Annotated in this window: 48 protein-coding genes (1 of these 48 running past the window's edge); 27 read left to right on the forward strand and 21 right to left on the reverse strand. The window is 69.7% G+C overall.

The genetic code is table 11. From position 1 onward, the window contains the following. From AC1DWC_RS17120 to AC1DWC_RS17135, 4 genes are all read left to right on the forward strand, one after another. Positions 1–1,341 (forward strand): Ig-like domain-containing protein (locus AC1DWC_RS17120; RefSeq protein WP_477909914.1); only part of this gene is annotated, 1,341 nt, incomplete at its 5' end. 82 nt (positions 1,342–1,423) lie between these two features. After that, entirely contained in the window at positions 1,424–1,567 is a 144-nt protein-coding gene (locus AC1DWC_RS17125) for a hypothetical protein (RefSeq protein WP_169888497.1), read from the forward strand. A gap of 160 nt (positions 1,568–1,727) precedes the next feature. Continuing rightward, positions 1,728–2,555 (forward strand): SDR family oxidoreductase, encoded by an 828-nt coding sequence (locus AC1DWC_RS17130; protein ID WP_477909988.1) that lies wholly within the window; start codon positions 1,728–1,730, stop codon positions 2,553–2,555. A 279-nt stretch (positions 2,556–2,834) separates the two neighbouring features. Then, positions 2,835–4,238 carry an Ig-like domain-containing protein gene (locus AC1DWC_RS17135; protein WP_477909916.1) on the forward strand — a complete coding sequence of 468 codons (1,404 nt, stop codon included), beginning with the start codon at positions 2,835–2,837 and terminating at the stop codon, positions 4,236–4,238. A 67-nt stretch (positions 4,239–4,305) separates the two neighbouring features. On the opposite strand, the gene AC1DWC_RS17140 is transcribed toward AC1DWC_RS17135, so the two are convergent. Beyond that, on the reverse strand, positions 4,306–4,989 hold the full coding sequence (locus AC1DWC_RS17140) for an ABC transporter ATP-binding protein (protein ID WP_072847053.1): 684 nt from the start codon (positions 4,987–4,989) through the stop codon (positions 4,306–4,308). 33 nt (positions 4,990–5,022) lie between these two features. Beyond that, positions 5,023–6,090 carry an ABC transporter permease gene (locus AC1DWC_RS17145; protein WP_477909918.1) on the reverse strand — a complete coding sequence of 356 codons (1,068 nt, stop codon included), beginning with the start codon at positions 6,088–6,090 and terminating at the stop codon, positions 5,023–5,025. A gap of 138 nt (positions 6,091–6,228) precedes the next feature. Between AC1DWC_RS17145 and AC1DWC_RS17150 the strand changes: the two genes are divergently transcribed. The 4 genes from AC1DWC_RS17150 (at position 6,229) to AC1DWC_RS17165 (ending at position 9,716) form a co-directional block, all read left to right on the forward strand. Further along, positions 6,229–7,440, forward strand: coding sequence for a sensor histidine kinase (locus AC1DWC_RS17150; protein WP_477909920.1), 1,212 nt, complete (start codon positions 6,229–6,231; stop codon positions 7,438–7,440). Then, positions 7,440–8,069, forward strand: a complete 630-nt coding sequence (locus tag AC1DWC_RS17155; protein WP_281244454.1) for a response regulator — start codon at positions 7,440–7,442, stop codon at positions 8,067–8,069. The genes AC1DWC_RS17150 and AC1DWC_RS17155 overlap by 1 nt, the downstream gene beginning before the upstream one ends. 63 nt (positions 8,070–8,132) lie before the next feature. Further along, complete coding sequence (arcA, locus tag AC1DWC_RS17160) at positions 8,133–9,350, forward strand: arginine deiminase (protein ID WP_477909922.1); 1,218 nt, start codon at positions 8,133–8,135, stop codon at positions 9,348–9,350. Positions 9,351–9,410: 60 nt separating this feature from the next. Beyond that, positions 9,411–9,716 carry a hypothetical protein gene (locus AC1DWC_RS17165; RefSeq protein ID WP_477909924.1) on the forward strand — a complete coding sequence of 102 codons (306 nt, stop codon included), beginning with the start codon at positions 9,411–9,413 and terminating at the stop codon, positions 9,714–9,716. A gap of 63 nt (positions 9,717–9,779) precedes the next feature. On the opposite strand, the gene arsC is transcribed toward AC1DWC_RS17165, so the two are convergent. The 3 genes from arsC to AC1DWC_RS17180 form a co-directional block, all read right to left on the reverse strand. Beyond that, positions 9,780–10,151: an arsenate reductase (glutaredoxin) gene (arsC, locus tag AC1DWC_RS17170; protein WP_072847049.1), complete on the reverse strand. Its 372-nt coding sequence runs from the start codon at positions 10,149–10,151 to the stop codon at positions 9,780–9,782. A gap of 36 nt (positions 10,152–10,187) precedes the next feature. Continuing rightward, positions 10,188–11,570, reverse strand: a complete 1,383-nt coding sequence (locus AC1DWC_RS17175) for a spinster family MFS transporter (RefSeq protein ID WP_477909926.1) — start codon at positions 11,568–11,570, stop codon at positions 10,188–10,190. Positions 11,571–11,662: 92 nt separating this feature from the next. Beyond that, on the reverse strand, positions 11,663–12,538 hold the full coding sequence (locus AC1DWC_RS17180; protein ID WP_477909990.1) for an SGNH/GDSL hydrolase family protein: 876 nt from the start codon (positions 12,536–12,538) through the stop codon (positions 11,663–11,665). A gap of 142 nt (positions 12,539–12,680) precedes the next feature. Between AC1DWC_RS17180 and AC1DWC_RS17185 the strand changes: the two genes are divergently transcribed. Next, entirely contained in the window at positions 12,681–13,958 is a 1,278-nt protein-coding gene (locus AC1DWC_RS17185) for a PucR family transcriptional regulator (RefSeq protein WP_477909928.1), read from the forward strand. Here the strand turns inward: AC1DWC_RS17185 and AC1DWC_RS17190 are convergent. Continuing rightward, positions 13,955–14,575, reverse strand: coding sequence for a TetR/AcrR family transcriptional regulator (locus AC1DWC_RS17190; protein ID WP_477909930.1), 621 nt, complete (start codon positions 14,573–14,575; stop codon positions 13,955–13,957). The genes AC1DWC_RS17185 and AC1DWC_RS17190 overlap by 4 nt on opposite strands. Positions 14,576–14,736: 161 nt before the next feature. On the opposite strand from AC1DWC_RS17190, the gene AC1DWC_RS17195 reads away from it, so the two are divergent. The 7 genes from AC1DWC_RS17195 (at position 14,737) to AC1DWC_RS17225 (ending at position 20,413) form a co-directional block, all read left to right on the forward strand. Continuing rightward, on the forward strand, positions 14,737–15,684 hold the full coding sequence (locus AC1DWC_RS17195) for a metal-dependent hydrolase (protein ID WP_477909932.1): 948 nt from the start codon (positions 14,737–14,739) through the stop codon (positions 15,682–15,684). Beyond that, on the forward strand, positions 15,684–16,844 hold the full coding sequence (locus AC1DWC_RS17200) for a hypothetical protein (RefSeq protein ID WP_477909934.1): 1,161 nt from the start codon (positions 15,684–15,686) through the stop codon (positions 16,842–16,844). The genes AC1DWC_RS17195 and AC1DWC_RS17200 overlap by 1 nt, the downstream gene beginning before the upstream one ends. 52 nt (positions 16,845–16,896) lie before the next feature. Then, positions 16,897–17,325 (forward strand): nuclear transport factor 2 family protein, encoded by a 429-nt coding sequence (locus AC1DWC_RS17205; RefSeq protein ID WP_477909936.1) that lies wholly within the window; start codon positions 16,897–16,899, stop codon positions 17,323–17,325. Positions 17,326–17,376: 51 nt separating this feature from the next. Beyond that, positions 17,377–17,736 carry a GntR family transcriptional regulator gene (locus AC1DWC_RS17210; protein ID WP_072847041.1) on the forward strand — a complete coding sequence of 120 codons (360 nt, stop codon included), beginning with the start codon at positions 17,377–17,379 and terminating at the stop codon, positions 17,734–17,736. Between the two features lie 48 nt (positions 17,737–17,784). Continuing rightward, positions 17,785–18,153, forward strand: coding sequence for a DUF2784 domain-containing protein (locus AC1DWC_RS17215; RefSeq protein ID WP_072847062.1), 369 nt, complete (start codon positions 17,785–17,787; stop codon positions 18,151–18,153). A gap of 103 nt (positions 18,154–18,256) precedes the next feature. Continuing rightward, a complete protein-coding gene (locus AC1DWC_RS17220) occupies positions 18,257–18,685 on the forward strand; it encodes a DoxX family protein (protein WP_477838211.1) in 429 nt (142 codons plus the stop codon). Between the two features lie 84 nt (positions 18,686–18,769). Continuing rightward, complete coding sequence (locus AC1DWC_RS17225) at positions 18,770–20,413, forward strand: BCCT family transporter (RefSeq protein WP_477909938.1); 1,644 nt, start codon at positions 18,770–18,772, stop codon at positions 20,411–20,413. 25 nt (positions 20,414–20,438) lie between these two features. On the opposite strand, the gene AC1DWC_RS17230 is transcribed toward AC1DWC_RS17225, so the two are convergent. Together AC1DWC_RS17230 and AC1DWC_RS17235 are read right to left on the reverse strand one after the other, a co-directional pair. After that, positions 20,439–21,419, reverse strand: coding sequence for a helix-turn-helix transcriptional regulator (locus AC1DWC_RS17230; protein ID WP_477909940.1), 981 nt, complete (start codon positions 21,417–21,419; stop codon positions 20,439–20,441). Positions 21,420–21,759: 340 nt separating this feature from the next. Beyond that, entirely contained in the window at positions 21,760–23,319 is a 1,560-nt protein-coding gene (locus tag AC1DWC_RS17235) for a dolichyl-phosphate-mannose--protein mannosyltransferase (RefSeq protein ID WP_477909942.1), read from the reverse strand. 23 nt (positions 23,320–23,342) lie between these two features. On the opposite strand from AC1DWC_RS17235, the gene rsmI reads away from it, so the two are divergent. Together rsmI and AC1DWC_RS17245 are read left to right on the forward strand one after the other, a co-directional pair. Further along, positions 23,343–24,173 carry a 16S rRNA (cytidine(1402)-2'-O)-methyltransferase gene (rsmI, locus tag AC1DWC_RS17240; RefSeq protein WP_477909944.1) on the forward strand — a complete coding sequence of 277 codons (831 nt, stop codon included), beginning with the start codon at positions 23,343–23,345 and terminating at the stop codon, positions 24,171–24,173. Positions 24,174–24,556: 383 nt separating this feature from the next. Then, on the forward strand, positions 24,557–28,615 hold the full coding sequence (locus AC1DWC_RS17245; protein WP_477909946.1) for an nSTAND1 domain-containing NTPase: 4,059 nt from the start codon (positions 24,557–24,559) through the stop codon (positions 28,613–28,615). Here AC1DWC_RS17245 and AC1DWC_RS17250 read toward each other — a convergent pair. From AC1DWC_RS17250 to AC1DWC_RS17270, 5 genes are all read right to left on the reverse strand, one after another. Further along, positions 28,612–29,850 carry an aminodeoxychorismate synthase component I gene (locus AC1DWC_RS17250; protein ID WP_477909948.1) on the reverse strand — a complete coding sequence of 413 codons (1,239 nt, stop codon included), beginning with the start codon at positions 29,848–29,850 and terminating at the stop codon, positions 28,612–28,614. The two genes, AC1DWC_RS17245 and AC1DWC_RS17250, sit on opposite strands and share 4 nt — an antisense overlap. A gap of 93 nt (positions 29,851–29,943) precedes the next feature. After that, entirely contained in the window at positions 29,944–31,170 is a 1,227-nt protein-coding gene (locus AC1DWC_RS17255; RefSeq protein WP_477909950.1) for a DUF2786 domain-containing protein, read from the reverse strand. A 54-nt stretch (positions 31,171–31,224) separates the two neighbouring features. Then, complete coding sequence (locus tag AC1DWC_RS17260; RefSeq protein ID WP_477909952.1) at positions 31,225–32,424, reverse strand: DUF2786 domain-containing protein; 1,200 nt, start codon at positions 32,422–32,424, stop codon at positions 31,225–31,227. Between the two features lie 31 nt (positions 32,425–32,455). Next, positions 32,456–34,021: a methionine--tRNA ligase gene (metG, locus tag AC1DWC_RS17265; protein ID WP_477909954.1), complete on the reverse strand. Its 1,566-nt coding sequence runs from the start codon at positions 34,019–34,021 to the stop codon at positions 32,456–32,458. A gap of 56 nt (positions 34,022–34,077) precedes the next feature. Continuing rightward, positions 34,078–34,923, reverse strand: a complete 846-nt coding sequence (locus tag AC1DWC_RS17270) for an SDR family oxidoreductase (RefSeq protein ID WP_477909992.1) — start codon at positions 34,921–34,923, stop codon at positions 34,078–34,080. A 166-nt stretch (positions 34,924–35,089) separates the two neighbouring features. On the opposite strand from AC1DWC_RS17270, the gene AC1DWC_RS17275 reads away from it, so the two are divergent. Both AC1DWC_RS17275 and AC1DWC_RS17280 read left to right on the forward strand, forming a co-directional pair. Continuing rightward, positions 35,090–35,917 (forward strand): TatD family hydrolase, encoded by an 828-nt coding sequence (locus AC1DWC_RS17275; protein ID WP_072847033.1) that lies wholly within the window; start codon positions 35,090–35,092, stop codon positions 35,915–35,917. A 36-nt stretch (positions 35,918–35,953) separates the two neighbouring features. After that, complete coding sequence (locus AC1DWC_RS17280) at positions 35,954–36,490, forward strand: DUF6578 domain-containing protein (RefSeq protein ID WP_477909956.1); 537 nt, start codon at positions 35,954–35,956, stop codon at positions 36,488–36,490. A gap of 17 nt (positions 36,491–36,507) precedes the next feature. Here the strand turns inward: AC1DWC_RS17280 and AC1DWC_RS17285 are convergent, their stop codons facing one another. Next, the gene (locus tag AC1DWC_RS17285; RefSeq protein ID WP_477909958.1) at positions 36,508–37,257 is read right to left on the reverse strand and encodes an amino acid ABC transporter ATP-binding protein; all 750 of its coding nucleotides are present in this window, start codon (positions 37,255–37,257) and stop codon (positions 36,508–36,510) included. After that, a complete protein-coding gene (locus tag AC1DWC_RS17290) occupies positions 37,254–38,711 on the reverse strand; it encodes an amino acid ABC transporter substrate-binding protein/permease (RefSeq protein WP_477909960.1) in 1,458 nt (485 codons plus the stop codon). The genes AC1DWC_RS17285 and AC1DWC_RS17290 overlap by 4 nt, the downstream gene beginning before the upstream one ends. A 219-nt stretch (positions 38,712–38,930) precedes the next feature. On the opposite strand from AC1DWC_RS17290, the gene AC1DWC_RS17295 reads away from it, so the two are divergent. The 4 genes from AC1DWC_RS17295 (at position 38,931) to AC1DWC_RS17310 (ending at position 42,778) form a co-directional block, all read left to right on the forward strand. Further along, positions 38,931–40,058 carry a transglycosylase family protein gene (locus AC1DWC_RS17295; protein WP_477909962.1) on the forward strand — a complete coding sequence of 376 codons (1,128 nt, stop codon included), beginning with the start codon at positions 38,931–38,933 and terminating at the stop codon, positions 40,056–40,058. 73 nt (positions 40,059–40,131) lie between these two features. Beyond that, the gene (gene rsmA, locus AC1DWC_RS17300) at positions 40,132–41,034 is read left to right on the forward strand and encodes a 16S rRNA (adenine(1518)-N(6)/adenine(1519)-N(6))-dimethyltransferase RsmA (RefSeq protein ID WP_477909964.1); all 903 of its coding nucleotides are present in this window, start codon (positions 40,132–40,134) and stop codon (positions 41,032–41,034) included. A gap of 532 nt (positions 41,035–41,566) precedes the next feature. Next, the gene (locus AC1DWC_RS17305) at positions 41,567–42,013 is read left to right on the forward strand and encodes a hypothetical protein (protein WP_477909966.1); all 447 of its coding nucleotides are present in this window, start codon (positions 41,567–41,569) and stop codon (positions 42,011–42,013) included. Between the two features lie 489 nt (positions 42,014–42,502). Further along, positions 42,503–42,778: a hypothetical protein gene (locus AC1DWC_RS17310; RefSeq protein ID WP_477838195.1), complete on the forward strand. Its 276-nt coding sequence runs from the start codon at positions 42,503–42,505 to the stop codon at positions 42,776–42,778. Positions 42,779–42,843: 65 nt separating this feature from the next. Here AC1DWC_RS17310 and AC1DWC_RS17315 read toward each other — a convergent pair whose 3' ends face one another. Then, complete coding sequence (locus tag AC1DWC_RS17315) at positions 42,844–42,978, reverse strand: hypothetical protein (RefSeq protein ID WP_477909994.1); 135 nt, start codon at positions 42,976–42,978, stop codon at positions 42,844–42,846. Between the two features lie 479 nt (positions 42,979–43,457). Here AC1DWC_RS17315 and AC1DWC_RS17320 point away from each other — a divergent pair, with 479 nt between their 5' ends. Further along, positions 43,458–43,748, forward strand: a complete 291-nt coding sequence (locus AC1DWC_RS17320; protein ID WP_477909968.1) for a hypothetical protein — start codon at positions 43,458–43,460, stop codon at positions 43,746–43,748. 1,049 nt (positions 43,749–44,797) lie between these two features. Here AC1DWC_RS17320 and AC1DWC_RS17325 read toward each other — a convergent pair. From AC1DWC_RS17325 to AC1DWC_RS17335, 3 genes are read right to left on the reverse strand one after another with little or no spacing between them, the layout of a single operon-like run. Beyond that, entirely contained in the window at positions 44,798–47,074 is a 2,277-nt protein-coding gene (locus AC1DWC_RS17325; RefSeq protein ID WP_477909970.1) for a heavy metal translocating P-type ATPase, read from the reverse strand. A gap of 1 nt (position 47,075) precedes the next feature. Beyond that, positions 47,076–47,972 carry a hypothetical protein gene (locus AC1DWC_RS17330; protein WP_477909972.1) on the reverse strand — a complete coding sequence of 299 codons (897 nt, stop codon included), beginning with the start codon at positions 47,970–47,972 and terminating at the stop codon, positions 47,076–47,078. An 8-nt stretch (positions 47,973–47,980) separates the two neighbouring features. Then, positions 47,981–48,190: a heavy-metal-associated domain-containing protein gene (locus tag AC1DWC_RS17335; protein WP_477909974.1), complete on the reverse strand. Its 210-nt coding sequence runs from the start codon at positions 48,188–48,190 to the stop codon at positions 47,981–47,983. A gap of 606 nt (positions 48,191–48,796) precedes the next feature. On the opposite strand from AC1DWC_RS17335, the gene AC1DWC_RS17340 reads away from it, so the two are divergent. Next, complete coding sequence (locus AC1DWC_RS17340) at positions 48,797–48,988, forward strand: hypothetical protein (RefSeq protein WP_477909976.1); 192 nt, start codon at positions 48,797–48,799, stop codon at positions 48,986–48,988. A 24-nt stretch (positions 48,989–49,012) separates the two neighbouring features. On the opposite strand, the gene AC1DWC_RS17345 is transcribed toward AC1DWC_RS17340, so the two are convergent. Beyond that, the gene (locus AC1DWC_RS17345; protein WP_477909978.1) at positions 49,013–50,044 is read right to left on the reverse strand and encodes a helix-turn-helix transcriptional regulator; all 1,032 of its coding nucleotides are present in this window, start codon (positions 50,042–50,044) and stop codon (positions 49,013–49,015) included. Between the two features lie 130 nt (positions 50,045–50,174). Beyond that, positions 50,175–55,664, reverse strand: a complete 5,490-nt coding sequence (locus AC1DWC_RS17350) for an ATP-binding protein (protein WP_477909980.1) — start codon at positions 55,662–55,664, stop codon at positions 50,175–50,177. 646 nt (positions 55,665–56,310) lie between these two features. Between AC1DWC_RS17350 and AC1DWC_RS17355 the strand changes: the two genes are divergently transcribed. Further along, a protein-coding gene (locus tag AC1DWC_RS17355) for a WS/DGAT/MGAT family O-acyltransferase (protein WP_477909982.1) crosses the window boundary here: on the forward strand, positions 56,311–57,671 show its 5' portion. It continues 31 nt past the right edge of the window; 1,361 of the gene's 1,392 nt are visible here — the first part of the coding sequence; the start codon lies at positions 56,311–56,313; its stop codon lies beyond the right edge, outside the window.

Raw genomic sequence — 57,671 nt, forward strand, 5'->3', positions numbered from 1 at the left:
GAGTTCTCGTACAAGGTCGGTGCGAACTGCGATCGTGACGTCGCGATGAACACGTGGACGGACTACTCCGGGTCGCTGGGTTCGGGTAGCTACCCGAACAAGGGCACGACCGTGACGGTGAGCAAGAACGTCACCACGACGGCGTTGGCGGCGGTGCCGGCGGGTGTGAAGGTGGGCCAGTCGGTTCCGCTGAGCGCGACGGTCACCGGTGGTGTCGACGGCAACATCGTCGAGTTCTACGACGGGACCACCAAGCTCGGTCAGGGTCCGCTTGCGGCCGGCAAGGCGACGTTCGCGTGGACGCCTGCCGCCGCCGGTGGTCACAGTCTGACGGCGAAATTCCTGGGCACGGCGAAGGCCAACGAGTCGGTCTCGGTGGCGCAGAACGTTCCGGTGGCCGCGGTGGACGTCGTCACGACGACGTCGGTGACCGGTCCGGCGACGGCGGTCGAGGGCGCGGACGTGACGTTGAACGTGCAGGTCTCCCCGGCCCCGAGCGGTGGCACGGTGCAGTTCAAGGACGGCGCGACCGATCTCGGTGGTCCGGTGGCTGTGGGCGTGGATGGCAAGGCCGGCATCAGCCAGGCGCTGGCTGTGGGCGACCACAGCATCACCGCCGTCTTCTCAGGTGCCGGTGAGTTCCTGACCTCCACCTCCGGCGCGCACTCCGTGACGGTGTCCCCGGCGGCCCCGGCCGACGTCGCAACCACCACGACCGTCTCCGGTGCGGCAACCGCCCAGACCGAGACCCCGGTTGCGCTGTCCGCCACTGTTTCCCCGACGCCGGCCGGTGGCACGGTGCAGTTCAAGGACGGCGACGCCAACATCGGTAGCCCGGTGGCGGTCGGTGCCGACGGCAAGGCAGCGACCACCGCGTCGTTCGCGACTGCCGGCGCGCACGAGATCACCGCGGTGTTCTCCGGCGCAACCGGATTCATCGCGTCCACCTCGGCGGCACACACCGTGACGGTGACCGCCCCGGCTCCGTCGGACGTCCAGACCGCGACCACCCTCACCGGTCCGGTCACGGCGTCGACGGGCGTCGCGGTGACGTACGAGGCGAAGGTCGCGCCGGCTCCGACCGGCGGCACCGTGCAGTTCTTCGACGGTGACACCGCCGTCGGCGACGCCGTGACCGTCGGCGCCGACGGCAAGGTGTCGCTCACGCACACCTTCGCAGTGGCGGGCACCAGCACCCTCAAGGCCGTGTACGGCGGCACGAACGGTTACGTCGGCTCCAGCTCCGACGTCGTGACCGTCACCGTGACCGGCGAAACCCCCGTGGACCCGGGCGCCGGTGGCGGCATGGGCTCCCTCGGCGGGCTGTTCGGTTCCTCCTAGCCGGTCGGGACCGGCAGCTCGGCACGACTTCCGCAGCGCCCCGTCCCGGTCTCGCGACCGGGGCGGGGCTATGGAGCACAGGATGAGTGACACCGAATTGCGCACGGCGATTCGCAAGTTGCGCGCACGTGCCGACGATGCCCGCAGCCGCGACGATGCCGAGGCGGCCAAGACCATCGAGAAGACGATCCACGAGTACCAGGACGAGATGTCGACCCGGCTGTAAGCCGGTGTGCCCAAGCCGATCCGGGTTGATTCGGTGGACCGGCCCTCGTCTCGAGGTGCCGCGAACCCCGGTCGTGTGAATCGAGGACCACCCCTGCCCGCGTGCGTAGACTCCGCTTGACCGATCAGCGCGACGGGCAGGGGATTCAAGGGTGAAGGACATGCAGGGCAAGAAGTGCCTGATCACCGGTGCGGGCAGCGGTATCGGCCGCGCCACCGCGCTGGCCTCGGCGCGCGAGGGCGCCGACCTGTACCTCACCGACATCAACGCCGAGGGACTCGCGGAGACCGTCGCGCTGGTCACCCGAGCGGGTGGGCGGGTTGTCGAGTCGCGGGATCTCGACGTGTCCGACTACGAAGCGGTCGCCGCCTGGGGCGAGGACATCCACGCCGCCCACGGCAGCATGGACGTGGTGATGAACGTGGCCGGCATCTCGGTCTGGGGCACCGTGGAGAACCTCGAACATCGGCACTGGAAGTCGATGGTCGACGTCAACCTGATGGGGCCGATCCACGTCATCGAGACCTTCGTGCCGCCGATGGTCCGAGCCGGCAGGGGCGGTCACCTGGTGAACGTCTCGTCCGCTGCGGGCCTGCTCGGCCTGCCCTGGCACGCCGCCTACAGTGCCAGCAAGTTCGGGCTGCGCGGGGTCTCGGAGGTGCTGCGCTACGACCTCAAGCGGCACCACATCGGCGTCAGCCTGGTGGTCCCGGGCGGGGTGAACACACCGTTGGTCGGCACCGTGCAGATCGCCGGCGTGGACCGCGACGATCCACGGGTGCGAAAGTTCGCGCACCGGTTCGAGAAGCGCGCCGTCTCGCCGGAGAAGGTGGCGGACTGCATTGTGCGGGGTATCAAGAAGCGCCGCTATCTGGTCTACACGTCCAACGACGTCCGCTTCGGTTACTGGTGGGCCCGCAAATTCGCGCCGCCCTACGAGCTCGTGATGCAGAAGGCCAACGACCAGTTCAGCAAATTCCTCGACTAGATCATTGCCTCTGACGGGGCCACGGGGCATCCGGCCCTTCTTTTGTGCTGTAACACAAGCGTCCATCTAGTTCGTCGAAACCCCGGTCGTGTCGGGGATCACCGTGGTCTACTACTGCTCGATTCGATGCACTTCCAGGCAGTTGCGGGTCGCCTCAGTTGCGGATCCTTCGGCTGCGGAGTGCACTCGGCCGCGCCGTGCGAGCGTGCGTCGGGATTCGACGACAACGTTGGGCCTCCCGTCTGTTGTGGGGTGCCCTCCATTACGGGGAGGAAGTTCATGTCGGGCAAGAATGTGCGTCGCGGGATGGCGACGGTAGGCGCGTTCGCCGTCGCCGCGGGGTTCGTGGTGACAGGAGGGACGGGCCTGGCGGGTGCGGCGCCGGAAACGATCAACCTCTCGGACGGCGGCTTCGGGTTCGCCCGGACGGTGAGCAACACCGCGCCGCTCGAGGGCGAGACGGTGACCGTGACGACCACGGTCACCGGCACCGGCATCGTCGACTGGCTCGAGGACTACCGCCCGACCTGCATGACCTACAAGACCGACTCCGTGAGGGTGGCCGGGTTGCCGGTTCCGGTCGCAAGCATCGGCCCCGGGCTGACCCGGGTGGCCGGCAGCTGGGACGCGGCCACGTCGCCGACCTTCTCCTTCCAGTACCTGGTCGGTGCCAACTGCCCGCGTGAGGCGGTGCAGACCACCGGAATCAAGTACGGATCCGGTACCGCCACCGGTTCCTTGGACAAGGCGGGCCCGTCGATCAACGTGCCCAAGAACGTCACCACCACCGTGCTCAGCCCCGTTGCCCCGGGTAGGGCCGGTATCGCGACCAAGATGAACGTCCAGGTGCTCGGCGGCCGCGAAGGCGACCTCGTCAAGTTCTACTCGGCCACCACCGAGATCGGCTCCGTCGCGCTCGACGCGGCGGGCAAGGCCTCCTACAACTGGACCCCGGCCGCCACGCAGGCGGGCGAGCATCAGATCACCGCGACCTTCCCCGCGACCCCGTTCGCGGCCGAGTCGTCCTCGGCCGCGCAGACCGTCACGATCGAGCCGGGCAACCAGAGCACGGTCACGACGGTGAGTGTGCCGGCAGCGGCGCAGACCGGCTCCGAGGTGATCTTCGACGCGCAGGTCTCGCCGTTCCCGGGCGCCGGAACCGTCACGTTCAAGGTCGGTACCACTGAGCTGGGGACCGTCCCGGTCGGTGCCGACGGCAAGGCCAGCCTGATCCAGACCTTCACGGTGCCCGGCGACAAGTCGGTGACCGCGGTGTTCTCCGGTGCCCCCGGATACCTTGCGTCGACCTCGGCACCCCAGGTGATGCGGATGACCGAGCCGGGCGCCACGGACGTCGCCACCACGCTGACGCTGGCGGTGCCGGCGATCGCGCAGAAGGGACGGGTGGTCTTCCTGTCCGCGGACGTGTCCCCGAAGCCGGTCGGCGGCACGGTGCGGTTCTTCAGTGGCGTCGAGCCGCTCGGCAACGCGATCGGCCTCGCCGACGGCCGCGCCACCCAGACCTACACCTTCCTCGAGGAGGGCACCCGGGAGATTCACGCGGTGTACACCGGTGCGCCGGGCTACCTCGGTTCGGATGTGACCGGGACGATCAGCGTCACCGCCGACCCGGTCCCCGGTGGCGGCGGAGGCTCGCTCGGCGGGCTGTTCGGCTCCTCGTAAGGGTTCACCAGACAAACGGCGCCCCGTCCCGGTCCAAGTACCGGGGCGGGGCGCCGTCGTCGTGCTGTCAGGCGGTGACTTGTGCCCGGGTCAGCCTCCCGCTGTGCATCTCGTAGACGTCATCGACGAGATCCAGCTGGCCGAGGTCGTGGGTGACCATCACCACCGCGACGTCGCGTTCGCGGCTCAGGTTCGCCAGCAGGGCGACGATCTCGCGGCTGCGATCCTCGTCGAGCGCGGACGTCGGTTCGTCCACCAACAGCACTGACGGGTCGTTCATCAGGCTCCGGGCGATCGCGACTCGCTGGCGCTGGCCGCCGGAGAGCTGGTGCGGCCGACGGTCGAGCTCCTTCTCCAGTCCGAGCGAGGCCAGCAGGTCCCGGGCCCGGCTTCGCACGCTGCGAACCCGGCCCCCGCCGAGGTGCGTGATCAGCTGCAGCTGTTCGGTCGCGGTCAGCGACGCGAGCAGGTTGGACTGCTGGAAGACGAAACCGAGCTGTTCGCGCCGCACCGTCGTCCGCTCGGATCGGCTCAGGCCGGTGACGTCGACGCCGCCGATGTGGACGGTGCCGGACTCGGGAGTGATCAGCAGGCCGGCGACTGCGAGCAGGCTGGACTTGCCGGATCCCGACGGCCCGGTGACCGCGACGAGCTTGCTGCGGTCCACGGCGAAGTTCACGTGGTCGAGCGCGCACAGCCGGGTGTCGCCGTCGGGATAGGTGAGGAGGGCGTCGGTGAGGGTGATGCTCATCGTTGTTCCTTCAATTCTCGTAGTAGGCGGCGATTACCGGGCGGAGTTCAGCGCGGTCAGCGGGTCGACGGAGACGATCCGGGTCAGCGCGGCGGCGGCGCCGAGCATGCCGAGGCCGATCAGCGCGAAGAACGGCAGCAGGGTGCCGGACACGGTGAGCGTGAACGGGACTGCCTGCGACGCGATCGAGCCGAGGCCCACCGCGGCCAGCGAACCGAGCCCGGCGCCGAGCGTGAGGACGATCAGTGACTGGCCGAGGGCGTCTCGGAGCAGGTAGCCGGTGGACGCGCCGACGGCCTTGAGCACCGCCAGGTCCTGGCCGCGTTGGATGGTCCAGATGGTGAAGAAGGCGCCGACCACGAGGGCGCTGACGATCAGCAGCATGACCTGCATCAACAGCAGCGAACTGCGCTCGGAGGTGTAGGAGCCGATCGCGTTGAGGGCGCCCGACTGATCGGTGATCGAGGTGTCGGTGGCGGTCGCCGCGGCGGCGGCGTCGAATCCGCTGCCCGTGCGCATCGCGACCACGGTCCCCTCGCTGCCGCCGGCGGTGGGCAGCGACAGCCAGTCGGACCGCTCGACCCACACCACCGGCTGGTGGCTGTAGAGCGAGTCGTCGACGAGGGCCGTGACGGTGAACGGGCGACCGCCCATCTCGACCGTGCGCCCCACACTCCAGTCGTTCTCCTCGGCGAGGGTCCGGTCGACGGCGATGTGGCCGGCCGACAGCGGGACGGGCGCGGCGAACGAGCTGCCGTCCACGCCGAACGCGCTGGCGCTGACGTCACGGCCGTCGACGGTGATCCGGGTGGGCGCGATTCCGATCAGGGCGGCGGAGTCCACGCCCGGCGTGGCGGCGAGTTCCTGCTGCTGCCGCTCGGTTACCTGGGAGTCGCTGAAGGAGAGCGACTGCCCCTCCGCGGGCGCGCCGAAAGCGAACTGGTTCGCGCCGAGGTTCTTGATCGCCGCGATCGACTGGTTGCCCAGGCCCGCGGTGAGTCCGGAGAGCATCACCACCATCAGTGAAATCAGGAACAGCACCACGCTCATCAGCGCGAACCGGCCCTTGGCGAACACGAGGTCACGAATACTCAGGAACATGCTTCCAGCGTGCCGCGGCACCCCCTTCGGGGGCATCGCGCAAAGGGTGGGGTGAGCGAGTCAATCGAAAGTTGGAGATCGGCCGTCGTGGCCGGTCAGGGCCGGTCGGGGTGCTGGGGCGGTGTTAGCGTGGATGCAATGCAGCATTCGGACCTCCAGCCTGACAGTGGCCCCGCACCCGTCCTGCGTGTCATGTCGCTCGGGGCACACACGCTGTTCGTGGTGCTGCTCGGGGTCGGCGCAGTGCGGTGCCTCATCGACGACACCCGACCGGTGCCGACGGTGCTGCTCTCCGCCGTCGTGCTCGGCTGGTACCTGCTGGGAGTCTGGTTCGCCCGGCGGTCCGCGTCCGCCACCGGCGTCGACTGGTACGGCCCGTTCTGGTTCGGCGTGCTGGTGCTGGGTTGGCTCGGTCTCGCGGCGCTGAGCGTCAACTTCGTGTGGGTGGCGTTCCCGCTGTACTTCCTGTGTTTCCACGTCCTCTCGACGCGGGTCGCGGTGGCCGCGACGGTGGCGATCACCGCGGTCGCGATCGGCGGGTCGCTCTGGCACGGCGGCACCAACGTCGTCGCGACGTTCCTGGGGCCGATCTTCGGCGCGACCGCGGCCGCCGGGATGGCGGTCATCTACCAGCAGTTGCTCCGCGACGTCCGGCAGCGCCGCAGACTCTTCGACGAGCTCGCCCGCTCGCACACCGAGCTGCTCGACGCCCAGGACGAACTCGCCGCACTGCAACGGGAGGCCGGTGCCGTCGACGAGCGGGCCCGGCTGGCCCGCGACATCCACGACACACTCGCACAGGGATTCTCGTCCATCGTGTTGTTGGCCAGGGCCGGTGCACGCAGCGCCGAGCCGGCGCCGATCCTCGCGCAGATCGCGGAGACGGCGCAGGAGAACCTCGGCGAGGCGCGCCGCGTGGTCGCGGCGCTCACCCCGTCGGTGCTCGAGGAGGCCTCGCTCGAGTCGGCGCTGCGGCGCCTGCTCGCCCAGTTGTGCGAGCACACCGGGATCGTGGGCGAGCTGGTGGTGGACGGTGAGGCGGTCCCGCTGCCGATGGACTACGACGTCGCACTGCTTCGGGTCGCACAGAGCGCGCTGGCCAACGTGCGATTGCACTCGCGGGCCCGGCAGGTGCGGCTCACGCTGAGCTACACACCGGACGAGGTGCGCCTGGACGTGGTCGACGACGGCATCGGTTTCGACTCCGACGGCGAGTTCGCAGCGGCGTCGTTCGGCCTGCGGTCGATGCGCGAGCGGCTCGCCTCGTTCGGGGGCTCGCTCGTGGTCGAGGCGGCACCCGGCGACGGAACAGCCTTGGCCGCAACGCTTCCGATGGCAGGTGCCGAGTAGTGACGGACAGTTTGCGAATCCTGCTGGTCGACGACCATCCGGTGGTCCGGGCAGGACTGCGGGCGCTGCTCGCCTCGCACGACGGGCTGGACGTGGTCGCCGAGGCGTCGTCGGGGGAGGAGGCGCTCGAACTGGTCGCCACCGAGCGTCCCGATGTGGTGCTGATGGACCTGAGGCTCGGCGCAGGCATGGACGGTGCACAGGCAACCGAGGCGATCGCAGCCCGCCCGTCCCCGCCGCGGGTGGTGGTGCTGACCACCTACGACACCGACAGTGACATTCTGCGGGCGGTGGAGGCCGGGGCCGCCGGCTACCTGCTCAAGGACAGCGACCCGCAGGTGCTGGTGGACGCGGTGTGGGCGGCGTCCCGAGGTGAGACGGTGCTCAATCCCGATGTGGCGCAACGGCTGTACCGGCAGATTCGGTCACCGCGAGTGGACCTGAGTGCTCGGGAGAGTCAGATCGTGCAGCTGGTGGCGCAGGGCCTGTCGAACCGGGCCATCGCCAAGGAACTCTTCGTCACGGAGGCCACCGTGAAATCACACCTCGTGCACGCGTTCTCGAAGCTCGGGGTGGACAGCCGGACCGCAGCCGTGGCGGCCGCCCGGGAGCGCGGGCTGATCGTCTAGCGGGCGACGGATCCGGCCGCCGTAGCCCTCGCGGCCGCGGCCGAGGCGCACTACCGTCGAGCCATGACCAGCGAGCGCGGCACGGTGTTGGGGGCCAACTCCGAGGTGGGCACCTTGCGGACGGTGCTGCTGCACCGTCCCGGCGACGAGCTCAAGCGGTTGACCCCGCGCAACAACGACCAACTGCTCTTCGACGGACTGCCGTGGGTGGACCGGGCCCAGGACGAGCACGATGCCTTCGCCGCATTGCTGCGTTCGCGGGGCGTCGAGGTGCTGCTGCTCTCGGACCTGCTCACCGAGGCGTTGACCGCGAGCGGTGCGGCCCGCATGCAGGGCATCTCGGCCGCGGTCGACCCCCGTCGGCTCGGGCACTCGCTCGCTCAGGAACTGGCGTCGTACCTGCGCACCGTCGCGCCCGGCGCTCTGGCCAACCTCCTGACCGCGGGGATGACATTCGACGAACTGCCGATCGGGCCGGCCGGGTCGTCCCTGGTGCGGCGGATGCACCACGGTGGCGACTTCGTGATCGAACCGCTGCCGAACCTGCTCTTCACCCGGGACTCGTCGTTCTGGATCGGCGACCGGGTGGCGATCACGGCTCTCGCCCTGCCGGCACGCGCCCGGGAGGCCTCGCTCACCGACCTGATCTACGCGCACCATCCACGCTTCCTCGGGGTGCGGCGGGCCTACGAGTCGCACACCGCGCCGGTCGAGGGAGGCGACGTGCTGCTGCTCTCGCCGGGGGTGATCGCCGTCGGGGTGGGCGAGAGAACCACACCGGCGGGAGCGGAGGCGTTGGCGCGCAGCGTGTTCGAGGACGGACTCGCGCACACGGTGCTGGTGGTGCCGATCGAGCAACGCAGGGCGTCGATGCACCTGGACACCGTGTGCACGATGGTCGACGTGGATGCGGTGGTGATGTACCCCGCGATCCAGCACACCCTGACCGCCTTCACCATCCGACGCGAGGACGGCGGCGTGAGCATCCGCGGCGCCGAACCCTTCCTGGAAGCGACGGCCGAGGCGATGGGCATCGGCAAGCTGCGGGTGATAGACACCGGGCTCGACCACGTGACCGCCGAACGCGAGCAGTGGGACGACGGGAACAACACCCTCGCGCTCTCGCCCGGAGTGGTGGTCGCCTACGAGCGCAACGTCGAGACCAATGCCCGGCTCGAGGCGTCGGGCATCGAGGTCCTGCGGATCTCGGGGTCCGAACTCGGCTCCGGTCGCGGCGGACCCCGCTGCATGTCGTGCCCGGTCTCACGCGATCTGCTCTGAGCGTCAGACACCACTTACAACTCGACCGGGCCGACGACGCTCGGTGTGCCGTGCACGTGGATGCGGCTCTCGCTCACGGATGGGCAGCCCGTGGTGGTCGAGTGCGTGCAGACGAGCGGACCGTCGGTGGCCACGCTGCAGGACACCGACAGCACCTTCGCCACCTTCAACTGTGGCGTGTGGACGCCGCAGTCCGTGACCCCCGTCGAGTCCGAGGCCCCGATCGTGTCCGAGGTCCCGGCCGAGCCGGAGGTCGAAACCGGGGAAGAGGCCGCGTCGGGATCGCTCGACCTGGGCTCGGTTGACCTGGGTTCCGTGGGCTCCGCTTCGGGTGATTCCGGTTCGGCGGGATCGTCCGAGTCCTGATCTGGACGAGGCACGGCCCCGACGACGGGCGTCGACGGGGCCGTGCCTTGACGATCGAGGTGACTACAGGATGGTGGACACCTTGTCGGCCGGCCGGGCGAGCACCGTGCCCTTGTCGGTGACCACGATCGGGCGCTCGATCAGGATCGGGTTCTCGACCATGGCATCGAGCAGCTCGTCCTCGCTCGCCTGCGCCAACCCGAGCTCGGTGTAGACGGACTCCTTGCGTCGGATCGCCTCGCTGGGCTTGAGCCCGGCGTCGTCGAGCAGCTTGCGCAGGCCGTCGCGCGAGGGCGGCGTGTCGAGATACTTCACGATGGTCGGTTCGATGCCCGCGTCCTCGATCAGCTTGAGCACCGTGCGCGAGGTGCTGCAGCGCTGGTTGTGGTAGATCGTCGCGTGCGTGTTCGTGTCGGATGTCGCCATGTCAGCCATTGTGCTCCCGGCCCGCTCGACCGGCTGTCGGCGACCTCAGCGGCCCTCCAGCGTCCGGTGCATGCGGGTCGTGTCCGCTGCGACCGTCCGGGTGGCCAGGAAGATGAAGACGGCGGTGAGCGCCAACATGATCGGCACCAGGTACATGGCCGAGTTCAGTCCCACACCCGCGTACTGGGCCAGCGTTCCGGTACCCGCCGAGTCGAGCGCGCGCTCGGCGAACCAGTCGGAGATGGCGCCCACCACGACCGGTCCCGAGAAGCCGCCGAGCAGGTACATCGCCGCAAAGAACAAGGCGGTCGCGGTGGCGCGCAGCGGCGGGACCACCACGTCGTGGATCGTGGGATAGACGCTGATGTAGAAGGCGTACGCCAACAACCAGCCGGCGGCGAAGAAGGCGGTGAAGGCGACGACGCTCCCCCCGTTCTGCATCAGGGCGAGGGCGGTCAACGGAGCCGCCGCGGCGCAACTGAAGACCCCGATCCTGAGACGGGCATTCGGCGACCTGGTCGACGCGCGGTCCGCCAGTCTGGCGCCCGCCACCAGTCCGACGAGGCCGGTCAACCCGACGATGATTCCGGTGACCGCGGCGGCGGGTGTCAACTTCAGCTCGTACTGGCGCATGAGCAGCGGCACCACGAACGAGTTCACGGCGTACGCGGCGAAGTTGAAGGTCAGCCCCGCGAGGATCAGCCAGCGGAGCGTCGGGATCGACAGCAGCCGGCGGATCGGTCGCGTGACCGGGGCGGCGCCGGCGGGAGCCGCGCCGGTGGCGGAGACGTGTTCGGCGCCCCCGCGCTCGGGGTCCCGCATCCGGTACAGGACGACTGCGAGCACCACGCCGGGCACGGCCGCGACGAAGAACGGCGCCCGCCAGGAGCCGAAGGCCTCGGTGATCTTGCCGACGGTGAAGAACGCCAGCATGAGACCGAGCGGCAGCCCGAGCATGAAGATGCCGAGTGCGCGAGATCGCCGCTCCGCCGGGTACATGTCGCCGATCATCGAGTTCGCGGCCGGGGTGAAGCTCGCCTCGCCGATGCCCACGCCGAGCCGGGCCAGGATGAAGAGCAGGTAACTGCCCGCCGCGCCGGTCGCCGCGGTCAACCCGCTCCACATCAGTAGGCCCACGCCGATGATCTTCGGCCTGTTGCCGGTGTCCGCGAGCCGGCCGAGCGGTAGGCCCGCGATCGCGTAGACCAGGGTGAAGGCCGACATGACGAGGCCGAGTTGCAGATCGCTGAGGGAGAACTCGGCCTTGATGGGTTCGGCGACCACGGAGGGGATCGAGCGGTCGAAGAAGTTGACCAGGTTGGCCAGGAAGAGCGCGACCAGCGCTCCGCTGACGACATTGGTCGTGGTTGTCGACGGTGGCGACGCGGGCAGCGCCGACGCTGGTGCGGCGGATTCGTGCACGGACATGGGGCCTCGCAGATTCGGTGGGGACGGGTCGGAAACCTGTTCTGTTGCAGGCATTGCCGTGCGAGAACAAGCTTTGGTTCAGGAGCGGCGCGTCAGCGCAGTTGCTCGGCTACCTGTGCACCGATCGCCTGCATTCCGAACACCGTCGGGTGCAGCGGCACGGCAGGTTCGGTCGGGACGAGGCCGGTGTAGGCCGCCTGCCCGGGGGCTGCGCAGATGTCGTGGCCCGAGGTGGCCTGGGTGATGTCGACGAAGCGGATGCCACGTCGGGTGGCCTCCGCCTCCATCGCGGCGTTGGCGTCGGTCATCACGCTCTGCAGGTAGTCGGCGTCCTGCGACCAGATCGGTTGCTGTGCGGGGCATCCGCCCGGTCGCAGGTAGGTGCCGTAACCCACCACCGCGATCTCCGCGTATGGCGCCCGCTCGCGGACCTGGTCGAGCATCGCCCCCCAGGTCGGTGCCCAACCCTCGATCTGGTCCCGCTGCTGGTTGCGTCCGCCGGCGTTGAACTTGTCGCGGCAGGACGACCCGTTCGGTTGTGGCAGCGGGTTGGCGCAGCTGAGGGCGGTGGTGAAGAGGTTGAAGTCGTTGGCGCCGATGGTGACGGTGACGAGGTCGGTGTCCCGGCTCAATGCGTCGAGTTGCGGTGTAGCGGTGCCGGAGAAGGTGCGCTGCGGGGTGTTCGTGATGTTCGCGGTCCTCGCCGACGAGCAACTGACGTCGGTGAGGGTGGCGCCCAGCTCCGCGGCCACCACGGCGGGGTAGTTCAGGTGCGACCGCAGGCATCCGGGCGCGCTCATGTCCTGGTCGGGAAGCAGCGGGCCGGCCGCGGCGGAATCGCCGATCGCCACGTAGTCGATCCGGCCGGCATCGAGGGGGGCGGCGCCGGCGTTGCCCGCGGCTGCGGCCGCCAGCAGGCACAGGGTGGCGGCGGCAGTCGCCCCCGACCTGGTGGCGCGGCTGATCATCTGAGTCACCGAGGCTCCTTCTCTCGTGAGCCGCTCCGTTTCGGGTGCACCGTTTGTGCAGCCGAGAGTGGCCTGGATTACATATTGATCGGGAAACCGCAGGTGGTCGTTGTAGATTGCGACCAACATTCGGGGGGTTTTTGTGTCTGAGAGCAAACCGGACCGAGAGGGTCCCATTTCGATCGGCGGTCGGTCGCTGGCGGACCAGTTGGCGCAGCGGACTCACTCACTGGTTGCCGAGACCGTCAGAGTGGTCCGGACCGACGTCCCCTTCTACCGGTCACTGCCGGAGGAGGCGATCCGCAACGACGTCACCGCGATCGTCCGGCGGAACCTCGAGCTGTTCATCGCCATGCTCAGGACGGCGCGGGAGCCGACGCCCTCGGAAGTGGCGGACCTGCGGGTCTCGGCCGGGCACCGGGCTGAGGAGTTGGTGCCCCTGGTCGAGATCCTGCACGCGTACCACCTCGGCGTCCAGCAGTGGTGGGCGTCGATCGCGGGGCTGGCCGGTGGCGGCGACGGTCCGGCACTCGCGCGGGCGGGGCAGTTGCTGCACACCTACCTGCTCGCCGCGACGTCTGCGGTGGTGGCGGGGTACGGGTCGGACCATGCACTGCCGAGTGAGGACGACGGCGCCCGCCGGGCCCTCCTGATGGCGTTGTCCTCGGGCGCAGACCCGGCGGGGGCCGCCGACCGGGTCGGTCTCACACTCGCTCGGCTCTACTGGGTGGTGGCGCTGCACGTCGACCCGCACCCGGACGAGGCGGCCGCGGGGGTGGACACCGCGGTCGCCGAACGGCGCAAGGTGCGACGGCTCCAGCGCGAACTCGACAACGTCGGCCGCGACAAGGCGCTGTGTGCGGTGACCAGCAGCGGCGGAACGGTGCTCATCCCGATCGTCGATTCCGAACCGACCGAGGACAATTGGTCCGACAGCCCGCAGTACGTCGTGTTGCGCCGGAACCTGCTGGACCTGGAACGTGTGATCGGTGCCGCCGTCGTCACCGCGGTCTCCGCGGCCGTACCCACAAGGATCCCCGGTGCGCTCGTCGAGGCCCGGGAGGTGCTCGAGGTGGCGCGCCGTCACGGCCGCCGGACGGGCCTGTTCCGTCTCCAGGACGTGCCGGTCGAGTACCAGCTGAGCAGGCCGAGTGCGGCGCACGCGGTGCTGGCGGATCTGTTGTCCCCGCTGGGTTCCCACGAGTCGGTACTCCGCACGCTCGAGGCCTACGTCGACGCCGGCTACGACCGCGCCGCCGCCGCGACTGCGTTGCACGTGCACCCGAACACGGTCGTCTACCGGCTGCGCAAGCTGGCGACGCTGACCGGGCTGGATGTGAGCTCGCCCCGGGACCTGGTCCGGGTCACCGCGGCGCTCGCGGCCCGGCGGTGCGCCGGCTCCGAAACGCTGCAGGCCTAGTTGCTTGCCGATCGCCGCGTCTGGGCCATGATCGCCGTCCCCATCCAGCGGCGCAGATAGCCCCGCAGGTCCTCCTCGCCGCGGGGCGGGTTGCTGGGCGATATGAAGAACGACTGCATCGTCCGCAGGGCGTACTCGACGAGCTCGCGGAGCGAGTCCTCGTCGTACCCGTGCCCCTCCCAGTCGACGTCGAAGCGTCGGATCATCGTCATGCCGAAGGCGCGCGCCTCGTCGGATGTGAGCCCGTAGGTACCGACATTCGAATGCGAACCCGAGAGCATGATGCCCAGATGAGGGATGCGGTGTACCTCGTCCAGCGTGTAGATCACGCCCTCGGTCATCGCCTCCGCGGGGTCCTCGAGGCCGTGCACATGCTGCGCCAGCCGATCGAGGAATCCGTCGACGGATGCGATGGCCGCGGCCCGCATGAGGGCCTCTGCGCTGGGGAAGTAGCGGTACACCGTCTGGCGGATGACACCGAGCGACTCTGCGACGTCGGCAATGCTGATTGCCGAACCCGTTTTGCCGATCAGATCGACTGCGGCGGAGACGATTCGGCGCGACGCCTCGTCGTCATCGGCCGGCGGTCGCCCACCCCATCCACGTCTGCGTGCCACCGGGCGGACGGTACCAGGGCTGCGACGGCGGTCGGCGTGAGGTGCGGTGGATTCGGTGAAAGTCATCATACGCGGTCATGCATATTTGTATGATCGCGTCGAACGTGGCCTTCACCTGCCCTGGCGGGGCTCGCACGCATCGACGAATCGAGGAATCGCGCATGACGGATCTGAAACCCCGGAAGATGGACTTCGGGTTCGAGGACGAGGACGTCCCATTCCTGTGGAACCCGGACAACCCGGCCTGGTCGAGCATGTCCAACGCGGTCTCGTTCCTGGCGATCGGCTTCGAGAAGATGATCGTCAAGCTAATCCTGCAGGCCAAGCCGCTGATCACCGATCCGGAGGTCGCGGCGGAAGCAGTCGCGTTCATGCGTCAGGAGGGCCACCACTCCACCGCACACCGCCAGCACGTGAACGCGCTGATCCGGCGCTACCCCGGCCTGCAGAACACCCTCGACGCCGTGACCGGCGAGTTCGACCTGCTCACCGAGCGGACCTCGATCAACTACAGGCTGGCGTACACCGCCGACCTGGAGGCCACGTTCACTCCGGTGTTCAAGCTGATGCTCGACAACGAGGCCACCCTGTTCCGGCCCGGCGACGACCGGGTCGCGTCCCTGTTCATCTGGCACTTCGTCGAGGAGGTCGAGCACCGCAGTTCGGCGCTGATCATCTACAACTCCGTCGTCGGCAACGAGCTCTACCGAATGCGGATGGCTGCGTCGATCTTCGCGCACGTGATGAAGGCGATCCGAATTGCGTGCGCCGGCTTCAACCAGCACGTTCCGCTGTCCGAGCGGAAGGTCGATTCGATGTCGATGTTCGCCCGGCACCGGGCCAAGCAGAAGGTGCTCACCTCCTTCGCGCCGTACCTGACCAAGGGGCCGATGCCGCGTGCGTTCGACGGTCTGCCGATCGGTGAGCAGCTCACCGCCCTGTCCGGCGCCGTTCGCAGCCAGATGCCCGGGCACAAGCCCGCACACGAGAAACTGCCCGTCCTCGCCGACGAGTGGTTCACCCGCTACGACGCCGGCTACGACTGCACCCGCTGGTACACCGCGCAAACGCGGCTCGACGCCGAACCCGTCACGCAGGCGGCGAACTGATGTCGGACATGTGCACCCCCACCTTCGCGGATCTCGCCACGCGGCTCGGATTCTCTTGCGCGGAGGCCGGTGGGCTCGTCGAGGTGCGCAATCCGGCCGCGCTGGAGAACTGGACGCTGCCGGTGCTCGAGTGGATGATCGTGCTCGGGTCGGTGCTCGCGCTCGTGTACGCGATCGTGCGGCTGCGTCGGCACGGTGATCCGACGAACCTGGTGCTCTGGTTCGGTGCCACCGCGTTCCTGTTCGTCATCGAGCCGCCGATCTACTTCCCGGCCACCTTCCACACCGAGGAATACCTGGGCACGATGTTCGCGCACAACGTGTTCACCGTGGACTTCCTGTGGGGCCGACTCCCGCTCTACATCATCGCCATCTACCCACTGATGGCGACGCTGGCCTTCGAGATTGTCCGGATGCTCGGCGTGTTCCGGCGCTACGGGGTGTTCCTCGGCGCGGTGTGCGTCGGCTTCGTCCACCACGCGTTCTACGAGATCTTCGACCAGCTCGGGCCGCAGCTGCGCTGGTGGGAGTGGACGCTCGACAACAAGGTCAACCTGCCCTTCTTCGATTCGGTTCCGCTGCCGAGCGTCGTGGTGTTCGCGGCGCTGTGGCCGATGTCGTTGGCTCTGTGCGTCCAGTTCTTCGTCGGCCGGCACGTCGATGCGGGCCGGCGCTTCTCCGGGCTCGGGCTGGTGTGGCGCACCGTGGTGATCGGTCTCACCGCCTCGGTCGGGGTGTTCGTGCTCCCGCTCCCGGCGACCGTCTTCGGGATGGGCAGCGACACCGTCCGCGGGTTCCTGTACGCGGCCGAACTGGTCGCCATCACGGTCGTCGCGATCCCGCTCCTGGCCCGCCAGTGGTCGCGGTTGCGGCGTTCCGCCGCTGACGTCCCGCCGTACTCGAACGACTTCGTCCGGGTGTACGCCCTCGTGTACCTCGCGGTGATGGGCCTGCTGTGGGCGACCGCGCTGCCGGACTTCTTCGATGCGGTCGACGGTGTCACCGGCGACGGCGACCCGATCGGCAACCTCTGGTACACGCTGGCGTGTTTCGCCGCCGCAACACTCTGTGTGATCGCGACATTCACCGTGCCGCGCAGCACATCCGAGGACGGTGGCGTCCCGTCGGCCGGTGAACGTCCGGTGACCAGCACGGCGTAGTTCCTCGCGGTTTTCCGGCGGTCGGGGAGGGTGGTGCGCTTTCATTGCCTGCATGGACTTGCAGACCCTCTCCGACCGGATCGAGATCGTGGACCTGCTCACCCGCTACGCGCACGCGGTCGACACCAAGGACTGGGCGCTCTACCGGACGGTGTTCACCCCGGACGCGGCCATCGACTACTCCGAGACCGGCGGTCCGAGCGGAGGCGTGGAGGAGGTGGTGGCGCAGTTGACGACCATGCTCGACCTGTTCACCCGGACCCAGCACTTCGTCTCGAACATCGACGTCGAGTTCACCGCCGACGGTGCCCGGGTGCGGGCGATGTTCTTCAACCCGATGGTCGTCAAGCCGGGCAGGCAGTTCTTCTGCGGCGGTTGGTACAACCACGAGTTGGTGCGAACGCCGGACGGTTGGAGGAGCCGGGCCCTGGTCGAGGACGCCGCCTGGTTCGACGGGCTCGAGCAGGCGTTCGCCGAGTGAATCTCGGCGTTCGGCGAGCTGGACCGGGGCTTGCCCGGCTAGCCTCGCCGCATGCGTATCGTCATCGACCCGGACTCCGCGACGCCGCCGTACGAGCAGGTGAAGCTGAGGGTGCTCGCTCTGATCCGCCGAGGTGAACTGATCGCCGGCACCAAGCTGCCGACGGTGCGTGCGTTGGCAGAGGAGTTGGGGCTGGCGCCGAACACCGTCGCCAAGTCCTACAAGGAGCTCGAGGCGGTGGGCGCGATCGAGACCCGCGGTCGAGCCGGTTCCTTCGTTGCGTCCTCGGGCGACCCGACGCTGACCGCGGCCCAGCGGGCGGCCACCGCGTACGTCGCCGCCATCCGCGACCTGGGCCTGGGCGACGACGTCGCCGGGGAACTGGTGGCCGCCGCGATCCGTGGCGCGTAAGCGCCGCCGGACTACGCTCGACCGTGGGGGCTGGGCGAAGGGGTGGCGATGGTCTACCGGGTGGTCGAGGCGGCGACCGTCGCGGCCCACCTCGCGTTCATCGGATACCTGGTGGTCGGCGGGTTCCTGGCCTGGCGCTGGCGTCGGACGATCGCCCTCCATGTCGCGGTGGTGGCGTGGGGCGTGGGGTCGGTGCTGGTGGGTTACGAATGCCCGCTGACCGACCTGGAGAACTGGGCCCGGCGGATGTCGGGCCAGCCGGAGTTGCCGTCGACGGGGTTCATCTCGCACTACCTCACCGGGGTGCTCTACCCGGTGGACGCCGTGACCCTGGTCCGGCTCCTGGTGGTGGCGGTGGTGCTGGCGTCCTGGATCGGGTACTTCCGGCGGCGTCCGGCGCGCGTTCTCGCTCGGTGAGGGCGGCTTCCGACACGCCCACAGGAAGGTTGACGCTTCAACCATCCTGTGTCAGGGTGGTCTCGTTCCCCGACCTTCCGTGCGCACAGCAAAGGACCTGTAGATGAAATCCAGCGCTTTCAAGGACCTCGCCCTGCTCATCGCCCGCGTCGGCATCGGCGTCATCTTCGTCGCCCACGGCTGGCAGAAGTTCTTCACCAACGGAATTGCGAAGACCCAGGCCGGTTTCGACGCCATGGGTGCGCCGCTGCCGGACGTGTCCGCGATCGTCGCGGCGACCGTAGAACTGGTCGGCGGTTTCGCGCTGATCGCCGGGATCGCCACCCCGATCGCCGGGATCCTGCTGTTCCTCGACATGGTCGGGGCCTTCTTCATCGTGCACATCGACAAGGGCATCTTCGTCTCCGAGGGCGGGTACGAACTCGTCCTGGCGCTCGGTGTCGCCTCGTTGCTGATCGCCGCGATCGGTGCGGGCCGGCTCAGCATCGATGCGCTCTTGGGCGGTCGATTCGGCTCCAAATCCGCAGTGTAACGCCGTAAACCGGCGCGGCCGGCCGGCAATTCCCCGGCCGCGTCGGCTTGCAATTGCCTGTGCGGACAAGCAACGTGAGTCTGCATGGCGGCGAATACCGATTTGTCCGATCAAGATTCCGACCCCACCGAACGCGCGGAAGCCGCCGGTACCGGTGGGGTGGGGTCTGCCGGTGGCGCCGTCCGCACGGATTTCGTGGTGTTCGGGGTCACGGCGGTCATCGTCGCGACCATCCTGATCTGGGGGATCGTCGGTCCCGACAGCCTGGACCGGGTCACCAGTTCGACGCTCGACTGGCTCGTCACCAACCTCGGCTGGCTGTTCATCCTCGCCGCGACCGGCTTCGTCCTGTTCGCGCTCTGGTTGGCGGTCAGCCCGTTCGGCCGGATCCCGCTCGGCAAGGACGGCGAGAAGCCGGAGTTCAAGACCGTCAGCTGGATCGCGATGATGTTCAGCGCCGGCATGGGCATCGGCCTGATGTTCTTCGGCGTGGCGGAACCGCTGGCGCACTTCGTCACCCCACCGCCGGGCACCGACGGTGGGGTCGGCGCCGCGATGGCGACCACCATGTTCCACTGGAGCCTGCACCCGTGGTCGACGTATGCGGTGGTGGGGCTGGCGTTGGCCTACGGCACCTACCGTCGCGGCCGCAAGCAGCTGTTCAGCTCCGCCTTCATCGCCCTGCTCGGCCGCCGCGCGGAGGGGCCGATCGGCAAGGTCATCGACATCCTCGCCATCTTCGCGACGATGTTCGGCACCGCGGCCTCCCTCGGGTTGGGCGCCCTGCAGATCGGGTCCGGCTTCGAGGTCACCGGTTGGCTCGAGGAGGCGGGCACGCTGTTGCTCGTCTCGATCGTCGCGGTGCTCACGCTGGCCTTCGTCGCCTCGGCGGTCTCCGGGGTGTCCAAGGGCATCCAGTGGCTCTCCAACATCAACATGGTGCTGGCGCTGGTGCTGGCGGTGTTCGTCTTCGTGCTGGGGCCGACCGTCCTGATCCTTAACCTCATCCCGAACACCCTCGGCGCCTACGCCGGACAGATCGCCGAGATGTCCGCGCGCACTGCGGCATCCAGCAACCCGGAGACCGCCGAGTGGCTGTCCTCGTGGACCATCTTCTACTGGGCCTGGTGGATCTCCTGGACCCCGTTCGTCGGGATGTTCCTGGCCCGCATCAGCCGCGGCCGCACCATCCGTGAGTTCGTGGTCGGCGTGATCGTGGTGCCCAGCGTGGTCAGCCTCCTGTGGTTCTCGGTGTTCGGTGGTGCCGCCATCGGTGAACAGCGCGCCGGCATCCCGCTCGCGGAGCGGGGCAGTTCCGAGTCCCAACTGTTCGGGATGTTGGACAACCTGCCGTTGGCAGGTGTCACGACGGTCCTGGTGATGATCCTGGTCGCCATCTTCTTCGTCTCCGGCGCGGACGCGGCGTCGATGGTGATGGGCTCGCTCTCCCAGCGCGGCACCCTGCAGCCGAGTCGGTGGGTGGTGGTGTTCTGGGGAATGTTGACCGGTGCCGTCGCGGCGCTGCTGCTGTGGACCGGCGGCGAGGACGCGTTGAACGGGCTGCAGACGATGACCATCATCGTGGCCGCACCGTTCGTGCTGGTGATGATCGGGCTGTGCGTCTCGCTCTACCGCGACCTGTGCCACGACCCGATGATCCTCGAGGCGAAGCGGGAGCGGCGACGACTGTCGCGGCCCCGCACACGGGCCAAGCGAGTCGGTCACTAGCAGGTTCTCGAGGCGATCGGCAGCCTCAGTCTTGGGAGGCCTCGTGAAACGAGGGACCGATGGCCAGCAGGACGCGGACGAGTTCGGCCTGACGGTGTGTGTCGGTCTTGTCGAAGACGTGCTGGAGGTGAGTTCGAATCGTCGTCATGGACACGGAGAGTTCGTCGGCGACCGGTTTCAGTCCTTCGCCTCGAGCCACCCGCAAGGCGACCTCCGCCTCGGTGTCGGTGAGGGAGTACAGGCGGCGCAGGACGGCGGTGTCCGGTTCGGGTTCACTCTCCGGGTCGACGATCAGGACGAGGGCGGTCACTGTCGAATGGCTCAGTCCGTCGGTGCCGGGGCCGAGCGGAACCACGTGAACTGCGTATCCGCGTCGCCCGGACGGGCGGGGGCAGGCAAATGAGCCGCCTTCGGGGACACGGTCCTCTTGGGTGTCCAGCGCGAGGCACACGAGGCGGCGGAGTTCTCGATCGGCCAGAGAGAGGGTCGCCGCGATGGATCCATGGGGGCGGAGTTGGAGGCCGTCGCCGGAAACGAGGATCGTCTCGGCCGCTGTGTTGAGGTGCAGAATTCGGTAGTCCGGTCCGATGACCACGATGCCGTGCTGGAACTGGTCGATTGCTCTGGCCAGTTCATGTTCGCGCTGCGCGAGGGTCGCGAGTTCCACCCGCGTGTGGATTGCCTGTTTCAGGTGCGGGACCAGCTGCCTCATCAGCGTCAGCCGGTCGGTGGTTCCGAAGGGTTCCGGGCCACGAGGCGCGGCGACCCCCAGCCATGCGCTCGGGGTGCCGCCGGTCAGTCGGACGAACAGTCCGTCCTGGAAGTGGTTGGGGCGGCACCAGTCCGCGTAGAACTCGGTGTGCACGTTGGGGAGGATCAGTTCGGTCCCGGTGTGAATTCGGCCGACCGGAGCGTTTTCCACGGCTGTCGCCACACAGTCGAGCCGACCGTAGTACTCGTTGTAGGTCGTTCTCAGGGACGGGTCGGCGCCGACCTGACGCACCATGACGTCGGATTGTCGGGTCGCCGGTGCCGAAGTCAGCAAGCCGGCGCCGGCGCCGTCAAAGGCGCGGACAAGCTCGACAAGGGTCGGATCCCATTGCTCCGGCGTGACGGCCGATGCGTAGATCGCGGACACGAGGCGGGAAAAATCGTCGACTGAGATCATCGACCACCCCGGCATCGGTTGGGCATACGGCGTCCAGCGGTTCCATCCGATTATGGCCGATCTCATCTGTTTGCACGAGGCCGCGCGCGCCGGCGAGTGATGTGCTGGATGTGGCTTCCGGATCAGGAAACGAATTCAGGTGCGGCAGGGCTCGGTGACGGTCGACGAGGGGTGACTGTCACCGCCAGCTCGGCAGCCACAGCTGCTGCTGCCACATCTCCGGCGTGATCGGGACGGCCGTCAGGATCGGCCACAGCCAGGCGAAGTTCGCGATGACCAGGCCCAGGTACAACGCGACCGCGAGCAGGCCGGTGCGGCGGCGCTCGTAGCTCGCCCGGGCGCGGCCGATCACCTCCCCGCACACCAGGGCCAGGCCCATCGCCAGGAACGGTGCCAACGCGACGGCGTAGAAGAAGTACATCTGCCGGTCCATGGTGACGAACCAGGGCAGCAGCCCGGCGGCGTACCCGGTGAGCACCGCGGCGTAACGCCAGTCGCGGCCCACGACGGTGCGCCACAACGCCCAGCCGAGCATCGGCAGCGCCAGCCACCACATCGCCGGGGTGCCGATCAGCATCACGGCCTTGACGCAGCTCGCGGCGCCGCAGCCGGACACGTCGTCGCCCTCGGCGAAGTAGTAGAGCATCGGCCGCAGACCCATCGGCCACGTCCACGGCTTGGACTCCCACGGATGGTGGTTGCCCGCCGAGTTGGTCAGGCCGCCGTGGAACTCGAGCACGTTGCCGCTGTAGTACCAGAGCGAGCGCAGCGCGGCGGGGACGAACGAGAAGCTGCCGTCGAAGCCGAGCTGGTTTCCGACGGCGTGCCGGTCGACGCCGGTCTCCGAGGCGAACCACGCCCAGTAGGTGGCCAGGTAGACCAGGACGGGGACGACCACCAGCGCGTACAGCGCGGGTCCGACGTCGCGCAGGCCCGCGCCGAGCCACGGCCGGCGCACCCCGTAGCGGCGGCGGGCGGCGACGTCGAAGGCCACGCTCATCAGGCCGAAGAACGCGATGAAGTACAGGCCCGACCACTTGGTCCCGCAGGCGAGGCCCAACATCATGCCGGCGCCGAACCGCCACCAGCGCACCCCCAGCCGGGGGCCGTAGTCGGTGACCCCGATCCGGCCCTCCGCGTAGACGCGAGCCATCCGGGCCCGCACCTCGTCGCGGTCGACGATCAGGCAGCCGAACGCGGCGACCACGAACAGGGCCATGAAGATGTCGAGCATCCCGATCCGGGACGAGACGAAGGTGACCCCGTCCGCGATCAGAAGCAGCCCCGCGATCGCCCCGACCAGTGTCGACCGCGCCATCCGTCGCACGATCCGGATCACCAGCAGCACCAGCAGGGTGCCCGCGACAGCGGCGGAGAAGCGCCAACCCCAGCCGTTGTACCCGAACAGCGCCTCGCCGACGGCGATCAGTTGCTTGCCGACCGGCGGGTGCACCACGAGTCCGTAACCCGGGTTGTTCTCGATCCAGCCGTTGGTGAGCACCTGCCAGCCCTGCGGCGCGTAGTGCTTCTCGTCGAACACCGGGGTGCCCGCATCGGTGGGGTAGCCGAGCATGGTGAACCGGGTGATCGCGGCGACGAGGGTGAGGAACACGGTGACAACCCAGCCGCGGAAGCGGTCGGTCGGGCCGGTCTCGGGTTCGGGCGCCAGGGGCGCCGGGGAGAGGTGACCGCGGGGGTCGACGTGGGGCGTCGGGCGCTCGTCGGTCAACAGGGTCACCCGACGATCGTAGGCTGTCGTGCATGAATGGTTCCCTGGTCCTTGCCGCGACGCCGATGGGGGACGTCCGCGACGCCTCGGAACGACTGAAAGTCGCGCTCGCGACCGCGGACGTGGTCGCGGCGGAGGACACCCGGCGCACCAAGCACCTCGCGTCCGCGCTCGGCGTCACCATCACCGGCAAGGTGGTCAGCTTCTACGACCAGGTCGAGACCACGCGACTGCCCGCGCTGGTCGCCGACGTCGCGGAGGGCCGGACGGTGCTGCTGGTGACCGACGCCGGGATGCCGTCGGTGAGCGACCCCGGGTACCGGCTGGTCGCGGCGTGTGTCGCGCAGGACCTGCCCGTCACCTGCCTGCCGGGCCCGTCCGCGGTCACCACGGCGCTGGCGTTGTCGGGGCTGCCGGTCGAGCGGTTCTGCTTCGACGGCTTCCCGCCGCGCAAGCAGGGGCAGCGCCGGACGTGGTTCGAGGCGCTGCGGACCGAGTCGCGTGCGTGCGTGTTCTTCGAGGCGCCGCACCGAATCGCGGACTGCCTGGCTGACGCGGCCGCGGTGTTGGGCGGGGGGCGCCGCGCGGCGGTGTGCCGGGAGCTGACGAAGACCTACGAGGAGGTGCGACGCGGCACCCTGGCCGAGCTCGCCGAGTGGGCGGCCGACGGGGTTCGCGGAGAGATCACCGTGGTGCTCGAGGGAGCGACGGCGGTGGCCGCCGAGCCGGCGGACCTCGTCGACGAGGTGGAGCGGCTGGTGGCCGCGGGCGAGCGGCTCAAGGACGCGTGCGCGATGGTCGCCACCGCGGGGGTGTCCAAGCGGGAGCTCTACGAGACGGTGCTCGCCGCGCGCAAGGACTGAGGCCGCCGCGCCGGGTGCAGGTCGGTGGGATCAGAACCCGGGGGACATCAGGAGGATCAGTCCGACGGCTGCCGCGATCACCAGGAAGGCGGACAGCGTAGGCGGAACTCGAGAGGCGATCTGGGTCGCGATTCTGGTCAAGGTTCTCGGTGTCCCATTCTCGTCGCGGGTCGCGGATCCGGCGGGGACTACCCCTCGAAATTGTCAGTCCCCGCCGGTGCCACGTGGTTGGCGCCGGGCCCCCCGTGCGCCGAGGACAACACTGGACGGTCGAGGGGAGCCGAGCAATGTTGACTCTGAGATTCCAGGTATCGTCCCAGTTCGCAGCGGGTGAGGAACTTTTCCGCAGCGGAATTTCGCCCGGTGGTGGAGAGGGATGAACGATGGTTGACGACGACCGCGCGACTGACGAGCGGAATCCGCACGCCCAGGACGACCAGGGTGAGCAGGACCAGTCGGAGCAGGCCCGTCGATTCTTCGCCGACCAGCTGCGGCTGCTGTTCGCGACGGCGGGTGGGCCCGCCCTCAAGAAGGTGGTGTCCGAGGCCTCGGCGGTCGGCCGCGCGATCGGCGTCGACAAGCAGATCTCGGTACAGCGGATCAGCGACTGGCGGTCGGGCAAGCGGGTGCCCGCCACCTTCGAATCGGTGCGACCCGTTCTCGTCGTCCTGATCCGGGCCGCCTCCGCGGTGCACGGACAGCCGCCTGCGCCCGGCCTCTACTCCACCCAGCAGTGGCAGGCCTGGTGGAAGAACGCCCGCGACGTGAGCGCGCCCCGGGCGCGCAGCGAGGCGACGGCACCGGTCGTTGCCGTACCGGTCACCGGGGTGCGGCCGTACCGCGGTCTCGAGCCGTACCGGGCAGAGGACGCCCGACTGTTCTTCGGCCGGGTGGATAGCCTGCGGGGGCTGGTCGACGCGGTGGTCTCCGCGCAGGGGCACGGCATGGTGATCGTGACCGGCGCGTCCGGCGTCGGAAAGTCGTCGCTGGTGCAGGCGGGACTCGTCCCGGAGCTGGCCCGGGTGGCGCCGGGCGCGGGCGACAGTGCCTGCGTGCCGGTCGTGGTCACCCCGGGACAGGCGCCGCTGCAGGCGCTGTGCGACGCGATCCCGGAGCTGACGGGCGTCGTCGACAGCCCCGACCCGGAGTCGGTGCGACGTGCCCTGCGCGGCGCGGCCGGCCGGCTCGGTGCCGCGACGTTGCTCGTCGTCGTCGACCAGACCGAGGAGCTGTTCACCCAGTGCGGCGACCCCGACGAGCGGGCACGATTCCTCCTGGTCCTCGACTACGCGGCCTCGACGCTGTCCGACGACGAGACCCCCGATTCGGCGCCCTCGGTCGTGGCGACCATGCGCTCGGACTTCTACGAGCCGGCGCTCGCCTACCCGGTGCTGGCCCACGCCCTCGAACGGCACAGCAAGACGGTCGCGCCGCTGACCCGTTCGGACATGGTGGACGTGATCACCCGTCCCGCCCGGCTGATCGGGCTCAAGCTCGAGGCAGGGCTGGTGGAGTTGATCCTGCACGATCTCGGTGCGCTGACCTCCGAGGAGGGCAGCAACACCGTCCTGCCGCTGCTCTCGCACCTGCTCGACACCATGTGGGAGCGCAGGCGGGGCGGCACGCTCACGATGTCGAGCTACCGGGCGACCGGAGGCGTGCGGGGATCCGTCGCGGCGACCGCCGAACGCACCTGGGAGGAGTTGGACCCGCACGGGCAGGTGCTGGCCCGGTCGATGATGGTGCACCTGGTGTACGTCACCGACGCCGGCACCGATGTGAAGATCCGGCGGACCCTGCCGCAGTTGCTGGCCTTCGGCGGCGAGGACACCGAGGCCGCGCAGCGGGTGGTCGACCAGTTCATCGCGGCCCGGGTCCTGGTCGCCGACACCGAGAGCGTCGAGCTCATCCATGACGCGGTGATCGACGCCTGGCCGCGGCTGAAGAACTGGATCCAGGAGGACCGGTCCTACTCGGCACTGCGCCAGCAGATCGAGGCGGACGCCGCGCACTGGGCGGACGCGGACCGCAACCACAGCCTGCTCTACCAGCGCGGCCGGCTGGACATGGTCGCCGAGCAGAACCCGTGGGGTCCGGTGGCCGCGCCGCTGGAGCCGACGGCGGCGGAGTTCCTGGCGGCGTCGACACAGCAGGTGCAGCGCAACACCTGGATCCAGCGGGGCGTCATGGCGGCGCTGGCGCTGTCCACGGTCCTCGCTCTGGTGGCGGGCGTGATGGCGTGGACGGCGAAGAGTCGCGCGGAATCGGAACGCAGCGCCGCGCAGTTCCGTCAGGTGGTCGCGCTGTCGGATTCGTTGCGCGAGTCGGACCCGACGACCGCCGCCCAGTTGTCGCTGGCCGCGTGGCAGATGGACCCGGCCAGCGACGCGGCGTACTCGAGCCTGATTGCCTCCGAGTCCACCCCGATCGGACGGCCGTTGAGCGGGCACCGCGGCCCGGTCTACGGCGTCGCCCTCTCGCCGGACGGCAAGACGATGGCGTCGGCCAGCGACGACCGTACGGTCCGGCTGTGGGACCTGAGTGACCGGTCCGATCCGAGGCCGGTGGGCGAGCCGCTGACCGGCTCCGACCAGTACATGGCATCAGTGTCGTTCAGTCCGGACGGCCGGATCCTGGCGGCCGGCAGCGGCGACGGCACCGTGTTCATCTGGGACGTCACCGACCGGTCCGCGCCCAGGCCGCTGCTCGAGGCGGCCCCGACGGGTGCCCGAACGGTGCACAACGTCCGGTTCAGCCCGGACGGGCGGACGTTGGCCGCGCCGAACGACAACGGCACCGTGACGCTGTTCGACACCTCGGATCCGTGGTCGGGCCAGTTCCCCGCCACGGTGCTCGTGGCACACGGCGGTGCGGTCCGGACGGTCTCGTTCCGGCCCGACTCGGCGGTGCTGGCGACGGCCAGCGACGACCGCAGCGTCCGGTTGTGGGACATCGCGGTCCCGACCCGGCCCGTGCCGCTGCCGTCGGTGCTCACCGGGTTCGGCGACGTGGTGCACTCGGTGGCCTTCGCGCCGGACGGACGGACCCTCGCGGCGAGCAGCGACGACGGATTCGTCCGGGTCTTCGACGCCACCGACGTGGCGGCGGTCCGAGAGGTCGGGGCGCCGGTACAGGCACACACCGGCGGGATCTGGACGATCGCCTTCGCGGCGGACGGCGCGACCCTCACCAGCGCCTCCTGGGACGGCACGGTGAAGCGGTGGTCCGTGGACCCGGAACGCCGGACCCTGCGGCCGCTGCGGCCGGCGTTGACCGGGAACGGGGGCGGGGTGCCCGCGATGGCCCTCTCGCCGGACGGCGAGACGGTGGTCACCGGTGGGCAGGACTCGATGGTGCGGGTGTGGGCCCTGCCGCGGACCAACCTGCCCGTCTCCGAGTCCGCGCTGTCGCTGCCGTCGACGAGCCGGGACGGTTCGCTCATGGCCACGGGCGGGTACGACTCGGTGATCCGGCTGTGGCGGGTCGGCAACGACGGGCGGTTGGCCGCTGCGAGCGCGACCCCGATGCCGCGGCCCCTCGGCGGCGCGCACGTGGCGGCACTCTCGCCCGACGGGAAGATGATGGCGACGACGCCCACCACCGGCGGGCATGTCCAGTTGTGGGACGTGCGCGATCCGGCGCACCCGACCGCACTGGGCGCGCCGATCGTGACGCAGACACGATTCACCTGGGAGATGGCGTTCAGCCCGGACGGCAACACCCTGGCGCTGGGTGACGACGACTTCAGCGTGCGGCTGTGGAACCTGGCCGACCCCGGGCACCCGGTGCCGTGGGGTGAGCCGTTGGACGGCCCGAGCAATCTCGTCCGGGTCGCGGCCTTCAGCCCGGACGGCAACACCCTGGTGGCCACCGACGCCGACGGCGGGGTGCACTCGTGGGACGTGCGGGACCCCGCGCGTCCCGAGTCGCACGGCGTGTCCCATGCCGGGGAGGGCGGGATCAATGCGCTCTCGTTCAGCCCGGACGGCACCAGGATTGCGACCGGTGACGACGATCAGGCGGTGGTGGTGTGGGACCGGGCGGCGGACGGATCGCTCTCGGCCCGCCAGCCGGCTCTGCTCGGGCACAGCGGCACCGTCTACTCGGTGTCGTTCAGTCCCGACGGGCGGCGACTGGTGAGCGGCAGCGACGACGGCACGGTGCGACTGTGGGACGTCTCCGACGCCGGACGGGCCCGGGAGGTGGGCGGCCCGATCGCCACCACCGGCACCGGCCGATGGCAGGTCGGCTTCCTGCCGGGGGCCCACACCGTCGTCGCCGCGGGCGGGGACGGTGTGCTGCGTGCCTGGGGGTTGGACGCGGCGGCGATCATCGCCCGGATCTGCGCGGCGACCGAGGAACTGTCGCCGGACCGGGCGGCGAGTTTCGAGCTTTCCGTGCCGACGCGGGGGGCCTGTGAGGCCGAGGGTGGGGAGAGTTAACCGAGGGCGAGGATGCTCGACGCCTTGTCCAGGCACTCCTGCCACTCGGCGTCGGGGTCGGAGTCGATGGTGATGCCGCCGCCGACGCCGAGGACGGCGCCGCCGTGCGGATCGAACTCGACGGTGCGGATGGCCACGTTCAGCTCGACGCCGGCCAGGGGCGACGCGAACCCGACAGTGCCGCAGTAGATTCCGCGCGCATCCGGCTCCCACTGCGAGAGCAGTTGCCGGGCGCGGTGTTTGGGACAACCGGTGACGGAGGCCGGCGGGAAGGTGGCGTCGAGGAGCTCGCCCGTGCCGGTGTCGGGAGGCACCGTCGCCTCGACCGTGGACACCAGATGCCACACGCCCGGTGCGGGATACACACCGAGCAGGTCGGTCACGGTCACCGAACCGGGGACGGCGAGGTGGCCGAGGTCGTTGCGGACCAGGTCGACGATCATCACGTTCTCGGCCACGTCCTTGACGGAGGCGCGGAGTCGGTCGGGGTCCGCCGCGATGGGCAACGTCCCCTTGATCGGGCTGGAGGTGACCCGGTCGCCGTGACGGGCCAGGTACAACTCGGGGGAGAGGGACGCGATCGCGCCCCAACCGCCCTGCACGAAGGCGGCGCGGGCGGGCCGCGTGGACTCGACGGCGTCGGCGAAGAAGTCCAGCGGCTCGCCGTGCGCGCGCCCGCGGAACTGGGTGCACACGCAGGCCTGGTAGACCTCGCCGGCGCGGATGGCCTCGAGGCACTCCTCGACGCCGTACCGGTGGGCGTCGCGGTCGGGCGCGGTCCAGTCGAGCCGCCACGGCCGGCGGGCCGCCCACGGCGCGGTCGCCGCCGCGGCCCACTCCGCGGGGCACGGACTGTCGGTGAGGGACTCGTACCACCAGCAGCCCTCGGTGTCCTGGCACAGGACGCTGTCCGTCCAGCCGCCCGCCGACTCGGGCAGTGCCGGTACGGCTCCCGAGGTCGGCAGGTCCGGGTAGGCGCGGTACCCGATCCAGCCGCCGCCGATGGGCGTCCGACCGGTAGCGTCCGCCGCGTCGGCCCGGTGCCCGGGGGCCTCGAAGGCCCGGCTCGGGGGAACCGGCACCGTGTCCACGCTCGGCGCCAGCACGGCCCGGCGGCCGAACCAGTCGCCGATCAGGGCGGCGGGCGGCGGTGTCCGGCGGTCGGCGGCCAGGGAGGCGAGGGCGCGCAGCACCTCGGCCGGGTTGCCGCCCTCGCCCAGCCTGTCGATCCGCATCCGTCCAGCCTGTCACGGGGGCGCCCGCCCGCCCGAATCGCGCAGGCAGGGTGCCGTCCACGGTCGGCGTGGCCCGGGCCGGGCGGTGGGTCGTCAACCGGCGATCGCCCGCCCGCCGTCGCCGAGGTTCGCCGCGTCCGCGGCAGACCGTCCCGCACGCAGCCCTCGCGGGTCGACCGCCGAGTTCCGCATGGTCTTCACGGGTCCGAAGAGGCGCGTCACCTCTGCGTGCACGGCCTCGGCCCGATCGGCCAGGATCGGGAGCAGGTCGGCGAACCGCACCTGTGACTCGGACACGGCCTGTGCGGTCGCGGCCTTGCCCGCCTCGGTCAGTCGTTGGCCGATCCGCACGGCGAAGCCGAAGAGGAACGCCTTGCGGAAAGACACGGACCGAGAGCCCTTCTCGCCCGCGGTGTGCATCGCGCGGGTGGCCTGGACGAGCAGCGAGGTGAACAGCATCTCCACCTGCGCCAGGTCCACCGGCGACCCGATCGTGGTGGCGATGGCCAGCCGCAGGTTGAACACGGTCTGCACCTGGTTTGCCTCACCGATCGCCGTCAGCAGCAGCGCCTTCTGCTTGACGTACGGGTTGTCGAGGTGAATTCGCTTGCTGTGCACCGTGATCGACGATCCGGGTGCGGCCGCCTCGAGAAGTGCCGAGTCGATCGCGTACCGCGTCATCAGTTCTTGGGCCTTGGCGGTGAGGGTCTCGGCCTCCTCGGTGAACTCCGTGCTCTCCGCCTTCGCGAGGAGCCCGCGAATCTTGTTCAGCACCTTCGTGTCCGCGACCGCCGGGTCGGTGTCCCGTTCCGGGGCGGGATCCGTGCGCTGCCGGGGCCAGGCCGAGGGCGGCGGGCACAGGGCGGTCCAGGGGCCCAGTGTCTGCCAGAACCGGGCCAGCGGCCATCCGTGTGACGGGTCGATCCCGGGGTCCCGGTCGGCGGTGGGATCGGTGTCCGCGCCGGGGTGCGCGTCCGCGATCGCACGCAGCTGGTCGAGCCACTGCCGTGGTGCGCGAGACCACGCGCCGCTGCAGTGCGACTCGCGCAGGATCAGTGCGGCGGCCGGGTCGGCGAAGGCTGCCTCGAGCGACCGCTTCGTGACGTGCAGGACGTCCGCGGGCTGCCAGCCACGCTCGTATGCCGCGGCCAGCGCGGCCGGGGCGTCGAGCGCGGTCGGCGGGCCCTCGCGACGGGTGGCGTGGCCGTCCCGGGCCGGCCGGTCGTCGTCGTTCCAGTCGTCCGGACCCCAGTCGTCCTCGACGTCGGCCGGGTACGCGCCACCCCAAGGGTCTCGAATGTCCGTTCGATGATTCGTCATGTCGGCAGTGTGCACCAGGACACCGACAAGTCCGGTCTTCGCAGGTCGGCAGTGCTACTTCCGATTGATCCGGCCGGCGCCCGGCGTCAGGGACGCGTCGTCCGCGGCGGCCCGGCCGGCGTGCCATCCGCCCGCGTCCACCGAACGGGCCCGGGACCTCCGGGTGCCGGGGAAGAGCCGGTTGAACTCCGCCTCCACAGCCGCCGACGTGGTCGCGAGGATCGGCAGCAGGTCGCTCACCGGCATGGACTCGTCGGCGGCCGCGGCCTCGGTGGCCCGGGCGTCTGCCTCACGCAGTCGTTGCCCGACCCGGCTGGCGAACCCGGCCAGGAACGCCTTGCGGAACGCCGTGGTGCGCGCGCCGCTGCGACCCTGCGCGGCGGTCGACTGCAGGGTGCGGTTGGCCTGCACCAGCAGGGAGGTGAACAGCAGGTCCACCTGCTGCAGGTCGACCGGGGTGCCGACGGCGACGGCGATGGAGAGGTCGCCGAACCACACGGTGCGGACCCGGTTGGCCTCGCCGATCGCGGTCAGCAGGTGCACCTTCTCCGTGACGTACGGATTGTCGAGGTGCACGCGGCGACTGCGGACGTTCGCGGGGCCGGCGTGGGCGCGAGTGCGCAGCAGGGCGGCGTCGATCGCGTACCGCGTCATCAGTTCCTGCGCCTTGGCCGTGAAGGTCTCGGCCTCCTCCGTGAACTCTGTGCGCTCGGCCTTGGTGAGCAGACCCCGGATCCGGTTCAGCATCTTGGGGTCGGCCGCGGCGGCCGGTGTCGCGGGCTGAGCAGTCGGGGCCGGGCCTTCGGCCGGCCACCGTGTTGAGGGGGCCGAGTCTTCGGCCGGCCACTGCGACGGCGGGTCGGTGAGGAACGTCCACGGCGGCAGCCGGTTCCACTCGGCGGCGAGTTCGGCGAACTGGTAGCCGAAGAAGCCGGACCGGCCTGCGGTGAGGGCTGCGGCGAGGTGCCGGCCGGTCGGGTCGCCGGCGGGCAGTTGCCCGACGAGCCGGGCCTGCGCCGGGTACTGCTCGGCGACGGCGTCGAGCTGACCGGTCCAGTCCGACGGGGCCCGCTCCGCGGCGCGGGCGCGCCGCGCCTCGTACAGCGTGGCGGCGGCCGCGAGTTCCGGCGGCGACTCGTCGCCGCGGCGGGTCACGTGCAGCAGGTCGGCGGGCTGCCAACCGCGTTCGTAGGCCGCCGCCACCGCCGCGACGAGGGCCAGTGCCTCGGCGCCCGGTGCGTCGTCGTCGTTCACAGCGTCGTCACCCGCAACGTCACGCCGAGCGTCAGCCGGCGTCGGGCTCCACGTACCGCGGGAACACCGGCGACGGCGCGGGCAGCGGGTGCCCGGCCACGATCCGGGTGCCGATGGCCGCGAAGTCGCGGGCCTCGGACGCCTGTCCCAGCAGGTCCAGGATCTTCGCGGCGGAACCCGGCATCACCGGCTGCACCAGGATGCCGACGATGCGCACCACCTCGAGGGTCGTGTACAGGACGGTGGCCATCCGCGCCGGGTCCGTCTTGCGCAGCACCCACGGCTCCTGCTGCGAGAAGTACCGGTTGGTCTCGCCCAGCACGTGCCAGATCGCCTCGAGCGCCTGGTGCAGAGCCTGCTTGTCGAAGTCGGCGCGCACCGTCTCGAGCAACGCGTCGGCCTTCGCGAGCAGCGCCCGGTCCTCCTCGGACAGCTCGCCGGGGGTGGGCACCTGGGCGTCGCAGTTCTTCGCGACCATGGTCAGCGAGCGCTGCGCCAGGTTGCCGAGCTCGTTGGACAGGTCGGCGTTCATCCGGGTGACGATCGCCTCGTGGCTGTAGCTGCCGTCCTGGCCGTAGGAGATCTCCCGCAGCAGGAAGAACCGCAGTGCGTCGAGGCCGTACTGCTCGACCATCTCGAGCGGGTCGACGACGTTGCCGACCGACTTCGACATCTTCTCGCCCTTGTTGTAGAGGAACCCGTGCACGAAGACGCGCTTGGGCAGCTCCAGCCCGGCCGACATCAGGAATGCCGGCCAGTAGACGGTGTGGAAGCGGGAGATGTCCTTGCCGATGATGTGCAGGTCGGCGGGCCAGAACTTGCGGAAGGACTCCGAGTCGACGTCCGGGTAGCCGGCGCCGGTCAGGTAGTTCGCCAGCGCGTCCACCCAGACGTACATGACGTGGCCCGGGTGGCCGGGGACCGGGATGCCCCAGTCGAAGGTGGTCCGCGAGATCGACAGGTCCTTGAGGCCGCCCTTGACGAAGCTGACGATCTCGTTGCGCCGGGTCGCGGGCTCGAGGAACTCGGGCCGGGACTCGTACAGCTCCAGCAACCGGTCCTGGTAGTTCGACAGCCGGAAGAAGTAGGTGGACTCCTCGGTCCACTCCACCGGGGTCCGCGTCTCGGTCGCGAGGCGGGTGCCGTCCTCCTCGACCGTGGTCTCGGCCTCGGTGTAGAACGCCTCGTCGCGCACCGAGTACCAGCCCGAGTAGGTGTCGAGGTAGATGTCGCCGGACTCGACCATCTTCTGCCAGAGCACCTGGCAGGCGGCCTCGTGATCGGCGTCGGTGGTCCGGATGAAGCGGTCGAACGAGACCTCGAGGACCTTGTCCAGCGCCTCGAACTGGTCGGAGTTCCGCGCGGCAAGGTCGCGGACGTCGATGCCTTCCTTCGCCGCCGTCTGCTGCATCTTCAGGCCGTGCTCGTCGGTGCCGGTCATGAAGAACACGTCGAACCCGTCGAGTCGCTTGAACCGCGCGATCGCATCGGAGGAGATGTACTCGTAGGCGTGACCGACGTGCGGGACACCGTTCGGGTACGCGATGGCGGTGGTGACGTAGAACGGGGGCCGGGAAGCGGAGGCGGGCGAAGTCATGGTGGGCCTACTCTAACTGCGTCGCGCGCAAACGTGACGAGCAGACCTGTCCGCACTCAGCTGCGGGGTGTCGGGTCGGAGCCGAGGACGCGCCGTTCGTAGCCGGTCCGGGTGGACGAGCCCCGCATGGCCCTCACCTGGTCCGGCACCATCGAACGGGTGATCAGGTCGCGGACCGGTCGAGGCAGCACGTTCACCGCACGGACCAGGGGGCCGAGGTAGCCGGGCACCGTCACCTCGAAGCGCGGGCGTTCGATCACCTTGACCACCGCCCGGGCCACGTCGGCGGGCTGGAGCATCGCGGCGGCGCCGGTGGCCGTGCCGACGGCAAGTTCGGTGTTCACCACGGTGGGCATCACCACCGAGAGTTCGACCCGGCTGCCGGACAGTTCCGCGCGTACGCCGCTCAGGTACCCGAACACCGCGTGCTTGGTCGCCGCGTAGCTGGACTCGCCGGGCGGCGCCAGCTTCGAGGCCGCCGACGCGACGGTGACGATGTGGCCGGCGCCGCGGGCGCGCATACCGGGCGCGGCGAGCGTGACGCCGTTGACGACGCCGTGCACGTTGACGTCGAACTGGCGGCGCCGGGCCGTCTCGGGCTCCTCGTCGAACGGGCCGACCCACATCACCCCGGCGTTGTTGACCAGTACGTCGAGCGGACCCCACTGTCCCTCGACCTCGGTGAGGAAGGCGGCGAACGAGTCCCGGTCCGCGACGTCGAGGTCGAGGCCGAGTGTGGTGCCGGTCAGCTCGCCCGAGGTGGCGCGGGCGGCGTCGCCGTCCTTGTCGCCGATGGCCACCTTCGCGCCGGACTCGGCGAGTTGGGCGGCGATCTCGCGCCCGATGCCACGGGCGCCGCCGGTCACTGCGATGACTCGTCCGACGAGTGTTCTCTTCTTCACGTGGGTCTCGCTCTCGGGTCCCGTCGCGGTGCGGCTGTCCGTCGTCACGAAGTGACCTCTGCATCGTGACAGATCACGGCCCCGGTCAGCGAGGTCTTCGCGGCCACGGGGCGCACCGATCTGCCTGGGTGTCGTGGCAACCGGACCGTCGTACGACAATGGCCGCATGAGCAAAGACCGTCCGGCGCCGGATCTGCCCACCCCGCTCGCGCCGTTGATCGACTCGCACACCCACCTCGACGCCTGCGGCGCCGTCGACGCGGCGTCCGTCGCGGCGATCGTGGACCGGGCCGAGAAGGTCGGCGTCGGCCAGGTCGTCACCGTCGCCGACGACCTGGCGGCGGCCCGGTTCGCGGTGGACGCCGCGCACTGGGACCCACGCGTGTACGCCGCGGTCTCGATCCATCCCACCCGGGCCAACGTGCTCGACGACGCGACGAAGGCGGAGATCGAGCGGCTCGCGGCGGACCCGCGGACCGTCGCGGTGGGGGAGACCGGCCTGGATTACTACTGGCCCGGCAAGCTCGACGGCTGCGCCACGGTGGAGGAGCAGGTCGAGGGGTTCCGCTGGCACATCGACCTGGCCAAGCGGCTGCGCAAGCCGCTGATGATCCACAACCGGGAGGCCGACCACGACCTGCTGGCCGTCCTGCTCGACGAGGGCGCGCCGGACACCGTGATCTTCCACTGCTTCTCGTCCGACGCGACGATGGCGCTGGCCTGCGTGGAGGCGGGGTACGTGCTGAGCTTCTCCGGCACGGTCAGCTTCCGTAACGCCCGCGAGCTGCACGAGGCCGCGAAGCTGGTGCCGGACGACCAGTTGCTGGTCGAGACCGACGCGCCGTACCTCACCCCGCACCCGTTCCGCGGCGCGCCGAACGAGCCGTACTGCCTGCCGTACACGGTCCGTTCGCTCGCGGAGACCCGCGGTCAGGACCCGTTCGACCTGGCGGCCGCGTCGACCGCGACGGCCAGGCGGGTCTACCGCATCTAGCCCGGGAGTAAATTGGGCCGCAAAGGTAAGCGACGAATGCACGGGTTCACGAATTCGACTCCCGCCGACCGCGGCGTCGACACCATCGACGTGTACATCGCGGCGTGGGAGATCGAGTGCTGCGCCCCACCGCCCGAGGTGGGCCGCGAGGGGACGTGGGTGCTCGCCTTCACCGCCGACGACACCGAGCCGGAGGTCTTCCACCGACCCGTTCGCTGGGATCGGACCAGCCGCAAGCTCAGCGCCGGTGGCGCCAGCGCCTACTGGCGAGACGCGCCCGACGACCTGTCCGACCACCCCACCGGGCTACGCGGGCGGCTGTGGGGGACGGTGCACGGCGCGGATGTCCCGGATGGATTCGACAGCACCACCGGCTCGGTCCGGGGCGTGTACCTGCTGGACGAGCTCTATCGCGAGAACGAGATCGGCGCCTGGTGCCCCCTCCCGGGGACCGCGGTGCGGTCCCCGGTGTCGAAGAGCCCCAGCTGGTTCGGCGGCAGTGGGACCTTCGTGTCCGGCATGGACTGCCGCAAGCAGACCGGTGTGGTGGTGGAGCTGGCGGTCCGGGGCTGACGCGGCGCGCGCTCGGCCTACAGCACCTTCGCGAGGAAGTCCTGGGTGCGCGGGTGCCGGGGGCTGCCGAACAGGTCGGCCGGCGGGCCCTGCTCGACGATGACGCCGTCGGCCATGAAGATCACCCGGTCGGCGACCTCGCGGGCGAAGCCCATCTCGTGGGTCACCACCACCATGGTCATGCCCTGCGCGGCGAGGTCGCGCAGCACCTGCAGCACCTCGCCGACCATCTCCGGGTCCAGAGCGCTGGTGGCCTCGTCGAAGAGCATGATGTCCGGGCTCATGGCCAGCGCCCGGGCGATCGCGACCCGCTGCTTCTGGCCGCCGGACAGGTTGGCCGGCTTGGCGTCCGCCTTCTCCGCCAGCCCCACCTGCGCCAGCAGGCGCTGCCCGGTCTCGTGGGCCTCCGCCTTGGTGGCCCGCTTGGTCTGCACCGGCGCCAGCATCACGTTCTCCAGCGCGGTCATGTGCGGGAACAGGTTGAAGTGCTGGAACACCATGCCGATGTGCTGGCGGACCTTGTCGATGTCGACCTTCTGGTCGGTCAGGTCGAACCCGTCCACCACCACCGTGCCGCCGGTGATGTCCTCGAGCTTGTTGAGGCAGCGCAGGAAGGTGCTCTTGCCGGAGCCGGACGGCCCGATCACGCAGACCACCTCGCCGCTCTCGATGTCGACGTCGATGCCCTTGAGCACCTCGTTGTCGCCGAAGGACTTGCGCAGGTCGGTGACCCGGATCTTGATGTCGGTGGTGACGGAATCGCTCACGCGTTGATCCTCTTCTCGAGCCGGTCGGACAGCTTGGTCAGGGCCATGATGATGACGAAGTAGAAGATGCCCACGATCAGCCACATGTTGAAGGACTCGAAGTTCCTCGCGATGATGATCTTGCCGGTCTGGGTGAGCTCGGCGATGCCGATCACCGACAGGATCGAGGTGTCCTTGAGCGTGATCACCGCCTGGTTGACGAACGACGGCATCATCGTGCGCACCGCCTGCGGCAGCACCACCTTGCGCATCGCGGGCAGGTAGCCCATGCCGAGGCTGCGCGCGGCCTCCATCTGTCCCTTGTCGACGGACTGGATGCCGCCGCGGATGATCTCGGTGATGTAGGCGCCGGCGTTGAGGCTCAGCGTGATGATGCCCGCGGTCATCGCCGGCATCTGGAAGTCCAGCGCCGCGGGGATGCCGAAGTAGATGAAGAAGGCCTGCACCAGCAGCGGGGTACCGCGGAAGATGTCGACGTAGGTGACGCCGATGCCACGCAGGATCCGGCTGGTCGAGACCCGGAAGAAGCCGAAGACAAGGCCGAGCACCAGCGCGATCGCCAACGAGACGACCGTGAGGACGATCGTCAGCCACAGGCCCTCCATCAGCAGCGGGAAGCTGTCCTTGAACAGGGAGAAGAAGGTGTTGCCGCCCTGGGCCTGCTGCGCCCCCTCGCCGAGGTAGGTGTCGAGGATCTCGTCGTACTGCCCGCTGGCCCGCGTGTTCGCCAGCCCGGCGTTGAACTTGGCGAGCAGCTCGGCGTTCTGGCCCTTCGAGACCGCGAACCCGTAGGAGTTGCCGGCCTCCTTCTCACCCACCGCCTTGAGCCCGTTGCCCTGCGCGATGCCGTACAGCAGCACCGGGTAGTCGTCGAAGACGGCGACGGAGTTACCGGTCTTGACGTCGTCGTACATGCTGGCGGAGTCGTCGAAGGTGACGGTGGTGAAGCCGTACTTGCCCTTGATGGAGTCGGCGAACATCGCGCCCTCGGTGCCGGTCTTGACCGCGACCCGTTTGCCGCGCAGGTCCTCGTAGGACTCGATGTCGTCGTTCGACTTCGCCACCGCCATCTGCACGCCGGAGTCGAAGTAGGGGTCGGAGAAGTCGAAGACGAGCTTGCGTTCGTCGGTGATCGACATGCCGGCGATGACGCCGTCGACCTGGCGTGACTGCAGGGCCTGCACGGCGGCGTTGAACCCCAGCGGCTTGACCGTGTACTTGAAGCCCTGGTCCGCGGCGATCGCCTTCAGCAGGTCCATGTCGATGCCGACGAAGTCGCCCTGCTCGTTCTGGAACTCGAACGGCGCGAACGTGACGTCGGTGGCGATGACGTAGGTCTTGTCGGAGTCGGTCTGTGCGGCCGCGGCGCCGGTGCCGAACATCAGGGCCAGGAGCGAGAGGACCCCCAGCAGGGCGGGCAGGCGCGTGAGGCTCCGGCGTGAACGTGTGTGCATCCGAACCAGCTTTCCGAGGTGCCGTTCGCGGGGGTGTGACGAGGGATTCGAGATTAACCCTGACGGCCGGTTTGTACAGGTCACGACGGCGCGTGTGTCCGCAGTCGGGCGGCCCGAGGATGCCGACTGGTTGCCGGACCGTCGTTCTCTCGTTACCGTACTGTGACCGAATAAGGCTGGATGTTGTCATCCAGTTACCGAACAGCCTCAGGAATTCGTGTGTCGCGTCTCGATCGGATCAACAAGTCCAACTCGCCGGCCCTTCGGCTCGTCGTCGGCGCACTGCTGCTGACGCTGCTGGCGGGTGGTGGGCTCGCGGTGCTCTCGCACAAGACGGTCACCCTGGACGTGGACGGCGAGACCATCGCGCTGAGCACCATGTCCCGCGACGTGACCGGGGTGCTCGCGGACGCCGGGTACTCGGTCGGCGACAAGGACGTGGTGGCCCCCTCGATCGGCGCCAAGGTGACCGACGGGCAGACGGTGGTGCTGCGCCGGGCCCGCGAGCTGACCCTGAACGTCGACGGGCAGCCGCGGACCGTGTGGACCACGGCACTGACCGTCGACGATGCGCTCTCGCAGGAGCGGCTGGGCGACGACGTCCACGTCTCGGCGTCGCGGTCGCAGCGCCTGCCGCTCGACGGCGCGAACCTCGACGTGGTCAGCCCGAAGCTGGTGCGCCTGGTCGACGGCGGCGCGGCCCCGGCCGAGGTGAGGCTGGCGGCCCCCACCGTCGGCGAGTTGCTCGACGCGCAGGGCGCGCCGCTCGGGGCGGCCGACACCGTCGAACCCGCCGCCGACGCCCCGGTCACCGAGGGCATGCAGGTGACGGTCACCCGTACCCGCACCGAGAACCGCACCGAGACGCTGCCGTTCGAGCCGGAGCCGCAGCGGATCGAGGACCCGACGATGAACATGAGCCGCACCGTGGTGGAGAACCCGGGCGCCCCGGGCGTGCACGACGTGACCTTCGCGGTGACCCTGGTCAACGGCGTCGAGACCTCCCGTACCGAGGTCGGCAAGGTTGTCACCACCCCCGGTCAGGCCAAGGTCGTCCGGGTCGGCGCCAAGCCGGGCACCGAGGTGCCCGAGGTCACCAACGGGTCCACCTGGGATGCGCTGGCGAAGTGCGAGGCGACGGGCAACTGGGCCATCAACACCGGCAACGGCTTCTACGGCGGCGTGCAGTTCGACCAGAACACCTGGGAGCGTCAGGGCGGACTGAAGTACGCGCCGCGCGCCGACCTGGCCACCCGCGAGGAGCAGATCGCCATCGCCACCCAGACCCAGCGGACCCAGGGCTGGGGCGCCTGGCCGTCCTGCTCGTCCCGACTCGGTGTGCGCTGAACCGCCGGATTTCCTGCCAGCTCACGCGAGGCGATAGGTTCACTGCTGTGACAAACGCCGAGGTGAACCCCCTGTGACAACCCCCGACGTGAACGCACCGCGTGGTCAGGCCGGCCTGCTGGGACCCGTCGAGGTGCGCGCGCTCGCCGCCGAGCTCGGGGTACGCCCCACCAAACAGCTCGGCCAGAACTTCGTGCACGACGCCAACACCGTGCGCCGCATCGTGAACACGGCCGGCGTCGGCCGCGACGACGTGGTGCTCGAGGTGGGCCCCGGTCTGGGCTCGCTGACACTTGCGCTGATGGACGTGGTCGACTCGGTGATCGCGGTGGAGATCGACCCGGTGCTCGCCGCACGGCTCCCGAAGACGGCGGCCGAGCGGGCCCCGGAACTCGCGGACCGGCTCACCGTGGTGGGCGCGGACGCGATGAAGGTGATGCCCGCGGACCTGCCCGCCGCGCCGACGGCACTGGTGGCGAACCTGCCGTACAACGTCGCGGTGCCGGTGCTGCTGCACCTGTTCTGTGAGTTCCCGAGCCTGCGCACGGCGCTGGTGATGGTGCAGGCAGAGGTCGCGGACCGCCTCGCCGCCGCCCCGGGCAGCAAGATCTACGGCATCCCCAGCGTCAAGGCCTGCTTCTTCGGTGAGGTGCGCCGCGCGGGGTCCGTCGGGCCGCATGTGTTCTGGCCGGTGCCGAAGGTGGACTCCGGCCTGGTCCGGGTGGACCGCTACGCCACCGCGCCGTGGCCGATCGACGAGGAGAACCGCAAACGGGTCTTCGCGGTCGTCGATGCGGCCTTCGCGCAGCGCCGCAAGACCCTCCGCGCCGCGCTGGCCGGGTGGGCCGGCTCGCCGGTGGAGGCCGAGCGCCGGCTGGTCGCGGCCGGCATCGCGCCGTCCGCCCGCGGCGAAACTCTCGACGCGGCCGCGTTCGTGCGACTGGCCGCGGTCGAGCCGTCCGATCCGATCGGATGACCCGGCTCTGACGCCGGGAACCGGCACCCCCGGCGTTCAGTTGCGTTAAACGAATTGCCAAGTGCGGCAACAGTATGCGAATTTCCGCATCGGGCCTGCTCGTCCTCTGTACGGTGACGCGAAGTGTGCTCAGTGTCGGCGTAGTTCGACGCGGCCGATGCGCGATCCAATCGTCGTCTCGGAATGGAGTTCGTACATGCCTCGTCCCACGATGCGTCGTCTTGCGGCTGCGGTCCTCGTCTCGGCGGCGCTGACCGGTGGCATCGCCGCCGGTTCCGGCACCGCGTCTGCGGCACCCGCAAACCAGCTCCTGTCGGCCGAATCCGTCGCCGCCCGCCCCGCTGGATTCGTGGATGGCGGGGACATCGCTTCCCGCCTGGACCTTCTTGTGAGCACTGTGGGTTACAAGCTTCTGGTGGCAACCGGGAGTGCCAGCCCCTGCGGCCACTTCGAGTGCAATCAGTAGTCAATGATGCGTAGTCCGGTGCGTCCGATAGATCGTCGCATTTATGGGCCTCGCGGTTCCCGCCCCGTGAATGTGAAGCAGCCCTTGTTGATTCGTTGCATTAAACGCATCGACAAGGGCTGCACGGATACTCGAATGCCGGTACGCGTTGGGGCATTTGTGTCTATGCTCCTGAACGGCGCCCGGGTCGGCGCTGACGACCACGCACGCTGTGATGGTCGGGTCATCGATTTCGAAGGGGGCTTCGTCATGTCAAGATTCGTGGGGCGTCGTATCGCATCACTTGTTGTCGCGTCGGCCGTGTTGGCCGGCGGCCTCACCGCTGGATCTGGCATCGCTGCCGCATCCACCGAGGACAATGCATCCTCCGTTGAGGTCATCTTCAGTGACCCGAATCCGGTCCATGTCGCCAAAGCGGTCATCTTCTACGCGATCAATATTCCCTTGTGGATCGTCCTGGGATCCACCGGGATATATGACAATGGCTGCAGGGGTATCTGCCCAGGGCAGTAGTGACGTCCGGCCTGGTGAGGGCGTCAGCAGTGCCCAGCCGCGGCAGACGTCGATCCGGTCCGGTGAGGTCGCGCACCTTGACGTGAGAGTCCAACGCGGACAAGGTTTCTGTGGGTGCGGAGGTTGTCCACGCGCGGTCGGGTCAGGTGATCCTCGACCGCGCGATCACGGAGCTGGAACACACCGCCGCCGTCCCGGCCGGTGAGGTCTTCCTCATCGGACCCTTGGACTTGGAAGCCTCGTCGATGATGGGTTTGACGGCGTCAGGGACCACCATCAGGGGTCCGTGCGCTGCCGTCCCAGCCGACCGCGATCACGGTCGGGATTCTGTTCCGTCTAACGAATTATCCAGTGTAGCAACAGTATGTAGATTTCTGCACCGGGCGGATCCTTCATCTGTCCGGTGACGCAAAGCGTTCTGGTCGACGGTGCCTTCTCGGCGCCGACGATACGCGCGACCAAATCGTCGTCACCGAATGGAGTTTGTACATGCGTCGTCTCGCAGCCACGATTCTTGTATCGGCAGTCCTGAGCGGTGGCCTCGCCGCCGGGTCAGGCGTTGCGTCCGCGGCACCCGCCGGATCCCTCCTGCCGGCCGGGTCCGTCGCCACCGGATCAATGGAGGTGGCCAGGCTGTTCATGGCCACCGGATCAATGGATTTCATGGAGAATCCCATCCAATCTCTCGGTATTTTGATCGCCGCTCCGATCATCTTGCTGGGAACCGCAAGTCATGAACCTTGGGATGGCGCCGGTATTCGTTGACGCGCTTGTGCGCGTTTTGTACCCCAGTCGGGGTACAAAACGCGCGCAAGCCCGAGCAGCCGCTGCTACTTGAATCTGCGCAGCCGCAGGCTGTTGCTCACCACGAAGACGCTCGAGGACGCCATCGCCGCGCCGGCCAGCATCGGGTTGAGCAGGCCGGCCGCGGCCAGCGGGATCGCCGCCGCCCGGATCCGATCCATGCCGTCCGAGCGATCATCTACTTCGGGATCAACATCCCTTGTGGATCACCTGGGATCCACCGGGGTAACAGGCCCCGGGTGCCGGGGCGGGCCGAGGTTGCGGACCGTCTCGCCGCCGCCCGGGCACCAAGATCTGCGGGATTCCCAACGTCAAGGCCTGCTTCTTTGGTGAGGTGCTGGTCACGGCGGGCATCGGCCCGTCGCGCCGCGGCGAGACACTCGACGTTGCGGCCTTTGCGCGGCTCGCCGGCACGGTCTGGCGGGCATGGGTCGCTCGACGCCACGGGAGCTGTCTCCGCTTCCGCTCGCGATGCGTAGTGTTCGACCAATTATCAAGTATGGCAGTCATATTCGAAATCCTGCACTGGTCTCAATCCTGCGATGTATGTTTGCGCGGCGCCGGGTGAGCCGCATGGTGTCGGCGCGTCCGCAGGAGCATCGCTGCATGTGCGAACTCTTCAAACGATTGGAGCCTTTGAATGTTCGGTCCCAACAAGCGTCGTATCGCATCCCTCGTTGTCGCGTCCGGGATGCTGGTCGGTGGTTTTGCCTCCGGAGCTGGCGCTGCCGCCGCCGCATCCACCGAGTCGTTCCCCGAAACGGGTTCGCTCGTCGTGGACGCCGTATTAGTCGATCCGGATCCGATCCATGTCGCCCAAGCGATCATCGCCGACGGGATCATAATCGCGTTTCTTCCCTTGCGGATCATCCTGGAATCGACCGGGATGATGCCCCCCGGGTGCCAGGGTCCCTGCCCGGCGCAGGGGTAGTGAGGGTGGCTGCCGAGCCCAGTCTCCGCGAGACTCTCGACGTCGCTGTGATCCTGCTTGGGTTCGCCCGGGTCCGGTAGCGGTCAACTAATTGTCACGTGTAGCAACAGTATTCGAGTGGGGGTCAGCAGTATCAGTCGTTCGGCAAGTGGGCATGCCCGTACGGACGGGCGCCAACTGTTTGGGGTGAGTCCATTCCTCTGAACCCGGCCTCGGTGACTGACGGCAGTCGCACGACGACGGGTGTCCGGGGATCTCCGGGCGCCCGTCCTGTCTGACGATCAGCTCTGCGAAGCAACAGTATTCGGATCGACTCGGTGTCGCGATGATCCCGCGCAGCATCGGACGACGTTGCTGGCAGGTATGTGAGAAGCGCCGCCGCGTTGTGCGTTTGGTGACGTCCGGCCCAATCCTGCCGGTTCGTTTGTGTTTGACGAATAGTCAAATGCTGCAGGTAATTCGAATCAGGGACCGGGCCGCGCGGTCTGTGTAGGCTGCCGCCTAGCGCCGAGTCGGCGCGCCCGGCAGGTGCCGTGGGAGGCATCGTCGGGTACCACTGTTGAAGGGGGCTTTGTCATGGGTTCTGCCGAAGGCTTGATCTGGTACTACGTCATGGTGGCTTTGGGGCTTGGAGACCCCGGTCGGGGTATGGGGGGAAATCTGCAATAACCAGTAAGTGGCACGGATTGGGTCCGTGCAATCTGCTCAGGTGATGCGCTAGGCACCGATCTGGTCAGGCCTGCAACCAGTCGTCACACGGGCTGCGAAGTTGCGACTTCCAGAACGGCCGAAGTTGCAGGCCGTTGCTCGCCGCAACACCTTCGATGACGATCCGTCCTGGCCGCGGTGGGGCATCAGCACCGCCTGGTTGCTGCGTACCCTGCGCGGCGACCTTGACAGTTTCTTCGTCGGCGAGAATTGGCGACTGCCTTCGGATCCCGACTTCGCCGTCGTCAAGTGCAACGCGCGCGGTCGTCGCACGCTCACGCGACTGTGCGCGCTGTCACCCCAACCAGGGTGCACAGCGCGCACGGGCAGCGAAGCTGCCTCTACTTGAACCGGCGCAACCGCAGGCTGTTGCTCACCACGAAGACGCTCGAGAACGCCATCGCGGCGCCTGCCAGCATCGGGTTGAGCAGGCCGGCCGCGGCCAGCGGGATCGCCGCGGCGTTGTAGGCGAAGGCCCAGAACAGGTTGCCCTTGATGGTCCCGAGCGTCCGGCGGGAGAGCCGGATGGCGTCGGCGGCCGAGCGCAGGTCGCCGCGGACCAGGGTGATGTCGCTGGCCTCGATGGCCACGTCGGTGCCGGTGCCCATCGCCAGTCCCAGGTCGGCCTGGGCCAGGGCGGCCGCGTCGTTGACGCCGTCGCCGACCATCGCGACCACCTTGCCGCGGGCCTGCAGGTCCTTGATCACGTCCACCTTGTCCGACGGCATGACCTCGGCCAGCACGGTCGAGATGCCCACCCGGTCCGCGACGGTCCGTGCGGTGGCCTCGTTGTCGCCGGTGAGCAGCACCGGTTCGAGCCCGAGACTGCGGAACTGCGCGATCGCCTCGGTGCTGGTCTCCTTGATCGCGTCGGCGACCACCAGGACGGCGCGGGCCGCCCCGTCCCAGCCGACGGCGATGGCGGTGCCACCGGCCCGTTCGGCCTCGAGCTTGGCCCGCTCCAGCGACTCCGGCAGGTGCTGCGACCAGTCCTCGAGCAGCGCGGTGCGGCCGGCGACGACGGAGTGTCCGTCGACGACGCCCTGCACGCCGCGGCCGGGGACGTTCTCGAAGCCCTCCACCGAGGGGAGCTCACCCTCGGCGGCGGCCGCGGCGGAGACGGCCCGGGCGATGGGGTGCTCGGAGGCATGTTCGAGCGCCCCGGCCAGGAGCAGCGCCTCGGCGCGGTCGACGCCGTCGGCGACGATCACGTCCTGCAGGGTCATCACGCCGGTGGTGACCGTGCCCGTCTTGTCGAGCACGATGGTGTCGACCTTGCGGGTCGACTCGAGCACCTCGGGTCCCTTGATCAGGATGCCGAGCTGCGCGCCGCGCCCGGTGCCGACCAGCAGCGCGGTCGGCGTGGCGAGCCCGAGGGCGCAGGGGCAGGCGATGATCAGCACCGCGACGGCGGCGGTGAAGGCCATCTCGAGCGGGTTGCCGGTGCCGATCCAGTAGCCCAGTGCGGCCACGGCGATCGCGATGGCGATCGGCACGAACACACCGGCGATCTTGTCCGCCAGGCGCTGCACGTCGGCCTTGCCGTTCTGCGCGTCCTCCACCAGCGCCGCCATCTGCGCGAGCTGGGTGTCGGCGCCGACGCGGGTCGCCCGGACCACTAGCCGGCCACCGGCGTTGACGGTGGCGCCGACGACGGCGTCGCCGGCCTCGACCTCGACCGGCACCGACTCGCCGGTGAGCATGCTCAGGTCCACGGCGGAACGGCCCGAGGTGACGACGCCGTCGGTGGCGATCTTCTCGCCCGGACGGACCACGAACTCCTCGCCGACCGCGAGTTCGCTTGCGGGGATGCGGGTCTCACGACCGTCGCGCAGAACCGAGACCTCCTTGGCGCCCAGTTCCAGCAGCGCCCGCAGCGCCGCTCCGGCCTGCCGCTTGGACCGCTGCTCGAAGTAGCGTCCGGCCAGCACGAAGGTGATGACGCCGGCGGCGACCTCGAGGTAGATGTTGGCCGCGCCGTCGGAGCGTCCGATGGTCAGCTCGAAGGCGTGGGTCATGCCGGGGGTGCCGGCGGTGCCGAAGAACAGTGCGTAAAGCGACCAGAGGAACGCGGCGGACGTGCCGACCGTGATCAGGGTGTCCATGGTGGCGGCGCCGTGCCGCAGGTTCGTCCAGGTGGCGCGGTGGAACGGCAGGCCCGCCCACACGATGACCGGCGCGGCCAGGGTCAGCGAGAGCCACTGCCAGTTGGTGAACTGCAGCGCGGGCACCATCGCCATCGCGATCACCGGGACCGAGAGCACGGTCGCGACGATCAGCCGGGTCCGCAGCGCGGCCAGCGCCCGGGACGGCTCGTCGTCGGTGTCGTCCGAGGTGGCCGCATCCTGATGCTGCGCGGGCGGGGTGGGCACGGTCGCCGAGTACCCGGCCTTCTCGACCTCGGCGACGAGGTCGGCGGGGGACAGCGCGGCGGCGGCGTCGTCGAGCACGACCTTGGCCTTCTCGGTGGCGTAGTTCACCGTCGCGGTGACGCCGTCGAGCTTGTTGAGCCGCTTCTCGATGCGGGCGGCGCAGGATGCGCAGGTCATGCCGCCGATGGCGAGTTCGATGCTGTCGGTGGACGCGGGTGCGGTGGGGACGAGGTACTCGGCGCTCATGTCAGTGGCCTTCGTGGGTGGCGACCGTGAATTCCGCTGTGCGGACCACGTTCTCGTGCTGGAAGTCGAGGAACAGTCGGTAGGTTCCGGCGCTCGGTGCCTGGGCGTGGAAGGTGACGTCGGGCCCCGCGGGGGTGACGCCGTCTCCCGGTTCGCCCTGCGGGTGCACGTGCAGGTAGGCGAGGTCGCCGTTGCGCAGCGCGACCAGGTGCCCGTAGGCGCCGAGGTAGGGCTGCAGGTCGGTCACCGGTGCGCCGTCGCGCGAGACGCTCAGGCGCAGCGGGCCTCCGGCGGTGCTCACGTCGCCGTCGAGGGTGACCCGGTAGCCGTCGACCTCGGCGACCCGGGACTCCGCCGGCACGGCCTCGGGGACGAACTCGCCGGCGACGTCGACGCCCCGGCCGAGGGTGAGTGCGGGTCCGCCGGTCGCCTGGAAGTCGGCGAACACCCGGTAGCTGCCGGCGCGGTCCCAGGCCCAGTCGACCGACCAGGTGCCGTCGGCGGCGAGCGTCGGGTGCACGTGCCGGAATCCGCTGGTGTCTGTGCGGACCACGATCAGGTGCAGCCTCTTCTCGTGCTGGAAGTCGAAGGCGGTGACGGGGTCCCCGGTCGGACCGAGGATCCGGAAGGCGAGGGTGCCGGGGCGGTTCGCCTCGGCCGGGGCCGTGATCTCCGAGAGGGTGTAGCCCTGCTCCGAGGCCTGCAGGCCGGCGGGGGTGGCCGGGCCGGCGGCGGCGTGGTCGGCGTGGCCGGCGTCGATGGTGGTCGTAGTGGTGTGGCCGGTGTGGTCGTTCGACATGTCGATCGGGCTCCCGGTGACGGCGCCCACCCCGAGGGCCGCCGCGAAGATCACGGCGAGCCCCCCGGTGTAGGCGACGAGTGTGGTGGAGGTTTTCATGACCGCTCCTAGGCGGGGCTGGCGGCGTATCCGGCCTCTTCGACCGCGCCGAGTACGGCGGCGGGCGCGAGGGGCGCGGAACTGGTGACGGTGAGGCGGCCGCTCGGGACGTCGACGGCGATGTCGGTGACCCCGTCGAGCTTGCCGACCTCTTCGCGCACGGAACCGGCGCAGTGTCCGCAGGTCATGCCGGTGACGGTGTAGTTGGCGATCTCCATGTCAATCTCCTCGGGTTCAGTATCCCATACCGATGGGGGGTAGGGCTTACGGGAGACGAACATACCCCTGGGGGGTACCTGACGCAACCTCTGGGGTCGCGATCTTTGTGAACTGGCGCCCGGAGGGGGATTGGCCGCGCGTGGTGATCGTGTGGCGGCAGGTGCTCGTGGCGTCACCTGGAACGCGCCCGTGCCGCGGGCGTTGTGTTCAACGAATTATCCTGTGCGACAACAGTATGTGTTTCCTGTATGCGGCGTGGTCTTCGTCGGTAGGGTGACTCGCGGCGCATGTGGGATCTGTGAGATCCGATGCTGCCGAAGCTTCCATGACCGTCACCAACTGATCGGAGCATCAAGATATGCGTAGTCCCAAGGCGGGCCGTTTCGCTTCCATGGTTGTCGCATCGGCCGTGCTGGCCGGTGGCATCGTTGCCGGGTCCGGTGTCGCGGCCGCCGCCCCCGCCGGACCACTCCTGCCGGCCGAATCCGTCGCAGCCCCCACCGGATCCAGCGACGGGGTTCAGGAGGCGCTTTTCAATGCGATCGTCGTCCCGGTCCTCCTTGTCTATTACGTGGCAAACGGAAGTGACATACCGAATTCCTGCCATGGGACCTGCGAGGGGTATCAGTGAGCTGGGGGACCTGGGCGCGCTGACCGACGGGTTCTCCGCAGCCTTCGTGGTCGCCGTGGTGATCGCGCTCGTCGGGGCCGCTCTGGCGGCGCTCACGCTGCGCGGCTCGCGGGTGCCGGCATCAGAGCTCGAGTCGGTGACGATCCTGTGGCCCGGGCGACGGTGACTGCGCGGCTGGACGACCCCAGGCTCAGGGCCGTGCTGCGGTGCGTCGCCGGGTGCGCGCTCGCGGCGTTGCAGGCGAGGGTGCGTCCGCGGCCCGGCGGTACTGCTCGCTGACGGCGGCGTGCCGCTGCGCCAGCCGGCGGCACTCCTCGCGCAGCTCCGGCGGGTCCTGCACGGTGAAGCCGACGCCGAACGCGGTGAGCCAGCCGGCGATGCCCGGCAGTGACTCGCCGCGAAGTTCCACCACGCAGCTGTGCTCGTCGACCGATTCGACCGCGCCCCAGAACTCGTCGACCATCGGCGCGATCTGCTCGATCGGCGCGTCCAGCAGCACCCGGGCCCGGGCCTGCGCCAGCGCCCGGCCGATGCCGCGGGAGACGAAGTCCGCGGCGTCACCGGCGGGCAGTTCACGGGGCGTGAATCGGGGGCCGGTGGGCGTCTTCGGCGTCATCCTGTCCACCCGGAACGAGCGCCAGTCGGCGCGGCGCAGGTCCCAGGCGACGAGGTACCAGCGGGCGCCCGAGCGCACCAGTCGGTGCGGCTCGACCTCCCGTCGGGTCGGCGTGCCGTCGTGGGCGAGGTAGTCGAAGCGCAGCCGTTCGTGGGCGTGGCAGGCGGTGGCCAGGCCGGTGAGTACCTTCGCGTCGACGGCCGAGGGCGCCGGACCCTGCGGCACCACCTCGATCCGCAGGGCGTCGAGGCGGTGCCGGAGCCTCGACGGCATCACCTGCCGCAGCTTGGTCAGCGCCTGCAGCGCGGCGTCCCCGATGCCCTCCACCGGCCCGACCGCGCCGGACTGCAGGGCGAACGCGACGGCCACCGCCTCCTCGTCGTCGAGCAGCAGCGGCGGCATCTGCGCGCCCGCACCCAGCCGGTAGCCGCCGCCGACGCCGACGTGGGCGTCGACCGGGTAGCCGAGGTCGCGCAGCTTGTCCACGTCGCGGCGGACGGTACGGGTGGTGACGGCCAGCCGCTCGGCGAGGTCCGCGCCGGCCCACTCCTGGCGCATCTGCAGCAGTGACAGCAGCCGGAGCAGTCTCGCCGAGGTCTCGCGCATGGGTTCACCCTGCCACCGATCGCGGACAGGTGCTGTCCTCGATCGTCGGGTTCCGAAAGCTCGGGTTCCGAGAGCTCGGGTTCCGAAAGCACTGAGGCCCGGCACCTGTGAAGGTGCTCCGTCCTGCGGGTCACTCCGCGGACTGCGCCAGCGTCCGTGCCATGCCACGCTCGACGGCGTCGACCAGGCGCGGCCGCAGGTCCGCGGACGGGACGATCGCGTGCACCGAGCCGACCTCGCGGGCGCGGTCGATGTTGTGGATCGCCTCGAACTCGGCGGCCACCTCGCCCAGCTTCGCGGACCGGACGGCCGACCGCTCGGCCCCGAGGGCGACCCGGATGCGGGCGCGCTCGGCGTCCTCGCTTGCGGCGGCCAGCTGCGCCTCGAGGTCGCGGATGCCGGGATCCGCGGCGGTGCGGGCGTTGACGTCGCGGGTGAACACCACGGCCGCGGCGGGCGCGCCGCCGAGCACCGAGGCGAACGAGCCCTCGACCGCGAGCACCTCCATGTTCTCGTTCAGCGCCCCGGAGAACACCACGAATGCGCCGCCGTGGTAGCGCGAGATCACCACGAACACGATCGGACCGTCGAAGTTGACGATGGCCCGGCCGATCTCGGCGCCGTACTCGAGCTGCAGGTTCCGCAGCGACTCCGGGGAGCCGTCGAAGCCGGACAGGTTGGCCAGCACCACGACGGGCCGGTTGCCGCTGGCGGCGTTGATCGCGCGGGCCGTCTTCTTCGACGAGCGCGGGAACAGCGTGCCCGAGGTCCACTGGTCCGGTCCGTCGGTGGGGAACCAGCCCTTGCGGGCGATCGCCCGGGACTCGATGCCGATGACGGTCACGGCATTGCCGCCCAGGTGCGCGTCGAAGACCACCGAGGTGTCGGCGTCGGCCATGTCGGCCCAGCGCTCGAGCACCGCGTGGTCCTGGTCGACCACCGAGCGCATCACCGTGCGGATGTCGAACGGCTTCTTGCGGTCCGGGTTCGTGGCGCTCGAGAAGATCTCGCCGACCGTCTTGAACTCGCTGGACGGGTGCACGTGCGGGTAGCTGCGGATGTCCCGCTCGACCGGGTCCGTCGACTCCGCCTTGCGCGGGAAGCGTTCACCCGCACCGAGGTACGCGTGCTCGTAGTGACCGAACAGCACCTCGACGGCGGCCGTCAGGTTCGGCGCCCAGTACTGCGCCTGGCCGTTCGGGCCCATCACGCGGTCGTAGCCGCCGATGCCGAAGTTGTCCTCGGCCGAGACGCCGCCCGAGTAGTCGAGCGACTGCTTGCCGGTCAGCACCATCGCGCTCTCCGGGGTCATCACCAGGATGCCCTTGGTGTGCATGAGCATGGTGGCCTCGGCGTTCCAGTACGGCTGGGCGCCGACGTTGATGCCCGCGACGATCACGTTGATCTCGCCGCCGTTCTGGGTGAACGTGATGATCCGGCGCAGCCCGCGCGAGACCCAGTCCATGTTCTCGGTGCCGGACTCCATCGAGATGGTGGCGCCGGACGACAGGGCGAACCACTCGATCGGCGCGCCGATCGATTCCGCGAGGTCGATCGCGGCGACGAGGCGCGAGCACTCCGCCTCGGCGACGGTGCCGAGCGCCTTGGTCGGGTCGCCGAACAGCGCGACCCGCGTCATGCCCTCGGGGTAACGCGTGGTGGGGGTGGACACCAGGCCGACGATCAGGCCCGCGGTGTTGCGGCCGTACGGGCGATCCACCGGCGCCAGGGCGGTGCCGGTCTCGTCGAGGTCGTACTCGACGAAGCTGCCGCCAGCGGACAGCGCGGGGATCAACTCGTACGGGTAGACGGTGCCGCGAGCCTTCGAGCGCTGGACCTTCTGGGTGTACTCGTCGAGCGGCTTGAGCGGCTCGGTCGGCGGTTCGGTGACCGCGACCTGCAGTCCGGCACCCGAGCGGTACGAGAAGCGCACCGCCACCTGACGTGCCTTGGTGTTCGGCGACTCCTGCAGCCGGCCGATGATGGTCAGCTGCTCGAGGCCCGCGCCGACGGTGAGCGGGGCGACGTGCTGCGCGATCCGGGCGATCCGGTCCGCGGACACCTCGAACTTCGGCCAGACGTACAGCACGACCCGGTTGTTGTCGATGCGCTTCTTGCCGCGCTGGGCCTGGACCCGGCGGATGCCGTTGAGGCACGACGCGACGGCCCGCTCGATGGCGGGTGCGGCGGCGATCTCGCCGTCGGCGTCGAACTGCAGCGTCAGGTCGCGCACCTGTGCCATCGCGATCAGCCGCTCGTCGGCGGGGTTCTCCCTGGCGACGAGGTGGTACAGGAACGTGTCGGCGGGCGCGGGCAGCCGGGTGCCCTCGAAGTTCTTCAGCCGCCACATGTCCAGGCGCTGCGCGGTGAGCGGATGCATGTCGCGGATGATCTTGTCCTCGACCAGACCCGAATCCGGCTGCGGCGCAGGGCGGAACGTCACCACGCGCTGCACCGTGATCGCACCGGGGGTGGCCACGGTGACGGTGACGCGCCGCCAACGGGCGGCACCCGGATGCGCCTGCAGGGCCTGGTGCAGGGACTGCGCGAGGGCGTCGCCGTCGGCCGGGGCCTCGGGCCACGTCAGGTACAGGTCGACGACCAGGTTGGTCGGCGCCGGTCCCGCCACGGCGTCGACCACGGCCAGGGCCTCGGTCAGCCGGGTACGGTCCGCGGTCACCGAGACCAGGTTCAACTGCTCGCCCGACAGCTCGAAAGTGCCCGTGACACAGGGCAGCCCGTGCCCGCCGACGGACTTGACGTCGGAGAGGCCGCGGATCTTGTAGTACTGGCGGGTGACCACCTCGAGCAGATCCGCGGCGGTGGAACCGGGGTCGGCGAGGAGCCCGACGAGCGGCTCCGGGGTGTCGACCATGGCGTCGATCCGGGCGTCACGGTCGGCCGAGCCGGGGTGTTCGGCCAGGAACTGGAGGCTGCCGCGGACTCCGTCGTAGATCTGCTCGCGGGCCTTGAGCACCACCGGCTCGTCGAAGATCCGGAACTGGATGTTGCGGGCCACGTCGCCGATCAGCGGGAAGCGGGCCTGGGTGGCGACGACCAGCCGGTCCAGCACCTCGGAGAGTGCGGGGCAGGTTTCGGTGTCGACCCGGCCGTCGCGCAGCCAGCGGGAGAGCAGTGCCGCGACGATCGGCACCTGGGTCTCCATCCGCTGCTGGGCGACGAAGATCCGGTGGACGGCCTCCTCGAGCTCCGGCGTGCGGTCGAGCTCGGCCACGTCGTAGTGCAGCAGCGACCGGGAAAGCTTGGCGCGGAAGGAATCCGGAAGTCCCTCGACGTCCACGTCGAGCGACTGCAGGAACGAGTGGAAGTGCTCACGCGGGCTGTGCACGCGCTCGACCGTGTCCTCCTTGCCGGCGGTGGGCCGGTTGCGAGAGAGCTCGCACAGGTCCGCGAACGTGGTCAGCACGGCGAGTTCGGCCTGCACCAGGGTGGCGTCGGACTCGGGCACCCGGGCCCGCAGCTCCTCGAACTCGGCGAGCAGGGCCTTGGCCCGGGCGGCGTCGACGTCGTAGCCGGTGATCATCGCGGTCAGCGTGTCGAGCCGGACCAGGGCCTCGGTGAGGTCGTCACGGTCGCGGGCGGCGGGCGCGACGAACTCGACCCGCGGGGCCTTCTCGGTCACCGTCTCCTCGGCCACCTGGTCGACCCGCAGCAGCGGGGCGCCGGCGTCGACCTGGGCGTTGACCACGGCCAGCACCTCGCGGACCTGGCCGGCGTACGGGGCCCGGATCGCGGTCTCCATCTTCATGGCCTCGAGCACCACCAGCGTGGCGCCGGCCTCCACCTCGTCGCCGACGGCGACGGGAATGGCGACCACGACGGCGGGCGACGGGGCGCGGACCACGCCGGCCTCGTCCTGGCTGATCTGGTGGCTGATGCCGTCGACCTCGACGAGGTGGTGCGCGGGTCCGGTGACGGACACCACGTGGTGTCGCCGCCCGCCGATGACGAGCCGTCGCTCGAACTCGCCGAGCCGGTCGACGTCGACCTCGACCTCGCCGCTGTCGCCGTCCACCACGTAGCGGTGCGGACCGATCTGGCCGACGACCAGCTGGTAGGCCTGGCCCTGGTAGGTCAGCTCGACCGGCCGGCCGACGGTGTTCTTGGTGCGGGGCCGGCCGCCGCGGGCGGAGGCGAGGAAGCTGGTGCGTTCGCGGGCGTCCTCGGCGTCGTAGACGCCGATCGCGGTGGCGAGCAGCGCGACGGAGGCGAGGCGCGTCGGGCCGCTGACGGTGCCGGCGCCGGTGCGGTCCAGCCAGCCGGTGTCGGCGCTGGCGGTGATCACCTCTTCGCGGTCCAGCAGGTCGAGCAGGAAGGACTTGGTGGTAGTGCCGCCGGCGAGGACGACGGTGGTCTCGCGGAGCGCGGTGCGCAGCCGGGCGAGCGCCTCGGAGCGGTCGCGGCCCCAGGCGATGACCTTGGCGACCATGGAGTCGTAGTCGGACGGGATGACGTCGCCCTGGGCGATGCCGGTGTCCACGCGCAGGCCGGAGCCGAGCGGGAACTTGAGCAGCTGCACCGTGCCGGGGGCGGGGGCGAAGCCGTTGTCGGCGTCCTCCGCGTTGAGGCGGGCCTCGACGGCGTGGCCGAACTCGGGCGGGCAGTCGCCGACCAGGGGGGCGCCGCCCGCGACCTGGATCTGCAGCTTGACCAGGTCGATGCCGGTGGTGGCCTCGGTGATCGGGTGCTCGACCTGCAGGCGGGTGTTCACCTCGAGGAAGGTGAACAGGCCCTGCGAGGGCTGGTAGAGGTACTCGACGGTGCCGGCGCCGCAGTAGCCGGCGGCGCGGACCAGGTCCGCGGAGACGGTGCGCAGGTGGTCGGCCTGCTCCTTGGACAGCAGCGGCGAGGCGGACTCCTCGATGACCTTCTGGTTCTTGCGCTGGATCGAGCAGTCGCGGACGCCGGGGGCCCAGACGTTGCCGTGGGCGTCGGCGATCACCTGCACCTCGACGTGGCGGGCCTCGGTGACCAGCCGTTCGATGAACACGACCGGGTCGCCGAAGGACCGCTCGGCCTCGCCTTGGGTGCGCTCGAGGGCGAGCTCGAGCTCCTCCTCGGCGAACACCTTGCGGATGCCGCGGCCGCCGCCGCCGGAGCGGGCCTTGATGATCAGGGGGTAGCCGATCGCCTGGGCGTGGCGTCGGGCGTCGGCGCGGGTCTCGACGGGGCCGCCGGACCACGGCGCCACCGGCACGCCGACCTTCTCGGCGAGCAGCTTGGCCTCGACCTTGTCGCCGAGCAGACGCATGGCGTCGCCGGAGGGGCCGATGAAGGTGATGCCGAGCCGGGCGCACAGGTCCGCGAACGCGGGGTCCTCGGCGACGAAGCCCCAGCCGACCCAGACGGCGTCGGCCTTGGCTTCGACCAGGGCGCGCTCGAGCTCGGCGTGGTCGAGGTAGGGCGTCGCGGCGGTCGCGGAGGGACGGAGGGTGACACCCTCGTCTGCCTGCCGGACGAACATGGCCCGTCGCTCGGCCTCCGTGTGCAGGGCGATCGTCGTGATGCCGTAGTCGTGCTCGGCGTTGAGCTCCCGGACGGCGCGAATCAGGCGTACGGCCGCCTCGCCCCGGTTGACCACTGCAATCCGTGTGAACATCCCTTTTGCCACCGTTCTTGTGCCTCTTCTCGAAGAAGTTTCTCGACCGTGCCGTGGTAACGGGTCGGGCCGCGCCCATTCGGACGAGGTTGGGTCGCGCCAAATTGGACGCACAGGGAATTCGACCGCGCTCGCGATTGCGATGCGATGGCGATGAATCCTGAGGAACTTTCGGCCCCCAGCCGGCGTCATTGCGCGGCCCTGCCTGTGTGCCAGCATGCATTATTTCGGGGCCGATGTCATGTCGTTCGCCCGGTTCATCAAATATGCAGTCGCACAATCGATTTGGCGGACATTTTCAGCCTCCGGAGAGGCTCGAAAAACCTACTTCCGAGTAGTTTTCCGCGTACTCGCCAGTAGCATTTTTGCGCCAGACGGAGATCGGGACGGCGATCTTGCTGTGACCGCGAGTATCGAGTCGGCGACCGTGTCGGCGCKCGCGCGCGGGCCCGCGCGGGGCCGCCCGGTCGGCGCTCGCCCTGGACGTTTGCCCAGGTGGATGCGGGTGCCTTTGTGATGTAAAACGGTACTGGATCGCGCTCGTGATCCAGCTCACAGCGTCCCTGTGGCGCGAGGCCGTCGTGACGCGCCGCCCCCCTCGGAAGTGTGGGGTCCTGCTGCCGATCGACAAGAAAGGTGTTGGGCGATGCTGCTTCCGATGTCCCCCGCAGATGCGGTTTTCCTGCTCGGCGAGACGAGGGAGCATCCGATGCACGTCGGTGGGCTGGTGCTGCTGCAGCCGGCGGACGGGGCCGACGCGTGGGACCTGCGCGCGATGCTCGACGACGCGATGGCCCGGGGTGAGGTGTCGCCGAAACTGCGCCGCCGCGCCCGGCGGTCGGTGACCTCGCTCGGCCAGTGGGGCTGGGAGGCGGACGTCGATGTCGACCTCGGCCACCACGTGCGGCACAGCGCGCTTCCGCAGCCGGGTGGGATGGCGGAGCTGATGGACCTGGTGTCCCGGCTGCACGCGGGACTGCTGGACCGGGGCCGGCCGCTGTGGGAGATGCACCTGATCGAGGGTCTCGCCGACGGCCGTCTCGCGGTGTACACGAAGATCCACCATGCGCTGGCCGACGGAGTCTCCGCGATGCGGATGCTGCGTGGGGCGCTGAGCACGGACCCCGACGTCCGCGGCATGCCGGCGCCCTGGGAACCGATCGAGGGCGCGTCCCGGTCGACGGCGGTCGACGACGGCGCAAACCCGGTGGGGAAGGCAGCCGGTGCTGCGTTGCGCACCTTCGGGGGAGTGATGGGGGAGGTCGCGGGGATGGTCCCGGCCCTCGTCGGCACCGTCGACCGTGCCCTACACGAGCGGGGCGGCGCCCTCTCGCTGGCGGCGCCGCGGTCGATGTTCAACGTGCCGATCGGCGGGGCCCGACGGTTCGCGGCACGGTCCTGGCCGCTCGAACGGCTCCGGCTGGTCGCCAAGCACGCCGATGCCACCGTCAACGACGTGGTCCTGGTGATGTGCGCGGGCGCCCTGCGCGGGTACCTCGACCAGCTCGACGAACTGCCCGCCGAGTCGCTGGTCGCGATGGTGCCGGTCTCGTTGCGGCGTGAACGCCAGGAAGGCAAGTCGGGCAACGAGATCGGGCTGCTGACCTGCAGCCTGGCCACCGATCGGGTGGACCCGGTGGAGCGGCTCGCCGCGATCGGCGAGTCGATGCGACAGGGCAAGGACTCGATGCGCACCCGGACCTCGTCGCAGATCCTCGCGATGAGTGCGCTCGGTGCCGCCCCCCTGGCGATGGGCATGATGCTGGGCCGCGGCGGGCCGATCCGCCCCGCCAACGTGATGATCTCCAACGTGCCCGGCCCCGCGACGCCGCTGTACTGGAACGGTGCCCGGATGACGGCGCTGTACCCGCTGTCCATTCCCGTGCACGGGCAGGCGCTCAACATCACCTGCACCAGTACCGACGACGAGATCGCGTTCGGGCTCACCGGCTGCCGACGCAGCGTGCCCGCGCTCGCGCCGCTCCTCGGTCACCTCGACGACGAGCT

It is taken from the genome of Rhodococcus sp. P4_C10 (assembly GCF_056402135.1).

Bases quoted from the DNA above. Each gene is read 5' to 3' on its own strand.
- AC1DWC_RS17125 (WP_169888497.1), top strand. From the start codon at position 1,424: ATGAGTGACACCGAATTGCGCACGGCGATTCGCAAGTTGCGCGCACGT.
- AC1DWC_RS17130 (WP_477909988.1), top strand. From the start codon at position 1,728: ATGCAGGGCAAGAAGTGCCTGATCACCGGTGCGGGCAGCGGTATCGGC.
- AC1DWC_RS17135 (WP_477909916.1), top strand. From the start codon at position 2,835: ATGTCGGGCAAGAATGTGCGTCGCGGGATGGCGACGGTAGGCGCGTTC.
- AC1DWC_RS17140 (WP_072847053.1), bottom strand. From the start codon at position 4,989: ATGAGCATCACCCTCACCGACGCCCTCCTCACCTATCCCGACGGCGAC.
- AC1DWC_RS17145 (WP_477909918.1), bottom strand. From the start codon at position 6,090: ATGTTCCTGAGTATTCGTGACCTCGTGTTCGCCAAGGGCCGGTTCGCG.
- AC1DWC_RS17150 (WP_477909920.1), top strand. From the start codon at position 6,229: ATGCAGCATTCGGACCTCCAGCCTGACAGTGGCCCCGCACCCGTCCTG.
- arcA (WP_477909922.1), top strand. From the start codon at position 8,133: ATGACCAGCGAGCGCGGCACGGTGTTGGGGGCCAACTCCGAGGTGGGC.
- AC1DWC_RS17165 (WP_477909924.1), top strand. From the start codon at position 9,411: ATGCGGCTCTCGCTCACGGATGGGCAGCCCGTGGTGGTCGAGTGCGTG.
- arsC (WP_072847049.1), bottom strand. From the start codon at position 10,151: ATGGCTGACATGGCGACATCCGACACGAACACGCACGCGACGATCTAC.
- AC1DWC_RS17175 (WP_477909926.1), bottom strand. From the start codon at position 11,570: ATGTCCGTGCACGAATCCGCCGCACCAGCGTCGGCGCTGCCCGCGTCG.
- AC1DWC_RS17180 (WP_477909990.1), bottom strand. From the start codon at position 12,538: ATGATCAGCCGCGCCACCAGGTCGGGGGCGACTGCCGCCGCCACCCTG.
- AC1DWC_RS17195 (WP_477909932.1), top strand. From the start codon at position 14,737: ATGACGGATCTGAAACCCCGGAAGATGGACTTCGGGTTCGAGGACGAG.
- AC1DWC_RS17200 (WP_477909934.1), top strand. From the start codon at position 15,684: ATGTCGGACATGTGCACCCCCACCTTCGCGGATCTCGCCACGCGGCTC.
- AC1DWC_RS17205 (WP_477909936.1), top strand. From the start codon at position 16,897: ATGGACTTGCAGACCCTCTCCGACCGGATCGAGATCGTGGACCTGCTC.
- AC1DWC_RS17210 (WP_072847041.1), top strand. From the start codon at position 17,377: ATGCGTATCGTCATCGACCCGGACTCCGCGACGCCGCCGTACGAGCAG.
- AC1DWC_RS17215 (WP_072847062.1), top strand. From the start codon at position 17,785: ATGGTCTACCGGGTGGTCGAGGCGGCGACCGTCGCGGCCCACCTCGCG.
- AC1DWC_RS17220 (WP_477838211.1), top strand. From the start codon at position 18,257: ATGAAATCCAGCGCTTTCAAGGACCTCGCCCTGCTCATCGCCCGCGTC.
- AC1DWC_RS17225 (WP_477909938.1), top strand. From the start codon at position 18,770: ATGGCGGCGAATACCGATTTGTCCGATCAAGATTCCGACCCCACCGAA.
- AC1DWC_RS17230 (WP_477909940.1), bottom strand. From the start codon at position 21,419: ATGGTGCGTCAGGTCGGCGCCGACCCGTCCCTGAGAACGACCTACAAC.
- rsmI (WP_477909944.1), top strand. From the start codon at position 23,343: ATGAATGGTTCCCTGGTCCTTGCCGCGACGCCGATGGGGGACGTCCGC.
- AC1DWC_RS17245 (WP_477909946.1), top strand. From the start codon at position 24,557: ATGGTTGACGACGACCGCGCGACTGACGAGCGGAATCCGCACGCCCAG.
- AC1DWC_RS17250 (WP_477909948.1), bottom strand. From the start codon at position 29,850: ATGCGGATCGACAGGCTGGGCGAGGGCGGCAACCCGGCCGAGGTGCTG.
- AC1DWC_RS17255 (WP_477909950.1), bottom strand. From the start codon at position 31,170: ATGACGAATCATCGAACGGACATTCGAGACCCTTGGGGTGGCGCGTAC.
- metG (WP_477909954.1), bottom strand. From the start codon at position 34,021: ATGACTTCGCCCGCCTCCGCTTCCCGGCCCCCGTTCTACGTCACCACC.
- AC1DWC_RS17275 (WP_072847033.1), top strand. From the start codon at position 35,090: ATGAGCAAAGACCGTCCGGCGCCGGATCTGCCCACCCCGCTCGCGCCG.
- AC1DWC_RS17280 (WP_477909956.1), top strand. From the start codon at position 35,954: ATGCACGGGTTCACGAATTCGACTCCCGCCGACCGCGGCGTCGACACC.
- AC1DWC_RS17290 (WP_477909960.1), bottom strand. From the start codon at position 38,711: ATGCACACACGTTCACGCCGGAGCCTCACGCGCCTGCCCGCCCTGCTG.
- AC1DWC_RS17310 (WP_477838195.1), top strand. From the start codon at position 42,503: ATGCGTCGTCTCGCAGCCACGATTCTTGTATCGGCAGTCCTGAGCGGT.
- AC1DWC_RS17315 (WP_477909994.1), bottom strand. From the start codon at position 42,978: ATGGATCGGATCCGGGCGGCGGCGATCCCGCTGGCCGCGGCCGGCCTG.
- AC1DWC_RS17320 (WP_477909968.1), top strand. From the start codon at position 43,458: ATGTTCGGTCCCAACAAGCGTCGTATCGCATCCCTCGTTGTCGCGTCC.
- AC1DWC_RS17325 (WP_477909970.1), bottom strand. From the start codon at position 47,074: ATGAGCGCCGAGTACCTCGTCCCCACCGCACCCGCGTCCACCGACAGC.
- AC1DWC_RS17330 (WP_477909972.1), bottom strand. From the start codon at position 47,972: ATGAAAACCTCCACCACACTCGTCGCCTACACCGGGGGGCTCGCCGTG.
- AC1DWC_RS17335 (WP_477909974.1), bottom strand. From the start codon at position 48,190: ATGGAGATCGCCAACTACACCGTCACCGGCATGACCTGCGGACACTGC.
- AC1DWC_RS17340 (WP_477909976.1), top strand. From the start codon at position 48,797: ATGGGACCTGCGAGGGGTATCAGTGAGCTGGGGGACCTGGGCGCGCTG.
- AC1DWC_RS17345 (WP_477909978.1), bottom strand. From the start codon at position 50,044: ATGCGCGAGACCTCGGCGAGACTGCTCCGGCTGCTGTCACTGCTGCAG.
- AC1DWC_RS17350 (WP_477909980.1), bottom strand. From the start codon at position 55,664: ATGTTCACACGGATTGCAGTGGTCAACCGGGGCGAGGCGGCCGTACGC.